Source organism: Hydrogenimonas cancrithermarum, from assembly GCF_030296055.1.
Classification (GTDB): Bacteria; Campylobacterota; Campylobacteria; order Campylobacterales; family Hydrogenimonadaceae; genus Hydrogenimonas; species Hydrogenimonas cancrithermarum.
Genome location: NZ_AP027370.1, coordinates 2,094,171 through 2,151,841 on the forward strand (window position 1 = coordinate 2,094,171; position 57,671 = coordinate 2,151,841).

The following is a 57,671-nucleotide window of genomic DNA, read 5'->3' on the forward strand; positions in this document are numbered from 1 at the left end:
TTATTATTCAGTTCAGTAACGGCGGTGCGGTATTCAATGCGGGCAAAGGGCTCGATAGCGAAAAGGCCGGGGTGCTCGGCGCCATAAGCGGTGCACAGCATGTCCATACGCTGGCGGAAGCCTACGGCATTCCCGTGATGCTTCATACCGATCATGCAGCACGTAAACTGTTGCCATGGATCGATGCACTGCTCGAAGCGAGTGAACAGCACTTCGCCAAAACCGGCAAACCGCTCTTCAGCTCCCATATGATCGATCTGAGCGAAGAGCCGTTGGAGCAGAACATCGAAACCTGCAAAGTCTATCTCGAGCGGATGAGCAAGATGGGAATGACACTCGAGATCGAGCTTGGTATCACGGGTGGGGAAGAGGATGGTGTCGACAACACCGATGTCGACAACAAACTTCTCTACACACAGCCTGAAGAGGTCGCCTATGCCTACGAAGAGCTCAGCAAGGTCAGCGATCGTTTCACGATCGCAGCATCGTTCGGAAACGTGCATGGCGTCTACAAGCCGGGCAATGTCGTGTTGCGCCCGGAGATTCTGGACAACTCCCAAAAATACATCGAGCAAAAGTACAATACGGCACTCAAGCCAGTCAGCTTCGTCTTCCACGGCGGAAGCGGATCGGACCTGAAGGACATCCGCGATGCAATCAGCTACGGTGTCATAAAAATGAATATCGATACCGACACACAGTGGGCTTTCTGGGCTGGAGTGAAGGGGTATGTCGAAAAATATCATGATTATCTTCAGGCGCAGATCGGCAATCCCGAAGGGGAAGACAAACCGAACAAAAAGTATTATGACCCGCGCAAATGGCTACGTGAAGGTGAAAAGTCGATGGTCGCCCGTCTCAAAGAGGCCTTCGAGGATCTTAACTGCATTGACCGCTTCTAAACTCCTCTTTCCACCCTCCCGGGTGGACTCTTTTCATTGGAGGGGGCATGAATGGTTCGTCAAGCGTGACGACCTTATCGATCCCCGTTTTTCCGGCAATAAACTTCGAAAACTCTATACGCTTTTACAAACCGATTCGAAACGTTATTCTCTCTTGATGAGTTATGGTGGCTCCCAATCGAATGCGATGCTTTCCCTCGCCTACCTGGCAAAGTCGAAAGGGTGGGATTTTGTCTATTATGTCAAAAAGCTCCCCGACTGGCTTGCCAAAAATCCGACAGGCAATCTCAAACTTGCGCTCGATCTTGGAATGAAAGCCGTCGAAATTCCCCATTCGGAATTTTATGGCCGGATCGAAGATGTTCGAAGCACTCTATCGGACGATACTCTCCTTGTCGCTCAGGGAGGTGCCGAAAAGATAGCGGAAGAGGGCGTCCGTCTTTTGGCGAAGGAGATTCTCTCTTGGGCAAATAGAAAAGGCATCGGCAGCTGCAGCGTCGCCACGCCGAGCGGCACGGGGACTACGGCACTCTATCTCAGACGCCATTTGCCGAAAGAGATTGAAGTGTTGACGACACCTGTCGTCGGTGATCGTGACACGCTTTTGGCCCAATGGCACGAACTCGAACCGGATGAACCGTTTTTACCGAAAATCTTGGAACATTGGCCGAAACATCCTTTCGCAAAACCGAAAAAGTGCTATTTCGATGCATGGCACTCTCTCAAGCGATCGGGGGTCGAGTTCGACCTGGTCTATGCCCCGAAAATGTGGCTGGAGTTACTAAGCGCCTACGAGAATCTGCAAAAACCGATTCTCTATATCCATTCCGGAGGTGTCAGTGGAAATATGTCCCAAATTGAGCATTATCGATACAGTGGCATTCTATAAGCTCTCAAAAATACATGATATTCAATCTTTTAAAAGTTAAACTGTTTTAAAATTATGAAATACTGCAACAAGGTAGGTTCGCTATGGAAAACATGGTAGCAGAAAGCTTCAAGTATATGATTCTCGGAATGGGAATCGTATTTGCGTTTCTTTATATTATGGTCTTGGTTTTGCAAACGCAGGCAAAACTGATCGCCAAATATTTTCCCGAAAAACCGGCAGGACCGGCTGGAGGTGCTTCGACGGGAGTTGACAAGAAGAAGGTTGCAGCAGTGATTGCGGCCATTCAACACCACAAAAATCTCGGCAAATAACGCTTTACAAAGGAATTTTATGGCGAAAAAGAAAAAGTATATCGATGTAATGGACACCACCTTCCGCGACGGCTTTCAATCCGTTTTCGGCGGGCGGGTCCTGATGGAGGATTTCCTCCCTGCGGTCGAGGCGGCGAAAGATGCCGGCATTACCCACTTCGAATTTGGCGGTGGTGCACGTTTTCAGAGTCTCTTCTTCTATCTGCAGGAGAATGCGTTCGAGATGATGGACAAGTTCCGTGAAACCGTCGGTCCGGAAGTCAATCTTCAGACGCTGGCACGCGGCATCAACACCGTCATGCTCGATACCGGCAGCCGAGAGATGATCGATCTTCATGCCAAACTTTTCAAAAAGCACGGTACGACGACGATCCGAAACTTCGATGCACTCAACGATGTCGACAACCTTGCATACAGTGCCAAATGTATCAAAGATCACGGGCTCAAACATGAAGTGGTTGTAACGATCATGGACCTTCCTCCGGGATGCCACGGTGCGCATGATGCACCGTTCTATGAAAAGGTGCTTCGCAAAATTCTCGATTCGGGTCTGCCGTTTGACAGTGTCTGTTTCAAAGACGCGAGTGGAACCTCCAACCCGAACAAAGTCTACGAGACGATCAAAATGGCACGTAAACTTCTTCCGGAAGGGACCCATCTGCGCCTACATACACATGAAACCGCGGGTGTCAGTGTCGCATGTTACCTCGCAGCTCTCGAAGCGGGTGTGGATGGAATCGACATGGCCGCACACCCGGTAAGCGGTGGCACGAGCCAGCCCGATATTCTGACGTTGCTTCATGCGACCAAGGGAGGAGACTACGATCTCGGTGGTCTCGAACTTGAAAAAATTCTTGCCTATGAAGAGGTTCTCAACGACTGTCTGAAAGACTATTTCATTCCGCCGGAAGCGACACAGGTTTCACCACTTATTCCGTTCTCTCCGATGCCTGGCGGCGCTTTGACGGCAAATACGCAGATGATGCGCGACAGCGGCATCTTGCACAAGTATCCGGAAGTGATCCGTGCGATGCAAGAAGTGGTCGAAAAAGGTGGGTATGGCACATCGGTCACACCCGTATCGCAGTTTTACTGGCAGCAGGCCTTCAACAACGTCATGTTCGGGCCATGGAAGAAGATCGCACCAGGGTACGGGCGCATGGTGCTTGGATATTTCGGAAAAACACCGACCGAACCGGATCCGGAAGTGGTGAAGATCGCATCGGAACAGCTCAAACTCGAGCCGACAAAAGAGAATCCTCTCGATATCGCGGATCGCGACGAAACAAAATCGATCGCGTACTGGAAAAAAGTGCTCGAAGAAGAGGGTCTCGAAACGACGGAAGAGAATATCTTCATCGCAGCAGCGTGCGATAAGAAAGGCATCGACTTCCTCAAAGGCGAATCGCCGCTGATGGTACGCAAAAAAGATCAAGAAGAAAACAAAAAAGAAGGTGAATGTATGAGTAGTGCAGCAGGTGTATATACGGTTGTAGTTGACGGTCAGAAGTTCAAAGTCGAAGTTGCCGAAGGCGAAGGAGAAATCGTTGTCAAAGAGGCATCGAGCACACCGGCACCGGCGCCGGAAAGCGAAGTTCCTGCAGAGAATGCACCGGGCCTTACAGAAGTTCCTGCACAGGTTCCGGGCAATGTCTGGAAAATTCTGAAAAACCCGGGCGACAGTGTCGAAGAGGGTGAAGTGATCATGATTCTCGAGGCGATGAAAATGGAGATCGACATTCCTTCGCCGAAAGCGGGAAAGATCGCGAAAATCAACGTGGCTACCAACCAGGCGGTACAAGAGGGTCAGATTCTGGCACTGGTTGAGTAAGGTTTTGACGATGAAAAAAAGTATCGTTGCAGTATTGCTGCTTTTTATTACGCTTTTCGCTACAAATGCGGCAGCGAGCGGCCACGAACAGGTCGCACAGCAGACACACGCTATTGAGCATCATGCCGCTGTCGACTCTTCCGAAAAAGCGGTTGCTCATGACAAGGGAGTTTGGGAACTGTTGAAGTCATTCTACAAAACAACAGGTCTTTACGCCTTCACGACACCTCAGGAGGGAATGGTCAACGGTGAGGGCGAACCGGTCAATGCATTCCATCAAACATGGGGACGCGTCATCATGATCGGTATTACGCTGTTGCTCTTCTATCTGGCGATTGCAAAAGGTTTTGAGCCTCTGCTGCTTTTGCCGATCGGTTTCGGGGGGCTGCTGGCAAATATCCCGTTCGCCAATATGACGGCTGATCATGGCTTTTTGGGGGTCATCTACAACGCCGGAATCGCCAACGAGTTTTTTCCACTGCTTATTTTCATGGGGGTTGGAGCGATGACCGATTTCGGCCCAATGTTGGCAAACCCGAAAACGGCTCTCCTCGGCGGTGCCGCACAGTTCGGTATTTTCGGAACACTCGTCGGTGCCGCGGCCCTGAGCCAGTTTACCCCGGCTTTCGATTTCAGTCTTCAAGATTGTGCTGCGATTTCCATCATTGGGGGTGCGGACGGACCGACCTCCATCTTTATCGCTACCAAGCTCGCTCCGGATCTTCTTGGAGCGATTGCCGTAGCGGCGTATTCGTATATGGCGCTCGTGCCGGTCATTCAACCTCCAATCATGAAGGCTTTGACAAGCAAAGAAGAGCGTGTCATCGTCATGAAACAGCAGCGAAAAGTGCACAAGCTCGAAAAGCTCTTTCTACCTTTGATCGTACTTGGGCTGAGTATTCTTCTTTTGCCCGAATCGACGCCGCTGATCGGTGCTTTTACGTTCGGTAACTTTGCGAAAGAGTCGGGTGTCGTCGACCGCCTCAGCGACACGATGCAAAACTCTTTGATCAACATCGTCACGATTCTTCTGGGGCTTGGTGTCGGCTCCAAGCTGGCGGCGGAAAAATTCCTTGTTGGGGATACGCTCGGCATTCTTATTCTTGGCCTCGTAGCGTTCGCCGTCGGGACAGCTGCCGGTGTATTGATGGCGAAACTTATGAACAGACTCTCTTCCGAACCGATCAATCCATTGATCGGAGCGGCAGGTGTTTCTGCAGTACCGATGGCCGCACGTGTCGTCAACAAAGTCGGCATGGAAGAGAAACCGGGCAATATCCTTCTGATGCATGCGATGGGTCCGAACGTCGCAGGTGTCATCGGCTCCGCCGTTGCCGCAGGTGTTCTTATCTCTATTTTTAACTAATATTTCAAATCCGTTTCGCCATATTCTCTCTGGCGAAACGGCCTAACGGATCCATATGGCGAATTTGTCTGCTTACCGTACCATCGTGACGTTGGCGGCAATCGTCGTTATCATCGCTGGCCTGAAATATGCAGCGCCACTCATCGTTCCGTTTATGCTTTCAGCATTCATCTCTTTACTTTTGTCTCCATTGCTACACTGGCTTATAAAAAAAGGTATTCCTAGCCCATTGGCTTTTTTTATAGTCATCATTTTGGTGTTTCTACTTTTCGTTTCGGTAACCGGATTGATAACCAGTCATATGGCGGATCTTTTCGAACATGCGGAGAGTTGGCAGGTGACGATAACCGAAAATCTAAAACAAGTGATATTCCAACTACAGAAGGTCGGAATCGACATCGATCAGGAACTCTTCTTCTCCATGCTTCAGCCACAAAAGCTCTTTACATTCACCCTTTCTATCATCAAAAATGCCTCATTGTTGTTATCTAACTCTTTTTTGATTTTTTTTACCGTCGTATTTATGTTGATCGAATCTTTTTCAATAAAAAGAAAAATACGTTATCTCGAAAAAAGTGGATCTCCGGGCCTGGCTCATCGGATCGAGAGTTTTACCGTCAAACTCAACCACTATTTTACGTTGAAGGCATTTACGAGCCTGCTTACCGGTCTTTGGATCGTGGCTGTTTTATATATGTTTGACGTACCTTATCCTCTGCTTTGGGGATTGGGCGGCTTCATTCTGAACTTCATCCCTGTCATCGGCTCGATAATTGCAGCGATACCACCCGTGCTTATCGCGCTCGCTACCAGCGGTTTTGGTGATGCACTTTGGATTGGGGGTTGGTTTCTTGTAATCAACACGGTGATTGGAAATTTGCTTGAGCCGAAAATCATGGGAAGAGGCTTGGAAATTTCGGAACTGGTCGTTTTTCTATCATTGGTCTTTTGGGGTTGGGTCTTTGGCAAAATTGGAATGCTTTTGGCCGTACCGCTGACAATGGTCGTCAAATTCGCCTTTGAAACGTCAGAATCGACACGCTGGATCGCGGTACTGCTTTCCGACTCTGCTAAAAATAAAAAATAGAAGTGGTATAAATGCTGCTTTCGCCACAGAAGAAAAAGTAGAAGAGTGGTGCGGACGAGAGGACTTGAACCTCTAAAATGTGTTTTTAGATAGCAATAAAAGCCCTAAAATAGGCACTTTTACATATATGTCAACATATGAATATAAGCATTTGTTGTATATAATGTTGTATATCATTTAAAAAAAGGCATAGTGTGGAAGTAGGAAAATATATAAGTTTAGGCAATGGGATACAAGTAAGAAAAGCAAAAAATGATACATATACTTATTATCATAGTTATAGGGATAAAACAGATAATAAAGTAAAGCGAAAAAAACTATTTACCACAGACAAAGCAGACGCAAAAGGGTTAAAAAAAGCTATTTTAATGGTAGATAATTTAATCGAAACAGAACAAGAAGCAAAAGACAAAATCACCTTAAATGACCTATCTAAAAGATATTTTGAGTCAAGAAGAAAAAAAATGATAGGCGAACTACGACGAAAATATAACAATATGGATGAAGAAACATTCTTAAGTCTAAAAAATGTAAAAAATAAACTTACAGGCTTACAAAGTGAAGTCAATAGATATAACAAGAACATAGCAAAAAGTGAAATAGCAGAACAAGACATAGAAACACTAAAAAGACAAGATTTTAAAGCATTTTTGGATAATGATTTAAACTTAAAAGGGTTAAGTGCAAAAACGGTCTATAATATGGTTTCTTTATGTAAAACAATCATTAACTATGGTATTAGAAACGAAATAATAGAAATTCAAAATCCTTTAACAAATTTTAGTGTAAAAAATCCAAAAAGAAAAAGACTTCGTTATCTAAATATAGAAGAATTAGAACAGCTATTAAAAGAATGTCAAAAACACGAAAACCCAAATGTTTATATGTCCGTATATTTAGGTGTATTAACTGGTGCAAGGGCAAGAAGTGTGCTAAATATCAAAAAGAAAGATATTGACTTTAAAAATAACCATATAAAGCTGGATAATTTCAAAAGCAATAAAATCTATACTGTAGCCATAACGAAAAAAGCCTCAAAATGGTTAGAAAAACAAACCAAAGAACTAAAACCTGACGACTACATAATTTATAATAGAAAAAAGCCCTCTAATCAGCCATTTACATACATTCCAAAAGGTGTTTACCAGATAATGGACGAACTATTTAATCAGAACATAGATAAGAAGAATAATGAAGAACGAGATAATGTTGTAAATTTCCACACTATAAGAAGAAGCATAGCAACAAATATGGCACTTGAGGGTGTTGATATATTTAAAATTATGACATTTTTAAATCACGGTAGCACAAAACAAACACACGATTACTTAAACCTAAGCGGTATCAACCTAAATCAAGATATAGAAGCATTACACGGCAAAATCTTTGCCAATTTCTAAAATTATATATCAAACTATATAAGATACAACCTTTTAAAGGATTTTACGCCCAAATCAAGCAATAACACGAAAAAGAAATTATTGATTTTAAAAAATTAGTTTTAAATATTGTTTCAAAACTACATACAGATATTACAAAAGATAGAGCAAAAAAACTTTTAGAGATATTCAAAAAAGGGGTTGTGATTATAGTGTAGCTAACGCAATATATATAAATTCAACTAATACAAAAACCCCATAAAAGCCAAATCTATTCTTTATTGTAAAAAAGAATAGTGAAAGGGGGTTGGGGTTTGCGATAGCAAACCCAAAACTCCCCTAAATCTTTAATTTTTACGAAAATATAAAGAAAATGTCTGTGCTTTTTGGAAAAAGTGTTTTTTGTATGAATTTTTGATTATGAAGTTATGCTCACGCATGCGCACGCACGGGCGGGCGAGCTTGAATAACTTATAATCAACCCTTATACATTTTACCAAACCTAAAAAAATCCCGAAAATATGATATTAAAACTTTTACGAAAGATAATAGCAAAATAAATCAAAAATCAACCTATTTGCAAAAATATACACAAAAAATCCAAATTAAAAAAAATCTTCAAAAAAACTTTTATAATCAGATTATAAACAAAATAAGGAAGAATTATGAAATTACCACACGAAATAGTAGAAGAAAAAGCGTATTTAGAGCATTTATATCGAAAACTTCAAGAAAAAATGGACTCCAAAAAAGGAGAAGAAGACTATCAAAATATGCTTATAGAGGAAATGAATACAAAAATTAAGACATCAGTTACAATTCTTGGGAAAACATATAGATATTCAATGAATTATCAAGTTGCAAGGATACTTCAATCTGTTTTTGGCGTAAAAATAGAAGACGCACCAAAAGCACATAGAAAATGGTTAAATGAGAATATAGTTAAACCAATGAAAAATGCCAATTTTTTCTTAGATAATGGTGTAACTAAAGCGATAGATACATTATTATTCAAAACCATATTTGAAGAACTACATATAAAGAATTTGATAGTATCGAATAATTTATACCTAAGAAGTGAAGCATTGGAAAAAGAAGCGGAAATATTAGCAAAAGGATTATTCCAAATTAAAACAGCACAAGCACAATTTGACAAATCAGTAGAAGAAGAAAAAAAGAAATTAAACAAACACGCTAAACAACTAAACGAAGAATTAGATTTTCTAAATAAAATGGATGAGAATTTAAAAGCAGACATTGCAAAGTTTGAGAAAGCAAAAAAAGATTTTAAAGCATATCAAGAAAAGCACTTAAAACGCTTATATGACGAATATTTAAAATTTTATACCGAAAAACAAGACCAAGAAAAAATAGACAATCTAAAAAACTATTTTAAAAATTTAGGTATAAAAATATAAGAAGTTGTATATTTGTTGTATAAGTGTTGTATATTTTTGAAGTTAATTTTTTGTAAGTCCCTAAAATAGGGCTTTGTAAGTGGTGCGGACGAGAGGACTTGAACCTCCACGGGCTAATGCCCACTAGAACCTGAATCTAGCGCGTCTACCAATTCCGCCACGTCCGCGCGAATTGGACTGAAAGTATACAAAAGCATTCTTAAATAATAGTTTAAATACAATAGCGAGAATAGAATTTACGAGGATTTGCCATGCTTTTGATCAAAACTACGGATAAAAATTTTAAGGAGTCGTTCGAAGAGTTGCTCGGACGCGGGGCGATGGATATGGAGCATGTAGCTTCAATTGTCGGAACCATCATCAAAGAGATCCGAAATGAGGGGAACGAGGCGCTCAAAAGGCATATTGCCAAGTTTGACCGCTGGGAGGTTCGATTCGATGAAGATTTGATGGTCGATCCTGTGGATATGAAGAAAGCGTATGACGCACTCGACACTGATCTTCGCGAGGCATTGCACCTTGCCTATGAACGTATTAAAAACTATCATGAAAAACAGATGCCGAAGAGCTGGATCGATTTTGACAAAGCCGGCAACACACTGGGGCAGAAAGTGACGCCTGTTGATCGAGCGGGGCTTTATATTCCGGGAGGAAAGGCCGCCTATCCTAGTTCGCTTTTAATGAATGCGATTCCTGCGATTGTCGCAGGAGTGGATGAGATCGTCGTCACTACGCCTACGCCCGACAATGAGATCAATCATCTCCTTTTGGCTGCTGCGCACCTGTGCGGTATTGAAAAAATGTTTAAAGTGGGTGGGGCGAGTGCAATTGCCGCGATGGCGTATGGAACGGAAACGATTCCAAAGGTGGATGTTATCACCGGACCGGGAAATATTTTTGTCGCAACGGCAAAAAAACTTGTTTACGGCGATGTCAACATCGATATGATCGCGGGACCGAGCGAGATTGGAATTCTTGCCGACACATCGGCGATTCCGGAGTATCTGGCGATCGATCTTCTTTCACAAGCCGAACATGACGAGATGGCGAGTTCGATCCTAATAACCCCTTCCCTCGAACAGGCCGAAGCGGTACGAGAAGTGCTCTATATGGAATTGTCGAAGCTGGAGCGTGAAATGATTGCACGAAAATCGATCGAGGAACGCGGTGCGATCATTGTGACCGAAACGATGGATGAAGCGATCGAACTGATGAACAAGATTGCACCGGAACACCTCGAAGTGATGACAGCCAACCCTTTCGAGCTTCTGCCGAAAATAAGACATGCAGGTGCGATCTTCCTGGGGGCTTTTACCCCTGAACCTATCGGAGACTATATGGCAGGACCGAACCATACACTGCCTACAGGGGGCACTGCAAAATTCTATTCGCCCCTCAATGTCGAAAATTTCTTGAAAAAGTCATCCATTATCGCGATGAGCGAAGATGGAATCAACGAAATCGGAGAAGCGTGTGCTTTGCTTGCCAAAACCGAAGGGTTGACGGCGCACGAGAAATCAGTGCGTATCCGTCTCAAATAGAACTTTCAGAATCTTTTTTTCGAGGGTCGATGTCGCCAGTTTTCCAAAAGAAGCGATATCGATCCACTCTCCATCCGTCATGTGGTCCGACTTTTTTGTCTGAAGGAGAAACAACTCCGCCTCCAGTTTGAAGTGGGTATATTCCTGTACGATCTTGTGTAATGCGTTGCCGACGGGAAGATCAAGATCTTCCATTTCCGGAAATTCCCATAATCCGCCGAGAAGTTCCGTTTTGCGTTTGCGCATGAAAAGCTTGGTTCCGCATTGTAAAACAGCAATCTTTTTCTGTTTGATAGGTCTTTTTTTCAAAACTCTTTTTTGAGGATAATTCATCGGGCTCTCTCTTCCCATACATCGTGATGCGAAAGGGCATATTTCGCATTTTGGCGATTTGGGAAGACAGACGGTTGCTCCGAGATCCATCATCGCCTGGTTGTAGATGTACGGTTCTTCATGGTCGAGCAGTATCTCCGCCATTTTCCACAGTTCCCTCTCTTTCGCTTCGGTTTTTGCAAAAAAACGGTAAAGGATACGTTTGACGTTGGCATCCAAAACCGCAACGGGGTAATGTTTGGAAAAAGCCGCAATCGCATGAGCGGTCGATTTGCCGATTCCCGGCAATTTGACAAGTTCTTTTGGATCGGTCGGAAGACTCGGCGAAGCGATCTGTGCACACGCATGAATATAGCGTGCCCTGCGGTAATAACCCAATCCCTGCCATGCATGAAGGATCTCGTCGATCGAAGAGGCTTTTATACTTTCAAGGGTCGGAAAACGTTTCAGAAAAGGGAAAAAGAAACGATCCAAAACCGTCTTGACCTGTGTCTGCTGAAGCATCATTTCACTGATATAGATAACGTAGGGATCGTTCGTCTTGCGCCATGGAAGATCATGCCGGCCGAAGCTTTTATACCATTGACGCAGTTGTATGTGAATATCGCTATAATTCATGTAGAAATTATACTCGTTTAAAGCGTAAAAAGGGTACAGATGAAACAGTGGAGTTTCAATTTTCAGAGTGAAGAGGCGTTTAGTCGTTTTGTCAAGGAGAATGCACTTGCTTCCAAAAAGCAGTTGTTTGTACAGGTCAACTGCGGAATTATAAAACAGGAGAGTTTCGAACGTGTGCAATCGGCCCTGAAAAAGGAGCTTCCAAACGCTATCATCGCAGGTGCGAGCAGTGTCATACAGCTTTATGAGGGAAATGTTATATCCGAACAGATCGTTTTGTCGATTACCTCTTTTGAAAAAAGTACTTTATCGCTTTTTGAGTGTCTTCTCCCGGCTGAAGAGGAGGCCTCGGGTTACAGCTCGATCGTAAAAGCGATGGCATCTCAGATCGGGCCCGATACCAAAGGGATACTTCTCCTTACAAACACCATTCACTTCGACATCGAAAAGCTGATAAGCCAGAGTAATCGTATGTTTGGAAATATTCCGATCTTTGGAGGTATCGCATCGGACAATGAGCCATTTTTGAACTTTTCTATCTTCTCTCAAAATCAGATTTATCGGAAAGAGGGGCTCATCGCTGTGTTTTTTCACGGAGAGGCGCTACAGGTTACGTGTAACTATTTTTTCGATTGGGAACCGATCGGCAAGGAGTACACAGTCACGAAAGCGGAAGGTAGGAATCTTTACGAGCTCGACGGCCAGCCGTTGATGGATGTCTATACCAAATACTTCGGCCCGATGAACAGAGAAAAACTTCTTCATATATCCCTTTCCCATCCCCTCATCCGCACCTCACCGGAATTTGGCCAGGTCGCCCGGGCGCTTCTGGAACTCGATGGAGAAAAAGGACTCTATACGGGTGAGTTCGAAAAGGGAGAAAAAGTCCAAATAGGGTTTGGTCACTACAAGCGAATGATCGGCCGCTATGAAATTATTCCCGAAGTCTACAAGCAAATTCCTGCAGAAGTTGCATGGTTTTACATCTGTATATCCTATAGATATGGATATCTGGATATTCTCAAGTCATCAGCATCATTCTATAAAAATTCAGATCAACTGTTCGGCCTCGTCACATTTGGAGAATTCAGCCACAGAAAAGAAAAAAACTGTTTCCTGAATTTCACATTGACACGTGTCGCATTGACTGAAGATCCAGATGCCAGAATAGAACTCAATCTGAATGAGGTACTTCTGGAGCCGAAAGACGAACTGCTCGAGACATTGTCTACACTTGTCGCTTCCAGTAGTCATGAAATCATGGACCTGAACCGTCATTTGGAACAGGAAGTCAAAAAACGGACAAAAGAGTTGGCAGATTTGAACGCATTTCTCGAGAAGCGTATCGAACTCGAAGTCAAAAAGAATCGTGAAAAAGATAAGATGCTCTATCATCAGTCCAAATTGGCATCCATGGGAGAGATGATAAACAATATCGCCCATCAGTGGCGGCAACCGCTCAACATTATCGCTCTCGTAATGCAGGATCTTTCCCTCAAAGCCCAGATCGGCAACATCACACCGGGGGCGATCGCCCATGCAGAAAAGAAGATCAACGCGACACTAAAATACCTATCCGATACAATCGACGACTTCCGAAGTTTTGCATCCAATGGAGAGGAGTATTCGCATCCTGGAGGTTTTGAAGTCTGTAAAACAATAAAAGAAACCATTCGGCTGATTTCCATTGTATTGGAAGACGAGAAAATCAAATTGAAATTGACACTTCCCCCACAAGAGAGCATTGTAAAAGGCAGCCCCAATGACTTGAAACAGATTCTTTTGAATCTCATTTACAATGCCATAGATGCCTTGAAGGAGCGAAAAGTCGAAACTCCCCTCATCAAGGTCGAAGTCAAATACAACAACAAAATCAATATCAATGTAAGAGATAATGCCGGAGGTATCGATTCAGAGATTATCGACAAAATATTCGAGCCCTATTTTACGACAAAGTACCAGGCAAGAGGGACGGGGCTTGGGCTTTATATGTCGAAAATGATTGTCGAAAAGAGGCTCAATGGGAAGATAAGTGCCCGCAACACGCGTCGCGGGGCTTCATTTTGGATAGAACTTCCGATTATGGCTTGATATCGTAGAACGATTTGAGTGCACGGATGATCATCGCGTTTTTGGAGATACGCTCGACTTTCGCATCGGCGTGAACGCGATCGTAAAGATCCATGGGAAGGGTGATCGAGAAGGTTTTCGTTTCGATCTTTTTGCGTTTTGCGATGGTCTGGTTGATGTTTTTGAGCAGATCGATGATCTTGTTGGAATCGATAGGCTTTTGAATGAAGCTGTCGACACCGATTTTAATCGCTTCGGAAATTTTGCTCATATCGTTGCTTGCCGATATGATGACGATGATCTGGTCAGGATTGATTTCGCGAATTTTACGCGCGAGTTCGAGACCATCCATTCCTGGAAGAATGATATCGATAAAGACTACATCCGGCTTTTTCGCTTTGTAAATCGCCAGAGCATCTTCCGCATTCATCGCTGAATCTACAGAATTGAAAAAGTTGCTGAAGGTCGAGACCATCAGCTCGTTCGCCTCTTTCTCATCCTCGACGACCAGAGCATTCAATTTTTTGGTCTCGTTGGCGATCTTGACGATATCGTTGTCTATCATGATGTTACTCCTTGATGTTGTTGTTTTAAAAGTATAACGATTAAAAACAAAAAGAAAAATTAACATAATTGATTATGTTGATTGGATGATGGATGATGGATGATGGATGATGGATGATGGATGATGGAGTTGAGAATGGTTGTCGGTACCGATTTTTTGAAAAGATGGCGCGGTGGACGAGACTCGAACTCGCGACCCCCGCCGTGACAGGGCGGTATTCTAACCAACTGAACTACCACCGCACCGGATAACAAAGAAGAAAATGGTGGTCGCTAGTGGACTCGAACCACTGGCATCCACCTTGTAAGGGTGGCGCTCTACCAACTGAGCTAAGCGACCGTTTAAAATGGCGACCCCTAGAGGATTTGAACCTCTGTGTCCACCTTGAAAAGATGGCATCCTTGGCCACTAGATGAAGGGGTCATGACGACCCTTACAACAAATCAAGTGGTGACCCGTGTTGGATTCGAACCAACGGCCCATTCCTTAAAAGGGAATTGCTCTACCAACTGAGCTAACGGGTCACAGCCAGCTTGCAATCTCTTGCAAACGTGAGCGAAATTATAGGCAAAAAGTTATGCCTTGTCAAGGGGTTTCGAGAACTTTTTAAAAAAGATCTTCCTCGGCCACATGAAAGAGTAGTTTGTAGGCGTAAAGCATGCTCTGCTTCTGAATATAGTTTCTATCCCCATCGAAGTGAAGCTCTTCGACAATGGTTTGGGTATCGCTTTTGGCGCCAATGAAAACGGTTCCTACCGGTTTTTGAGGTGTCCCTCCGCCCGGTCCGGCGATTCCGCTTACAGCAAGTGCATAGTCGGCCTGGGCGATCTCTTTGGCTCCTGTAAGCATCTGCTTTACGCACGCTTCACTGACGGCACCGAATTTTTCGAGCACCTCTTTTTCCACACCGAGCCAGCCGGCTTTGAGTCTGTTCGAATAGGTAACGAGCGAGCCTCCGAAAATGGTGGATGAGCCCGGTTCGCTCGTCAGTTGTGCGGCGATGAGTCCTCCGGTACAGCTTTCGGCAAACGTTACCGTTTTTCCAGCATGCGAAAGTTTGTGAATGAGGTAAGCGAAAATATTCGTCGATTCGACAACTTTCGGTCCCAGCAGTTGTTTGACACTTTTTAGGAAATTGTCAAGCTGCCCATACTTTTTACTGATGCACTCCACCTGAATCCAACCCGGTGTGAGCGTGGTGAAAGAGATTTCGATTTCATGGGTTTTGGCCAATGGCTCCAAGAGCACGCCAGCACTTTCCTCATCCATTTTAAACAGATGCAGCATGCCCTCTTTTTCACTGTGTTCGATGAGGAACATGGGAAGGGTATGTCCCGGTTCAGCCAGCGCGATATTGATCGTACAGCCATTGTGATGTACCAAGAAACTGTTGTCGTCGTAGATATCGCTTTTTGAGGGTATTAGAAGATTCTCTTTGAGAATCAGGGTATCGTCTATCATGGTGGCGAGGAGTTTGCTTATGGGTGTAAATGCGCTTTTGTTGGCGACGATGACGAGATTGCCGTCCATTTGAATCTGTTTCTGCAGGAGCGATACGGTCTCACTGCTCGTTTCGGGAAGTTTTATGATCTGTTCCAAAAATCCCAAATGCCCGAGTTCACGTTCGATATACTCCATGAAAGGTGAGTTTAGATAGAGGTTTTTGCCAATGATGACAAGACGATTTTTCATAGCGATGCTCCTTCTTTGTAACGGCCATTATATCAAAGCAAATCCTGAAAATCAGCACATTTTAATGACCTTTTAAATATAATATTCCAATTTTTCTCCGGAGCGATGAATGGACTACAAGTCGACACTCAATCTTCCCAAAACAGATTTCCCGATGCGCGGAAACCTTCCGCAGAATGAACCGAAACGTTATGCGAAGTGGTTTGAGCAGAAGGTTTACGAACGTATGAAACAAAACCGCGACGGTGCGGAGATCTTTACGTTGCATGACGGCCCGCCTTATGCCAACGGCAAGATCCATATCGGTCATGCATTGAACAAAGTGCTCAAGGATATCATCGTCAAGGACAACTATTTCCAAGGTCGTGCGGTTCGTTTCACGCCGGGCTGGGACTGTCATGGTCTGCCGATCGAGCAGCAGGTCGAAAAGAAGATCGGCAAGGCGAAGAAAGAGCAGCTGCCCAAAACGAAGATCCGTCAGCTTTGCCGTGAGCATGCCGCAAAGTTTGTCGAGGTACAGAAAGAGGGCTTTAAAGCCCTCGGTGTTATCGCCGATTGGGAAAAACCCTACGTAACGATGGACTTCCGTTTCGAAGCGAATATCTACCGTACGCTCTGCAACGTGGCTGCGAAGGGATTGCTGGTCGAGCGTAACAAACCGGTCTACTGGAGCTGGGCGGAGCGTACGGCATTGGCCGAAGCGGAAGTCGAGTATGAAGAGAAAGAAGACTACTCGATCTACGTAGCCTTCGAACTTGGCGACAAAGCCAAAGAACAGCTTGGGCATCCCGAAGCTGCTGCCATTGTCATCTGGACGACGACACCGTGGACACTTCCCGCGAATGTCGGTATCAGCCTCAATCCCGACGAGATGTATGTGCTCACGAAAGATGGCTACATCGTGGCAGAGAAGCTTTTCGACGATCTTCTCGAGAGCGGTGTTGTCGAAGGGCCGATTGAGATGCGTATTCCCGCACGCGATCTGGAGGGGATGGTCGCCATCAACCCGCTCAACGGCCGCCCTTCTCGCATCGTGCTGGGCGAACACGTTTTGATGGACAACGGTACGGGTGCGGTCCATACGGCACCGGGTCATGGAGAGGACGACTATCGCGTAGGGCTCGTCAACGACCTCGAAGTGGTGATGCCGGTCGACGAAGAGGGGAAATATGACGAGACGGTTGTGCGTCTCGGCCTTCTGCCCAATGCCGAAGAGTTTGTCGGCAAGCATATTTTCGAAGCGAACGAAGAGATTTTGAAACTGCTGGGCCCGGCACTTTTGAAAGTCGAAAAATTCACCCACTCCTATCCGCACTGCTGGCGAAGTCACACGCCTCTCATCTTCCGCGCAACCAAGCAGTGGTTCATCAGTATCGACGGCAAGCCGGACGGTGAAGAGAAGAGCCTGCGCGATATCGCGCTGGACGAGATCGGCAAGACGAAGTTCTATCCGGAATGGGGGCGCAATCGTCTGACTTCGATGGTGGAAGGGCGCCCCGACTGGTGTATCAGCCGCCAGCGCGACTGGGGTGTGCCGATCGCCTTTTTCCGAAACAAAAAGACGGGCGAGGTGATCCTGGACGAAAAGGTGCTCAACTTCATCGCGATGATCTTCGAGATGAAGGGATGCGACGCATGGTATGAGATGAGTGTCGAAGAGCTTCTCTACCCGGGCAGCGGCTACGACCCGAACGACCTTGAAAAGGTGATGGATATCCTCGATGTCTGGTTCGACAGCGGTTCGACCTGGTATGCGGTGCTGAAATCCCGGAATTACGATGCCGGAAAATTCCCGGCCGACCTCTACCTCGAAGGAAGCGATCAACACCGCGGATGGTTCCAGAGTTCCCTGCTACTCAGCTCCGCGATCGAACACAAGGCGCCCTACAAGGCGATTCTGACCCACGGTTTCACCGTCGACGAGAAGGGCGAGAAGATGTCCAAATCGAAGGGCAACGTCGTCGCACCGGACGAGGTGGCCAAAAAGTACGGAAGTGAAATTCTGCGGCTATGGGTTGCGATGAGCGAATACAAGAGCGACCTGAAGATCAGCGACGCCATCTTGAAGCAGGTGGCGGAGAACTACCGAAAGATCCGTAATACGTTCCGTTTTCTGCTGGCCAACGTCGACGATCTCGAGAGACTTGTGCCGGTGGATGAGATGGGCGAGCTCGACCGCTGGATCGTCAAGAAGGCCAGTGAAGTTTTCGCATCGATGCGTGAGTCGTTCGATCTTTACGATTTCTCCAAGGGGTTTCATACCCTTAACAATTTTTTGACTAACGAGCTGAGCGGTATCTACCTCGACATCACAAAAGACCGCCTCTACTGTGACGGCAAGAACGATATGACGCGCCGCTCGAGCCAGAGCGCGATGGCGATGATCGCACGTGCGATGTTGCCGCTGGTGGCCCCTGTCATCACCTATACAGCCGATGAACTTCTCGAGTACGCTCCAGCGGTCGTCAAAGGTGAATCAAACGATGTTTTCGATCTGGTTTACGCACCGCTTCCAAATGCAGATGTGGCGATGGATGAATCCTATATGCTTGCCGCTCGCGAAGCCTTTTTCGAGATCGTCGACCGCCTCAAGAAAGAGGGCGTCATCAAGCAGACGCTGGAGCTTGGCCTCGTGACATCGAGTGACAAACTGGCGCAATTGAATCCCAAAGATGCAGAAGACTGGTTTGTTGTAAGTGAAATCGCAGCTTCCAGCGAGAGTGAAGCGCTGGCAGAGTTTGAAGTGGAGAGAGATCGCTTCGTCATCGTCAAGGCGAGTGGCCACAAGTGTCCGCGTTGCTGGCGATTCGCCGCACCCAAACCCGATACACTCTGTACGCGGTGTGCGAAGGTTCTGAATGTTTGATCTGAGTCAGCCGATTCACTGGCAGGTGGTTGCCGGCACGATCGGGCTCATATTTTTGATAACTGCGGTCGGAATCGCAGCGGTGAAGATGAAGAAAAAAAGGAGAGAAGGTTGATAACGCTAAAAGAGGCACTTGGTCTGCCAAAAGAAGAGATCGCCGCATTGCGCGAAGATCTGAAAAAGAAGATCGAAGAGAAAAAAGAGCTCAACGCCTACATCGCCGTCGATGAAGCGGGCGAGGGTGTGCCACTTCTGATCAAAGACAATATCCAGGTCAAAGGATGGAACGTTACCGCCGCGAGTAATATTCTGCAAGGGTATGTGGCACCCTACAACGCGACCGTGATCGAAAAGATCGAAGCGGCGGGCCTTTCACCGTTCGGACGGGCGAACATGGATGAATTTGCGATGGGAAGTTCAACCGAAACAAGTTTCTACGGCAAAACCCTCAACCCGCACGATCCCGGCCGCGTACCCGGTGGTTCTTCCGGCGGCTCCGCAGCGGCAGTCGGTGCGGGTGTAGCGATTGCCGCACTAGGAAGCGACACGGGTGGATCGATTCGGCAGCCGGCGGCATTTTGCGGCATAGTGGGCATGAAACCGACTTATGGAAGGGTGAGCCGTTGGGGGCTCGGTGCCTACAGTTCCAGTCTCGACCAGATCGGACCGATGACACAGAATGTCGAAGATGCGGCGATTTTGTATGACATTATAAGCGGCCACGACACCCATGACAGCACGAGTGCGGATATCGACTACACGCCGGTTACACCAAATCTGAATCCCGACAGAAAACTGAAAATCGCCGTTATCGACAACTATATCAAAGATGCCAGCCCCGAAGTGCAGGCGGCATACGACACGGCCATCAAAGCGCTCGAAGATTCGGGGCATACGATCGTCCATAAAGAGATGATGGGTGCGAAATATGACATTGCCGCCTACTACATTATCGCGACAGCCGAAGCGAGTGCGAACTTGAGCCGTTACGACGGGATCCGCTACGGCAACCGCGTCGAAGATGTGAAAGATCTCAAAGAGCTTTACCTCCGCACCCGCAGCGAAGGGTTTGGCGAAGAGGTCAAGCGCCGTATTCTGCTTGGAAGCTTCGTCCTCTCCAGCGGCTACTACGACGCCTACTATCTCAAAGCCCAGAAGGTGCGCCATCTCATTAAAGATGAGTTCGAGGCGGTCTTCAAAGAAGCGGATCTGATCCTCAGTCCCGTTGCGCCGACACCGGCTTTCAAATTCGGTGAGATGGCGGATCCACTGCAGATGTATCTGAGCGACGCCTATACGATCGGAATCAACCTTGCAGGTCTGCCGGCACTCAGTCTACCTATCCAAAAGACAGCCGAAGGGCTTCCTGTCGGCCTCCAGCTTATTGGAAAACATTTTGACGAACAGACGGTTTTTGACGGGGCATTGAGCCTTGAAAACGCGGTAGCATACGAAAAATAACGAAGGAGATCATACATGAGAATTAGAAAACGCGCCCTGACATTCGAAGATGTCCTTTTGGTTCCCAAGCACTCGACAGTACTTCCAAAAGAGGTCGACCTCTCGACACAACTGACAAAAAATATCCGCCTCAATATTCCGATTGTCTCCGCGGCGATGGATACGGTGACCGAGTACCGTGCGGCGATCGCGATGGCACGCCTCGGAGGGATCGGGATCATTCATAAAAACATGGATACCGCGACACAGGTCAAGCAGATCAAAAAGGTCAAGAAGAGCGAGTCCGGTATTATCATCGATCCCGTTTTCATGCATCCTGGGCAGACACTCGGCGAGGCAGAAGCGATTATGCGTGAGTACCGCATCTCCGGTGTACCGGTCGTGGACGAGCATATGAGACTGCTGGGTATCCTCACCAACCGCGATATGCGCTTCGAGACCGACATGAACAAAAAAGTTGAAGATATCATGACCAAAATGCCACTCATTACGGCGAAGAAAGGGATCTCGCTCGATGAAGCGGCGGATATTATGCACAAAAACAAGATCGAGAAACTGCCATTGATCGACGAAAACGGTGTCCTGACCGGTTTGGTTACGATCAAAGATATCAAAAAACGCAAAGAGTATCCAAATGCCTGCAAAGACGACTTTGGCCGTCTGCGCGTGGGCGCTGCGATTGGCGTGGGACAGATCGATCGAGCGCGTGCACTGGCGGAAGCGGGGGTTGACGTGCTGGTGCTCGACTCGGCGCACGGCCACTCCCAGGGCATCATCGACACACTCGAAACGCTCAAATCCGAGCTTGAAGTCGATGTGATAGCTGGAAACATCGCGACCAGCGAAGCTGCTGAAGATCTGATTAGAGCGGGTGCCGACGCCATCAAAGTTGGCATCGGGCCGGGATCGATCTGTACGACGCGCATCGTTGCCGGTGTTGGGGTCCCGCAGATCAGCGCCATTGATGAGTGTGCACAAGTGGGACACAAGTATGGTGTGCCGGTCATCGCCGACGGCGGTATCAAGTACTCCGGCGATGTCGCCAAAGCGTTGGCTGTGGGAGCGAGCTGTATTATGGCGGGTTCCATTCTTGCAGGAACCGAAGAGAGCCCGGGCGAGACCATCATGTACCAGGGACGCCAGTACAAAAGCTACCGTGGCATGGGAAGCATCGGTGCGATGACCAAAGGGAGCACCGACCGTTATTTCCAGGAAGGTACTGCAGCCGACAAACTTGTTCCGGAAGGTATCGAAGGGCGCGTACCCTACCGCGGACGTATCGCCGATGTGATCCATCAGCTCACCGGCGGTCTGCGCTCCTCGATGGGTTACTGTGGCAGCAAAGACATCCCCACCTTCTGGGAGCGTGCGGAATTCGTCGAGATCACGAGCGCGGGCCTCAAAGAGAGTCATGTACATGACGTTATGATCACCAAAGAAGCACCGAATTACCATATTTAAGCACGGAGCTTCGCTCCTCAACTATTCAGTCGCAATTCGCAAGTGGTTTTTTATAAAGCCTTGCGGTTTGGGGCGCGTCAGCGCCGTGCTTATGACTTGCGACCAAAAAGGAATTCCATGACCCAACAGACCAAAGCCCTTCACGCCGGCTACGAAAAAGACAAACAGGGAACGATGGTCGTTCCGATCTATCAAACGACGGCCTATGAGTTTCGCGATGTCGAGCATGCGGCGAATCTTTTTGCGCTCAAGGAACTCGGCAATATCTATACGCGTCTGAACAATCCGACAACCGATGTCTTCGAAAAACGCTTTGCCGAAATGGAGGAGGGTGAAGCTGCGCTTGCGACGGCCAGCGGGATGGCGGCGATCTTCTATGCCATCGCCAATGCAGCCGAAGCGGGCGACAATATTGTTTGTGCGACACAGCTGTATGGTGGAACCCTGACACAGGCGGCGCATACACTGAAGCGCTTCGGCATCGAGGCGCGTTTTTTCGATGTCCACGCACCCGAGCAGATCGAACCATTGATCGACGATAAGACAAAAGTGATCTTTTTCGAAACGTTGACCAACCCGAGTATCGACGTGGCCGATATCGAGGCCATCGTCGCCATCGCGGACAAATACCACATTCTTACGGTCGTCGACAACACCGTTGCGACGCCGATTCTCTGCCAGCCACTCAAACACGGCGTCGACATCGTCGTACATAGTGCCAGTAAATACACGACGGGGCAGGGACTCGCTATCGGTGGGATCATGGTCGAACGTAAAGATCTGGTCGAAAAGATCAAAGAGAATCCACGCTATCCGCAATTCAACGAACCCGATCCAAGCTACCACGGACTTGTCTATGTCGACGTTCCGTTGCCGGTATATACGTTGCGTGCGCGTCTTGCTCTTTTGCGTGATCTGGGTGCCGTTGTCGCGCCGTTCAACAGCTGGCTCTTCATCCAGGGGCTCGAAACCCTACCGATCAGAATGCCGGTCCACTCGAAAAACGCACAGCGAGTCGCGGAATTTCTCGTGCGGCATCCCAAGGTGTTGAAAGTCAACTATCCTGGACTTAAGAGTGATCCGAATCACACCATGGCGATGAAATATTTCAAAGACGGCATGTGCAGCGGGTTGCTCAGCTTCGAAGTCGAGGATTTCGAAACGGCGAAGCGGATCGTCGACCGTACACAGATCTTTTCACTGGTCGTCAATATCGGGGACAGCAAGAGCATCATCACCCATCCTGCGAGTACGACGCATCAGCAACTCAACGAAGAAGAGATGGCGGCGTGTGGCGTCAAGCCGGGACTGATCCGTCTAAGTATCGGCCTTGAAGATGCGGACGATTTGATCGAAGATCTCAAGCAGGCGTTGGAAGGATAACGGCCCTTTGAAGATTACGACAAAAAAAGAGACGTTTACCAACCCGCTCTATCTGGAAAGCGGCCGTATTCTCGAGCCGTATGAACTGGTGTACGAAACATACGGCGAATTGAACGACGAGAAAAACAACGCGATCCTTGTCACCCATGCGCTCAGCGGAAGCCACCACGCGGCGGGCCGTTACGAAGGTGACAGGAAGCCGGGCTGGTGGGATGGCCTCATAGGAGATGGCAAGGCTATCGATACGACACGTTACTTTGTGATATGCGTCAATGTTATCGGCAGTTGTTACGGTTCGACGGGCCCGATGTCGCAGATGTATCCGAGTGAAGAGCGCTATCGTCTCAAGTTTCCGGTGATTACCGTCAAGGACATGGTCAAAGCGCAGCGCATCCTTCTCAGCCGGCTCGGTATCGACAGGCTCCATGCGATCGTCGGTGGTTCGATGGGCGGGATGCAGGCGCTTCGGTTCGCGGTGGAGTTTCCAAATTTCGCCAAACACACGATCGCGATGGCGGCGACCCATGCCACCAGGCCCTGGGCGATCGCCTTCAACAAAGTGGTGCAGGAAGCGATCATCAAAGACCCGAAGTTCAAAAAGGGAAATTACGATCCGGAAGATTTTAAAGAAGAGGGATTTACGGGGTTGGCAGTCGGACGGATGGCGGGGCATATCAGCTATCTCTCTCCGGAGTCGATGGACCGGAAATTTGGACGTACCTATGTCGAGACCGACGGACTCTTCGAGCTGTTTGGAAAGTTTCAGGTGGAGCGCTATCTCGAGTATAACGGCTACGGTTTCAGTAAATGGTTCGATCCGCTCAGCTATCTCTATATTACCAAGGCGATCAACATTTTTGATATATCACGCGGGTACGATACGCTCGATGAAGCGTTGAAACGCATCAAGACGGACCTGCATCTCATCTCTTTCAGACGTGATCTGCTCTTTATGCCCGAGGAGATGAAGGAGGTCAAGATCGTTATGGATGCACAGGGGCAGAGTGGCCATGTCAGTTACTACGAGGTTGATAGCGATTACGGGCATGACGCTTTTTTGGTGGAGCTGGACAAATTCAGCGATTATGTTGCGGACGTTTTGAGATAGCACGGAGCTTCGCTCCTCAAGTATTCAGTCGCAAGTCGCAAGACTTTTGAAAAAAATTTGCGACGATAAAAAGGAGATTGGTTTGGCAAAAGGTTTGGATTTTGAAGAGAAGGTCGAAGCGGCGAAAAAGATCATGGAACAGTTGATGGATCCGGAAATTCCTTTGGAGAAAAGCGTAAAGCTTTACAAAGAGGGGATGAAACTGCTCAAAGAGGCCGGAAAGATTCTCGAAGATGCAAAGATCGAAATCGAGACGATCGAAAAAGAGCAGATCGATCCGGAGGAGTTGTTATGATCAATCTTGCTGCCCTTCAGATGCCGACACAGGGGATGAGTCCCAATGCGCTCGACCACTACTTCAAGACGGCAAAGGCCAAAGATACGAAGTTGATACTGCTTGGCGAATATGTTCTCAACCACTTTTTCAAAGAGCTCGAAAAGATGCCGGTGAACATGATCAAGGATCAAAGCGACCACCATCTGGCGATGATCAAAGCGTTGAGCAAAAAATATGAAATGGTCGTTGTGGCACCGCTGATTCAGGTCAAGAACAAAGTGTGCTACAAAACGATCGTCAAAGTGACGCCCAAGACGACCCATACCTATTATCAGCAGATACTCATCGACTATGGCCACTGGGACGAGGCGAAATTTTTCGCCAATGAAATCAAGCCGCTTGAAGATCCGATGGTATTTGCCCATGAAGGTGTGAGATTCGGTGTCATCGGAGGGTTTGAAATCCATTTCAACTGGTTTTTCGACCGTCTCAATGCACGGGATGTCGATGTGCTTCTTCTTCCGACCGCTGCGACTTTCGAATCACACAATCGCTGGCGGGAGATTCTAAAAACTCGTGCCTTTTTGCACAACATCTACATTTTGCGAGCCAACCGCGTCGGGGAATATCTCGACAATGAGGTCAAATGGAAGTTCTACGGCGATTCGATGTTGATAACCCCGGTCGGAGAGGTTGAAAGCGTGCTCGAAGACAAGGAGTCGCTGATGGTCGCTACGGTCGATCGGAAAGAGGTTCGTGAAGCCAAGAGGCTATGGGGATTCGAAAAACAGCTCAAAAAGCGTCAAAATTAGAATTTATTATATGATATAATCTCCCTAAAAAGTTGGAGACTCTCTGTATGGAAGCGTATTATCACTACTTCAATCGGCAGGTGATGCTTTGGGGCGAAGAGACCCAGGCGAATCTACAAAATAAAAAGATCGCCATTATCGGTTCAGGGGGGTTGGGAAGTTCTTTGGCCATTGCACTGGGGGCGAGTGGAATCGGCCACATCGACCTTGTCGATTTCGATGAGGTTTCAGTACATAATATTCACAGGCAGATCGCTTTCAGTGTAGGTGACGAGGGGAAATACAAAGCCGAAGTGGCAGCGGAACTGGTTATGAGGCGTTGTCCTTTCGTCGAAGCAACGCCTTTTGTCATGCGGTTTGACGAGTTTGCCAAAGAGAGAGGCTCTTACGATCTGCTGCTCGATGCGACAGACAACCTTCCAAGCCGTGCCCAAATCGATGCCTACGCCAAACAGATCGGCTCTCCATGGATCTACGGTTCCGTCGAAGCGTTCAATGGGCAGGTCTGTTTTATCGACCGAAGCAGTTTCGATGCTTTCAAGATCATGGAGCGCCAGCCGGCCGGGATCGCCGCGCCGATCGTCATGCATATCGCTTCGCTTCAGGCGAATCTCGCATTGCGCTATCTTGCGGGACAAACAGTGAAAAAAGATTTGCTCTACTATCTCTATTTCAACGAGGAAGGGGAGCTGATAACCCAGAAGTTCAAGATGCCGACGCGTTGATGCGCGGCATCTGATCAGACCATTATTCCTTTGATGACGAAGAAGATGATGGCAGAGAGTACGGCAGCTGCGGGGACGGTTACGACCCAGGCCGCAACGATTTTCTTAAGGGCGTTTCGCTGAACGTATTTTGTCTTGTAGACGGTTTTGAGCGCTTTGTTCTCTTTTTTGATCTCTTTTTCATGCATCCCTATCAACTCGAAAAGATGAACGATGCGTTCATAGTCCTGCTGGGTTTTGACGGTTTTCGCTTCCAATGTAGTTAGCTCGGTTTTAAACGCGTCGAGTCTTCTTTTCAGCTCCTCCAGCTTCTCTTTTTCCTCTTTGATACGATACTCGAGCCGCTGAGTCCTGTCGAGCCATTCACGCAGAAAACCGACACCGAAGACACCCCCGAGCGCGATGTGTGTCGAGCTGACCGGCAGGCCGAGCTGTGATGCGATGATGACGGTGATCGCCGCTGCCAGTGCAATCGAAAAGGCACGGATCTGGTCGAGCTCGGTAATTTCGCTTCCGACCGTTTTGATCAGTTTCGGACCGTAGAGTGCAAGACCGAGCGAGATACCGATGGCACCTATGACCATGACCCAGAGAGGAATCGCCGCTTTGGTCGAAATCGTGGCGTGCGTCAACGCGTCATAGATTCCTGCGAGCGGGCCGACGGCGTTGGCCACATCGTTCGCTCCGTGTGCGAAGCTTAGAAGGGCTGCCGCGAAGATGAGCGGAATGGTAAAGAGGCGGTTGACGCTGCTTCGTTCGTTATTCAGTTTATGGGCGTGTCGCACAATGGCCGATTTGACCAGAACGAAAATAACCACCGCTCCGACAAGGCCGATACCTGCCGCTGTCGGAAAACCGAGCTTGATGATATGTTTGATTCCTTTGAGGATGACATAGGTGATGAACGCCCAGCCCATGACCGCCACATAGAGTGGCACCATTTTCATCGCCGCCTCTTTGGTATCATCTTTGTAGATGATCGTCTTTTTGATCGCGTAGAGAAAGCCTGCCGCGATGACACCGCCGAGTATAGGAGAGATGACCCAGCTTGCAGCGATTTTCCCCATGGTCCCCCATGCTACGATACTGAAGGTTCCCGCTGCAGCGATTCCGCCTCCCATAACGCCTCCGACGATGGAGTGGGTCGTGGAGACGGGTGCTTTAAGATAGGTTGCGAGGTTGAGCCACAGTGCCGCTGCGAGCAGTGCGGCCGTCATGGCCCAGACGAAATACTCCGGATGGGTGAACGCTGCCGGGTCGATGATCCCTTTTTTTATGGTACCGGTTACATCAGCACCGGCTATGAGCGCACCGGCCGACTCGAAAACGGCTGCGATAAGAATGGCCCCTACCATTGTCAGCGCTTTGGATCCGACCGCCGGTCCGACGTTGTTCGCGACGTCGTTGGCCCCGATGTTCATCGCCATATAGGCACCGAAGACCGCTGCGACGGCGAGGAATGGGTTGCCTGGAATTTTATCCCATGTCGCAAGCAGAACGATCGCCATGAAGACGAGGGAGAGCCCCAGGCGAAGAAAATCGGTCTGGGATTTCTTCGCCGCCTTTTTCTGCATTTTTTCGAATGTGTTGATCTCCATTTCGATTGCCTTTTCAAGAAATATCACAGAATGGTAACAAAGTGTTCATTAAATATTTCAACAATGATGGAAAGCTCCTGCTTCCAAACAGGTTTTTGACATTATTGTTGCAAACGTATATAATCTTTATAGTTTATTACTGAAATTTGTAGTAAATAATATCCAACCAAGGAACCACCTATGGCAAAAACACTCAAGAAAAAAGCGGTTAAAAAAATCGTCGCGAAAGCGGCAAAAAAAGCGGTGGCGAAAAAAATCATCAAGAAAAAAGCTGCCGGCAAGATCACGAAAAAAGTGCTCAAACGTGTTTTGAAGAAGAAGCCTTCGAAAGTCAAATCTGTAAAGAAGATCGCGAAAAAAGCGATTGAAAAAGCCGTGTAGTTCCGAAAGGCTCGTTTCATCGAGGGGGTCTTAAATCGAGTCTGCCAATCGATGCGTATCTTCTTGCATGGTACACCTTCGTTGTCGTATTGACACAAATGAGTGCAGAGTATAAGGCCGGTTTGACGTTTAGCTGACGATATCGAAGATGGCGGGTATATACGAAACATATTACTTATCCGAATTTTCCGGTGATGTACTGCTCGGTCATCTCCTCTTTCGGGGTGATGAATAGCTCTTCGGTGACGCCCAGTTCGATGAGATCGCCCAGATACATGAAGGCGGTGTAGTCGCTGACACGGGCTGCCTGCTGCATGTTGTGGGTGACGATGATGATGGTTACCTTCTCTTTGAGTTTGATGATCAGCTCTTCGATCGCCTGGGTCGAGATGGGGTCGAGCGCCGAGGTGGGCTCGTCGAAGAGGAGTACTTCCGGTTCGACGGCGACGGCACGCGCGATACATAGACGCTGCTGCTGGCCACCCGAGAGTGCGGTACCCGAACTCTTGAGACGGCCGCCCACCTCTTTCCAGAGTGCGGCGTCCTTGAGTGCCTGCTCGACACGGCCGTCGAGTTCGCTTTTTGACTTGATGCCCTGCAGGCGCAGTCCGTAGGCGACATTGTCGTAGATGCTCATCGGGAACGGTGTCGGTTTTTGAAAAATCATCCCGATCTGTGTGCGTAGCTTGATGAGATCCTCTTTTTTGCTCAGGATGTTGCGACCTTCAAAAAGGATTTCCCCCTCGTACCGGTTGCCGGGGTAGAGGTCGTGCATCCGGTTGAAACAGCGCAGCAGGGTCGTTTTTCCGCAACCGCTCGGGCCGATGAGCGCGGTGACAGCCCCTTTGCCGATCGGCATGTTGATCTTCTTGAGGTTGGGTGTGTCGACACCGGCATAGTAGAAGCTGAAATCTTTCACTTCGATAATGTGCTCGTGCATGACTTCACAAATGGTTGGCATCAGCGGTTTCCTTTTTGGGTTTTTCTAAAAATAGCGCGGTTCATCTGCGCGTGGGCTCGCTGCCGAAGCGAACACAGTGTCAACGTAGCTTGACGGGCTTTGCTCGTCAAGCGTATCTCCTGAAGGTTCGGCATCAGCGGTTTCCTTTTTTGGTTCTGGTAATGAGACGTCCGATAATGTTGGCGCCCAGGACGAAAAGGGCGAGGATGAGGGCGGCAGCCCACCCCTGGTCGATCCAGTCGTCGTAGGGACTGGTGGCGTAGTTGAACATTGTCACCGTCAACGAAGCGATCGGCTGGGTGAGGTCGGTCGAATAGAAGTTGTTCGAAAAGCTCGTAAACAGCAGTGGCGCCGTTTCGCCGGCGATACGGGCGACGGAAAGCAGAATCCCCGTAAGCATACCCGTCTTGGCCCCTCGATACACCACCTGGATGATCACTTTGTATTTCGGTGCACCCAGTGCAATGGCCGCTTCACGTAGACTGCCGGGGACAAGCTGCAGCATATCGTCGGTCGTTCGCAGAACGATGGGCACCATCATCACTGTCAGTGCCGCGATGCCGGCCCATCCGCTGAAATGGCCGATGGGCTCGACCAGAATGGCGTAGACGAAAGCGCCGATAACGATGCTCGGCGTACTCATCATGATGTCGGAGATGTCGCGGATGAGTCGCGCGAGCCTGCTCTTCTTGCCGCCGTATTCGCTGAGATACGTGCCGGCGAGCACGCCGACAGGTACGCCGATGAATGAAGCGCCGAGGACGAGCATCAGCTGTCCGACGAGGGCGTTTCTAAGACCGCTCGGTTCACGGCCCGGAGGTGCCATGTCGTAAGTGAAGATATCGAGATTCAGCGCCGTGAACCCTTTGTAGAGCAGTACGCCGATGATCCAGAACAAAAAGAGCATACCGGCGAGTGCGGCAGCCGTTGAGAGGAGCATGATGATTTTGTTGACGAGAATGCGTCGTTCCTGTCGTGTCATACGCGCTGCTCCTGAAGGTTTCTCAGAAACCAGAATTTCGCCACGGCGATGACGGTGAAGCTGATGACCAGCAAGATGAGCGCCAGGTAGAAGAGGCTCGAGTAGTAGAGGTCGGTGTCGGCCTCGGTGAACTCGTTGGCCAGCGTGACTGGGATACTCGTGGCCGGTTTGAAGATGGAGTCGGGAATTTTGTGGGCGTTCCCCATGACGAAGGTGACGGCCATCGTTTCGCCGATGGCGCGGCCGAGGGCGAGGATGATGGAACCGATGATGCCGCTCTTGACGTAGGGGATGACGACATCTTTGAGCACCTCCCAGCGTGTCGCACCCATGCCGTAGGCCGATTCTTTGAGAATCGGGGGCGTCGTCTTCATCGCGTCGCGTGTAATGGCGGCCATGAAGGGAAGGATCATGATCGAAAGCACGAATCCGGCCGTCGCCAGTCCCAGACCGTTGCCGCCCCAGATGTCACGCAGAATGGGAGCGAGGTAGAAAAGTCCCCACATGCCGTAGATGATGGAGGGGATGGCGGCGAGCAGTTCGATCGCCATTCCGACAACGGCGGCGATCCACGGCGGTGCGAGCTCGCTCAGAAAAATCGCGATGCCGATGGCGACAGGCGTGGCGATGAGCATTGCGATAATCGTCGATACGATCGAGCCGTAGATCGCCGGATAGCCACCGAAGATATCCATGTTCGGCGCCCACTTGCTGTTGGTGATGAATTGCAGTCCGAATGCGTCGATGGCGGGTTTGGCTTCGTTGAAGAGGACGAAGAAAAGTGCCGCGAGGACGATCAGTACCGAGATTGCGAAGAAGCGGGTCGTGTTGTGGAAGACGGTGTCGAGGGTCCGGTTCACACTCTTTCCTTTGGGGTGAATAATATGAGCGATTATAGATGCGTTCGGTTACAAAATTGTTACATTGCAACGATGCGCAAATGCGGCGGCTGAAAAGCCGCCTTCGTCAGGGAGTAGATATGAAATTTGCAAGCTTTTTGAGCCCTCCGGGGGAAGAGGGCTCGGTCAAGCCGGCAGAGCCGGGAGGAAAATCCCGGTTTGACAATGTGCAGTTTTTATATAGAATTAGAAAAACCATTGTGTCGTCAATTTCAGACGCTCTTCCGTTTTGTCGCCAATGTTGACATCGTATTCGTCTTTTTGATAGGAAAGTCCGACTTTGGTGCTGTTGCCGCGAAGATACCAGTTGACCCCTATGATTTTCGATGTCAGGTCGTAACCGCTGGCGTCTTCCCACTTGTCCCAACTTTCATAGCGTGCGAACGGCGCGATATAGTAGAGGTCTTTAAAGAGATATTCGCCTTTGACATACCAGCCATTCGATTCACCTATATCGCTTTGTCCCCATTCTTTGACGACACCGTCGAATTTGAAATATTCTGCCTGCACGAATGCACCCAGGTAGTGAGCGGACATTTCGAGGTTGAAGAGTTCATGGTCGATGGTTTGGGCGACTGTACCGTCATCATAGGAGATGTTCGGGCTTTTCCAGTAGGCGGCACCGATTTCGAAATGTTTGCCCTCCGCAAAGTATGTTTCGGTACGTTTTTTCTCTTCCCATCCGTCGAAAGGAGAGAGGACGATTTTACCGCCATAAAAGAAACTTTTCTGCGACAGGTCCCCGCTAAAGCTGTTGCCCGATGCATCTTTCAATTTTCCGGAGTAGACGCCATCACCGAATGCGAGTTGATAGTGTACTTTTTTATTCCAGTCACCATACATTTGCGCATTCGTACCCCGTCGGTTATGGGTAATGTATTGCGCAGCTTCGTCGGCAACGTGTGGTCGGTCATAATGCAAAACGTAAGCGGATTTGACGGTTTCGGTTCTGGAAACATCGATTTTGCCACGATAAAGTTTGAAGTTGACCAATGATGTATCGAATGGTTTTTTGATTTTCAAGTAGGCGTCACCCACATTGAACTCTTGCTCGCCCTTGTCGGCATAGTTGGCTTTGTCGTTACGGACATCCATCGTGAACGAGACATTTTTGGAAAATCCAACCCCAATCTCGAATCGTACCCGTCGAAGATAGGCATCCCATAGATCCGTATCCGCTTCGGTTACGTCGTTATAGTCGGTTTGACGATTTTCGAAAGTGCCTTGCAGTCGTACACCGAGTTTGACCCACATATCGGGATTGTCGAATGCACGAATTTTCATGTTCGGACCTGTCTGTTTGCCAAGAAGGAAATCCGGCGATTTTCTGTCGACAACTTTTGGAAGAACTTTTTTTATCTTCAGCTCTTTTTTCGTCGATTTCGAGAGAGTGCTCCGTTTCTCGATGATTTGCTCTTTTGCACTGACGAAATCACCGAGCTCGACGCGGTTTGCACCCGGTTTGCTGTAGATGACACCGGTTTCGGTGTCCTGATAGAGTGTAATCGCCTTGGCTGCGTTTGCACCTGAGCCAAGAGCGGCGATGGCTGCGAGAGAGAGTATCGCTTTTTTCATCATGTCGATCCTTTTTGTTATAGTTGAAAGGGACAGATGTGTAGCCCTTGAGAAAAGTTTGGTGATTATAAGAGGTATTGGTTACAAGACCGTTACATAAGAGGAGTGTCGGCAAATTCCCAGCCAAAGAGGGGCGGAGAAGTAAGAGAGAGTGGAGTTTGCGAGCTTCGCGAGCCTTTCGGGAGGTGCCGTCGTGCAACGCGAAAGGCTCGGTAGAACCGGTAAAACCGGTGTCCGGAGGCTCGGCTTCTACCAGTGGACTTCGGTCGTGAACATATATTTGGTCTGATCGACGTCATTGCCACCTTCGGCGGCGTTTGTGTCGTCGATATTGAAGATATTCGCGATGAATTTGACGTTTTTGTTATATGTATAGGCCGCACCGGCGATGATTTCATTCCGCGTCAAATCGTTGCTGTTGTATTCGAAGTTGTCATAGCGTGCGAAAAGAGCCCACTTGTGAGTGGGGCGGAATTCGCCGTTGATCGTCCAGCCATTGTGACTTTTCTCCGTTACGTAATCTTCATAATTGACATACATACCGGCGATCAGAAACGATGGCTGGTTGTAGACTGCATGAAGTCCGTACCAGTTGTAGTTTTTCTGGTTGTTGATTTGACCGGTGAAAGAGAGATCGAAATATTCGTTTTCGGTGGGATGGACATGCTTTTTGCCCGTACCCAGCACGTTGGCAGTCAGACGCCACTCGTAGGACATACGGTTTCCTTCGTGTCCGTGGTGGTATCCGGCACCGTTGAAGACACCGATTTCGGAGCTGAAGTAGTCCATCTTGGTTTTGAAGTTGATACCCTGATCCGCCGAGTCGGTCAGGTGTGCGCCTTCGCCCTCTTCGATAAAGGTTTTGGCGATGGAGCGGTAGAACCAGCCGTGGTGCTCTTCCCAGTCGATCCAGGGGCGGTGGACCTGACCGAACTCGACGCCGGTGTAAGGAATGTACTCCTCCAGATTAAGGTAGATGTAGGCGTATTTGAGACGCACAACCCAGCTGCCGTCAACATCCTGAAACGTATCGAGCGTGGTGCGCATATAATCGGTCTTGTTCCAGTAGGCTTTGACCTGGAAATAGTTCCGGCGGGTTTCGAACTTGCTCTTATCGGCATTGGTGGAAGTTTTATCGTCCGTATAGGTGTAGCCCAGATAATGGGTGCCGCTGAACTTGAGTGTGGGTACGCCGGATTTGACTTTGACGCCCAGTTTTTTGTTGATTTTGGAAAGATCCCGCTGGCGCTCGGTATGGAGTTCCTTGGCGCTGACGAAGTCGCCCATTTCGACGCGGCCGGCACCCGGTTTGGTATAGATGGCACCCGTTTCAGTGTCCTGATAGAGTGTGATCGATGCGGCGGAGAGTGATCCCGTTACTGCTGTGATAGCGGCCAAGGAGAGAAGTGTCTTTTTCATTGTGGTTGTTTCCTTTCAAAGATTTTTTTCGGTTTGATTTTGGTTCATCAGGCATTCCGCCCGTCAGGGCGTCTGCCACGGAAGGGGCTGGCTTCGGTGGCACAGTGCCCAGTGTAGGGCGGCGGGCTTTGCCCGACGGCCCTGTATTTCAATAGATTCCGTGCTCTTTCCAGTAGTCTCGGATCATCGTTTTGGTCTCTTCGGGCAGGGGGATATAGCCCAGTTTTTTCGCCTCTTCGTCACCGTGTTTGAAGGCGAAGTCGAAGAACTTGACCACCTCTTTGTTCATGTCCGTCGCTTCTCTTGGCAGTAGAATGAAAGTGGCCGCGACAATGGGATAGCTGTTGTCACCCGGCTGAAGTGCGAGGATCTGATAGAAATGCGTTTTCGGCGACCACTTGGCATATTTTGCTGCTGCTTTGAAGTTTTCCTCTTTCGCTTCGACCCATTTGCCGCTCTTTGTCTGCAGAACCGCCGCGCCGAAACCATTTTTCTTTTTGTAGGCGTATTCGACGTATCCGATGGAGTAGGGGTTTTGGGAAATGAGGCTGGAGACCCCTTCGTTGCCTTTACTGCCCAGACCGACTGGCCAGTCGAGCGCTTTGCCGATGCCCACGTTGTCTGCCCAGTCGCTGCTGACGTGTGACAGGAAATAGCTGAAATTGAAGGTGGTGCCCGATCCGTCGGCGCGGTGGCATACGACAATCTCTTTGTGTGGGAGTTTCAAACCCGGGTTGTCCTCGGCGATCGCCTTGTCGTCCCAATATTTGATTTTGCCCAGAAAGATGGCGGCGAGATCTCTGTTCTCGATTCTCAATTCACCATCTTCGATACCGGGGATGTTGTAGGCCGCGACGATGGAGCCGATGACCGCCGGAAACTGATAGAGGCGTTTTTTGTCGAGTTTTTTCGGTTTGAGGGGCTTGTCGCTCGCGCCGAAGTTGACCGTACGTGCGCTGATCTGCTTGATGCCGCCGCCGGAACCGATGGACTGGTAATTAACCTGGTTGCCGCTCTTTTTCTGATAAAGATAGGCCCAGTCGAAATAGATTGGTGCGGGGAATGATGCGCCCGCGCCGCTGATGTTGGCCGCGCTTGCTGCGATGACACCGGCGGCGAGGGCCGCCGCTGCTTTCTTGAGCATTCTGTCTCCTTGCGTTGAATCTCTGGTTCTGCCAGTGAGATTATAGAATGTCACGGATACAATTCGGTTACAGTTGGTATAATGACCGTTACCAAACCGTTACCGAATCGGATTAGACTACGCTCTATATTGATGTCTAAAAGGAAGGGAATGCTTTCAAATTTTCAGGAAAAGCTCGATCAGATCAACCGAATGATGACAGATCTTGCCCAGATGATTCTAAAAGGGGAGAAACTCTGTTTCGACGGCTTTAAAGCAAAAGATATGAAAGTATTAGACGATGCACGCGACGCGGTGAAGGGGTGTCGCACCAAAGCGAACGAGATCGACAACGAAATCATCAAGATATTGGCCCTTTACGGTCCTGAAGCGACAGAGTTGCGTGAAATGGTGGGATATCTGAAAATCACCAACGAGCTGATCAATGCGGCCGGCAGTGTTCGTTCATACGTCAAGCACAACAAATCGCTGATCGCCGGCGATTTCGATATGGGGGCGATGGAGGCTTCGTTCGTTCCACTCCATCAAACTGCTCTAAACTCCATCACACATATGATCGAAATGTTCGATCTAGGCAAAAGCGAAGAAGAGATACGTGGACTCTACAGGTCGATCAAGGTCGAGGAATCGAAAGGGGACGACCTCTACTCAATCGTGCAGAAAGATATTTCCGAAATGCTTTGCCATATCGACGTCGATCCGCTCGACTTCATGACGGTGCTCAAACTCGCCAGAAAGCTCGAGCATATCAGCGACCATGCGATCAACGTGGCCAAGTTGTTGCTTTTCATAAAGACTGGCGGAGAATTGGAGAGCTACTGATGGCACTGATCGCGATCATCGAAGACGAGCAGGATCTGCTCGATCTTTTGGAGTATCACCTGCAGAAAGATGGGTATGAGACATTCGCCGCCATTTCGGTCAAACCGATCGAAAAACTACTGGAGGAGGAGACCCCGGACCTGATGATCGTCGACCGAAACCTGCCGGGGGTGGAGGGCAGCGAATTTGTCCACTCACTCAGGGAACGAGGCATCGACGTTCCCGTGATTTTTTTGACGGCGAAAGTGGCCGAACACGAAATAGAAGAGGGGTTCTTGCGCGGTGGGGACGACTACGTGACCAAACCCTTCAACGTCAAGGAGCTGATGCATCGCGTCCGTGCCGTACTGCGCCGCAGCAAGCCCGAAGAGAACGAGACCGTGACATACCGAGACATTACCATCAAACCCAAAAGCTACGAAGTTTTTGTCGCGGGGCGGAAAATCGATCTGACCCGGCTCGAGTTCAAACTTCTGCTCGAACTGGTGACACACAAAAACCTGGTTCTCAGCCGTGACCAGCTTCTGGAGCGGGTATGGGGCGACGAGGGGGAGTATCAGGACCGTACCGTCAACGTCGCGGTCAACCGTCTCAAAGAGAAGATCGACCCCGACAAGAGCAAAAACTATATAAAATCGATCCGCGGAGTGGGGTACCAGGTGTGCTGAAACGTCATTTCAAACTTCCGCAAATCTTTTTTATAAACTTTTTCCTTCTTCTGTTCGGGACGCTTATTATCGCGTCGTTTATCGTCTACTATTCGATCCAGCAAATCGAAGTAAAACAGTTCACCAATCAGCTCAGGAGCGAGATCGCCTACGTGCGGGCCATGCTCGACGAGGGGAAATCGCTGGAAGCGGCGGCGGCCGAAATGGGGGAGATCATGGGACGCCCACTTCGCGTGACGCTGATTTCAATGGAGGGAAGACCTCTTTTCGACAATGAAGCCGATGTGAACACGATGGAGAATCATGCGAACCGTCCGGAAGTGATGGCGGCGAGGCGGAGGGGTTTCGGTACGGCGGTTCGCTATTCCGAAACGGTCAAAAACGACCGTATCTACGTGGCGAAAAAAATAGTCTGGAACGGGAAACCGGCCATTTTGCGTCTTTCGGTCTCGCTGGAAACGATCATGTTCGACTTCAGGATGCTCTGGTTTCGGCTCGCCTCGGTTTTTCTGGCGGCGTTGGTGATAGGGTATCTCATCAGCCGGGCACTTCAGCGTCGTATCGATGAAGAGCTTGGAAAACTGACCGACTATCTCAAGGCGATAGCCGACAAAAACTATCAGGCAAATTTCAGTGCCGGTTTCTCGGAAGAGTTCACGACGATCGCGATATTGCTCAAAAAACTGGCCAGGCGGCTCGAGAAGAACGAGAAGAAGAAACGCAAATACAATGCGAAACTACGTTTTATCAGCAAACAGCGCAACGACATGATCTCGGCCATCAGCCACGAGTTCAAAAATCCGGTCGCTGCGATTATGGGATATACCGAAACGCTTCTGGACGATGATGAACTTCCCAAGCCCATTCGGAGGAAATTTCTCGAGAGAATCGAGCAGAATGCCAGACGTATTACCCAAATGATTGACCGTCTCAGTTTTATGACCCGGATGGAGAGCAGTGAAATCAAACCTCAGATGAGCGATTTCGACTTTGAAAAAGTGGTACTCGATGCGGTTCATGCGCTCGAACGGAAATATGCGGGGAGAGAGATCGTCGTCGAGGGAGAACCGGTCACGATTCATGCGGACAAGACGATGATGGAGATGGCGGTCATCAACCTGATCGATAACGCCTTGAAGTACTCCGAGGATGAGGTGAGAATCATATTGAATGAAAATGAGTTCTGCATCGTCGACAAAGGCCAGGGGATACCGGAAAAGGAGCTTGAATCGATCACCAAAAAATTCTACCGTATCGAGAAAAACAGCTGGGACAACTCGATGGGGCTCGGCCTCGCGATCGTAAAGTACATTTTGAAACTCCATCGAAGCGATTTGGTGATCACTTCGGAAGTGGGTAGAGGAACGATCATCTGCTTTTCTATTCCTTCCGTTTGTATAATCAAAAAAAATGAAGGCTCTACCCAGTCACACTGATTCATCGGGTTGATTGGGCAACTGCATTGTTGACTTATAAGAAAAACCTACTTATTGACTCTCGATTTAGCTTCGATTAAAAAAACTATTGATAGACTGAAAACGTCGTATATTAGGCACTTGGAAGAGTTTTGACGTGCTTATGAAGTGCATAAGAAATGCAAAACTCTTGGGTGGTGTGGCCGTTTTTGAATGAACGCTCGACGCCCGATGGTGTAATTAAATTTCAGGAGGAGTCTATGAAGCTCGGCTTTTTGGTAGACCTGGCGCTTTGCATGGGATGTAAAGGGTGTGAGGTCTCTTGTAAAGTGGAAAATGAAGTTCCGCTCAGTATGTGGCGCCTGCGGGTTAAGTATGTTGATGTGGGAACGTTCCCGGAAACGAAGCGTACTTTTACGCCGCTGCGCTGTAACCACTGCGAAAACGCACCGTGCGAGCGAATCTGTCCGGTCAGTGCACTGCACTATCTTGAAAACGGTATCGTGAATGTCGACAAAGAGCGCTGTATCGGCTGTGCGGGCTGTGTCATGGCATGCCCCTACGGTGCAATCTATATCGACCCGGAGACCAATACGGCCGACAAGTGCACCTACTGTGCCCACCGTGTCGCGGGAGGCATGATGCCGGCATGTGTCGTTGCATGTCCTGTCGAAGCGAATATCTTCGGTGACCTCGATGATCCGACCAGCAATATCAGCATGTATATCATGGAGCATCAGGGCAATGTCAAGGTTCGAAAGCCCGAGAAGAATACGCATCCGAAACATTTCTATACAAGTGGCGGCGAAGTGAACCTCAATCCGCTCGCAAGCAAGCGTGAAGAGGGATACAATCTCTTCAACAACATTACGCATCTTAAACATGTAGGAGGTCACTAAGATGGTTGAACATACTACCGCCGCGACCGATGCAATCGTAACGCTCGACGTCGCGCTCCCCGGAATCGTATGGGGTTGGATGATTACACTCAACATGTGGGCGAAGAGTATCGGAACGGGCGTCGTACTGATCGGTGTCTATCTTTTGAAAAAATACGGAGACCGTGTCGCGAGCGTCAAAACAATGATGCCGGTGATCTCTTTCATTTTCCTGAATATTTTCCTGCTCTTCACACTGCTGGATCTTCACCAGCCGTTTAGAATGTGGCATATCTTCTTCTATCCGCACTGGACTTCCGCCATTACCGTTGGCGCATGGTTGGCGACGATCTTTACGGGTATCATCTTTGTCATGGCCGCCGGAAAAATTCTGAACAAGATCAACGAAGAACAGTACAACAAGCTGATGTGGGCAGCCTTTGTTTTTGCGATTCCTGTGACGCTCTATACTGCGACGATCATGGGTGAAGCCTCCGCGCGCGAATTATGGCAGACACCGACCGAACTTCTTCAGATGGCTCTTGCGGCGTTTATCGGCGGTTCCGCGACCTATCTGATTCTCGGAGTCGGAGATAGAAACGTTAAACGCGATTTGGCCATTGTGTTGGCTGTAAGTGCGACACTCTCGTTCATTGTCTATATGGGAGAGTATTATTTTGGTGCGATGAAAGCCGAAGAGGTTGCTGCGACGATCGCATTTGTCAAGGATGGTGGAGCGTATCACACCATGTTCTGGCTCGGACAGGTGATGGGGTACATCGTGCCGGTGGCACTTGTCATTTTTGCACTTCGGACACAGTCAAACAGTCTTCTCGCGCTCGCTTCCGTACTGGCCCTGGCAGGCCTTTGGATCGCCAAGCATGTCTGGCTCGTGATTCCGCAACTGTTGAACCTTAGTTGATTGAGTAGGAGAGAATAATATGATCAATGAAAATAGACGAACATTTTTAAAAGGCGCCGCGTTTACCGTTGCTGGTGCGACACTGGCCACTGGTGTATTCGAAAGTGTGGCAGAAGCTTCCAAAGAAGTGGTAACAGAGTTTACCGATACGCCTGAGAGTCTCGATTTCTACCCTCCACTCGAAAAGTGGGACAGCTTCCGTGAACTCGACGGAGATGATTGGAAACGTGGGGGTATCGACAGAAAAGGTGTTCGAAGCGAAGACAATCCTGATGGTATTTTAGTCCATGACTACACGATCGTTCCATGCGTCTGCTCCAACTGTGAAGCGGGATGCGGCCTGACAGCTTGGGTCGACAAAAAGACGATGACAGTAAGAAAGTACATGGGCAACCCCCTTCACAGCGGAAGCCGGGGACGAAACTGTGCAAAAGGGTATGCGGTCGAAAGCCAGATGTACGATCCGGATCGCATTCCTTTCCCGATCAAACGTGCTCCGGGCTCCAAACGCGGTGAAGGCAAATGGGTCCGTATCAGCTGGGATCAGGCACTGAAAGAGATCGGGAAAAAGATGCATGATACGCTCAAAAGTGGTGACGAAATGAGCAAAAAGCTCATTATGTACCATGTCGGCCGCCCGAATGAAAATGGATTTTCCGGCCGTGTTCCACACACAATGGGATTGGATGGTTTCGACAGCCATACCAACATCTGTTCCGCAGGTGCACGGGAAGGTTCGATTCAATGGGCCAATGATGACCGAAACTCTCCAGATTGGGCCAATGCAAAACTGATATTCCTTCAGTCTTCCCATGCAGCGGATGCAGGGCACTACTTCCAGCAGTCTGCCGGGCTCATCGCCGATGCCCGCAAACGGGGTGCCAAAATGATCGTGATGGACCCGCGCCTGAGTAACTCGGCTGGTATCGCTGATCTTTGGTTGCCGGTGTGGCCGGGAACCGAGACGGCACTTTATCTCTATCTTGCCAACCGTGTTTTGAACGAAAAAGGCAAAAATGGCGATGACCTGATCGATCACAAGTTTGTCAAGAATTGGATCAATTGGGATCGGCTGATGGCGAATAAAGAGTATCTGAAATTCATGGTTACAAAAGGGTATATCTCCAAAATGCCAGAAGACGAGAGCTATGAGAGTTTCATCGATGTGATGAAAGAGCTCTACGCACCCTATACCAAGGAGTTCGTTGTCAAAGAGTGTAAACTCGAAGGACAGGAATATAAGCTGGACAAACTCTTTGAAATGTTCATAGACGCAGGTCCACGGGTAGCCACCTATCTATGGCGTGCCGGTCCAATCGCCCATCGTGGCGGTTGGATGATCACCCGTGCCGGTTTTCTTCCATTGGCACTCCGTGGTGCCCTTGCCGGAGATGTTGGTGGTGTCAGCTGGCACCATTGGCATGAAATTTCTGTTGGAGGCAAAGGAGACAAAGCTACTGTGGCCGGAAAGAAGCCACCGAAAGTCGATGTCTGGAATGAGCTGGCATGGCCCCCGGAGTATCCACTCAGTACCTATGAAATGAGTATGTTACTTCCCCATCTTCTGATGGACGAAGAGTGGCAGAACAAATGGCGTGCCCGTGGTCTGAACGTTCCGACGAAACTTTCCGTTTGGATTCCGCGCATGTACAATCCGGTCTGGATTAACCCGGACGGTTTCCGATGGATCGAGTGCCTCAAAGACGAGAGCAAAATGGAGATGACGCTGAACCTTTCGCCAACCTGGTCCGAGACCAACTGGTATTGCGACTATGTCCTGCCTGTTGGATTGGCAGGAGAACGTCACGACCAGCAGTCCGCACCGACCAAACCTGAGCGCTGGACTGCGTTCCGTCAGCCGGTATTGCGTGTTGCGATGGAAAAGATGGGATGGAAACCGAAAGTACCGTATCGTGGCACCCTCGAAGCGCATATGAAAGCGGGCCTGGGTGAAGTGTGGGAAGAGAATGAATTCTTCGCCGAACTGCTCTGCCTCCATGTGGATCCGGACGGCAGCCTGGGGGTTCGCCAGTATTGGGAATCCGCGAAACATCCGGGACAGCCTGTCACTGTCAAAGAGTATTACGATGCGGCTTTCAGCCTTCTTCCAAAACTTAAGAAGGCGGCCCATGCAGCATATCCTGGAAGTGAATATCCTTGCTACGAGTTCATGCGTGATAGAGGTGCGTGGACCGAGACGACGAATGTCTATCGACCGCAAGAAGAAACACTTGAATTCGACGGTACGTATTACCACGCCCACGGTCACAAATATCATGCTGACGAAGTGGAAAGAGATCGGTTCGGTGTGCTGTGGGTCACCGACCATGAAGGACGCCGCCGCAGTATCGGTGTAGAAATAGAAGGCAAACTCTATGAAGGGTTCCATACGCCCGACAAGAAACTCGATCTCTTCTGTGAGTGGCTGATCGACTGGAAGTGGCCGGAGTATGCACTGCCAATCTACCCGCGCAATGCCCGTGAATACGACAAGATGATCCATATCGTTTCACAAGTGCACCACCGGTATATGAACGGTGAAAACGAATTTGCACTTAACACGGTATTCCGTTTGCCTTACAATATTCACACCCGTTCCGTAAACTCCAAACATTTGATGGAAATCAGCCAGAACCACAACCCGGTCTGGATCTATACTAAAGATGCCGAGCGTATGGGAATTAAGCGTGGCGATGCGGTAAAAGTTCGCATCGTTGATACCGTTAGCGGTCTGGAGAGTGGCTATTTCATCGCGATGGCGGTCCCGACGGAAGGCACGATGCCGGGTGTTCTCGCATGCAGCCACCATGCTGGTCGTTGGAAACTAAAAAATGCGGTTGACATTCCTGGCTTCAAGCATGCGCTCGGTGTTATGGGTGTCGGTGCTCCACTGTACGAGATGACGATGGATGGAAAAGTGGGGACTTTGAAACCTAAAGAGGGAATCGAAGAGGGGATGAAATCCCGTCCGAAAACATGGCAATTCAAAGAGTTCAACAAAGATCTTGACAATATCTGGTGGGATGGGTTGAGCGGCTCATGGCAAAATGCTGTGGCACCGGTCCATCCGGATCCGATCGCTGGTAACCATGCTTGGCATCAGAAGGTTATCCTTGAAAAGGCGGAAAAGGATGACCAAATCGGTGATATTTATGTCAACTATGAGAACAATTTCAAAACCTACAAGGCCTGGAGAGATGAATTGACACGCCCTTTGACGAGTGAAGATACGGAACGTCGTCCTTACTGGATCAAACGGCCGGTCGTACCTTTGAGCAAGAAAGCTTACGAATTCAAGATTAAAGATCTTTAATTTGCGTTAATGTTTCATTGCAAGCGGGGCGTAATGCCCCGCACGATATAATTTTTTGAAGTAAGAAGTAAGAAGGAAGTTTTTCTCTCTTACTTCTCACTTCTCGCTTCCCACTCCTCACTGAAAAGGTACTTTATGAACGACGTTCTGACCAAACAACTTGCCCGGGTCAATCTTTACGCGCTGGTCTCGCGAATTATGATGAAAGAGGTTGACGAAGAGTTTCTGGAGAAGTTCGAAGCAGATGAGATGATTCTCTCTTTTTTTCCTAACTACCAAGGATGGGAGAAACCAAAAGAACTGTCACACAAAAATCTTCTCGAACAATTTTTAAATGTCGATTTCACCAATCTTTTCGTTTTGCATTTGATTCCTTACGAATCCTTCTATTTTCGGGATGATCAAATGTTAGAAACCGGCGGGGACAATCCAGTCGTCCAGATTTACAACGAATACGATTTTCGTGTTCAATTGGATAAAGCGCGTACCGTCAGCCCCGATCATATAGGAATAGAGCTGGAGTTCATGTATATGCTTGCAAGTTCTGAATACAAGGCGCTCGAAAACAAGGATTACGACGCTGCATGTCAGATTGCGAGGATCCAGAGAGATTTCCTGCGCGATCATCTGCTGCAGTGGGCACCGATGTTTCTGCAGAATGTCAAGGCCGAAGCGGGGACGCCTTTCTATTTCGACGCCGCATCGCTGACACTTGAGTTCATGCTGAGCGACTATGAGTATCTGAATGAGCTGATCACTGAAGAGGGTTGTAACTACACGGTATGAGTACGCTGATGTTCGATGCCGCACGGTGCGTGCGGACGGTGACAAAATTTTCGGAGTGTACCAAATGTGTCGAAGTCTGTCCGGTCGATACGCTTCATATCGCCCAGAACAACCTTCCCGCATTTACCCCTTCTGTCTGTGTCGATTGTGGCGGATGCCTTGGGGTCTGTCCCTCCGAAGCGTTTAAACTCAAAGACTTCGATACAACCGAATTCTTTTTCGAGTTTGCCGCGTCGGATGAGACACTTGTTTCATGCCGCGTCAATGTACCGTGCATCATGGCACTCAGTGTCGAGCATTTGATCTCGCTTGCACTGCTCAAGAACGATCCGATGGTGCTGGACATCGGCCATTGCGCTAACTGCCCTTACAAAGATCCGCTCTATGCCAATATCGTCAAGAGTGTCGACGAGGCGAACTACATCCTCGATGCGTGTGAAAGCGGGAAAACGATCCGTCTCGAGGATGTCGGGGCCGAAGAGGAAAATGCCCCTTTGGATATCGATCAACATGACCGCCGTGCCTTTTTGGAGCGTCTTTCGCTCAAAGGGGTGATTAAATCGAAAAAAGAGTTCGACAACGCGGTCGCTTCGATCAGCGACGAGGCGAAACTGCACAGTGTCGATCTTACCGATGTCGCAAAGATTCGCCAGAAAGAGCTGCCCGATAAACGAAAAATTCTCTTTACTGCGTTAAAGCGTGCCCCCAAACCTTCGGTGTACCATACGATTGCCGAAGAGGATATTTCGTTCGCGTCACAGAAATTCATCGATATGGAAACCTGTACCAACTGCCAGATGTGCTATCGCATCTGTCCAACCGGAGCGCTTAGTTCAGATACGAAAAACAGCAAAATCTATTTCGACGCGATGATGTGTATCAAGTGCCGTGCCTGTCACGATACCTGCGAACCCGACAGTCTCAAGCTGCAGCCGACGTTCGAGCTGAAAGAGTTTTTCGAGCCGACACAGCGTCTGCTGGCATCCTTCAAACTGGTGCGCTGCGATGAATGCGGCATTCATTTTACGTCACTTCAGGGGGAAAGAACATGCTCGAGATGTGCCGTTGAAGAGGAAGAGGCACTCGATCTGTGGGGACTGGAAGAGCAACCCGACGGAACGGTGGCATTCAAAAAAGAAGAAGAGGATTCACCATCATGATCGACGAAGGAATTTTGGCCAAAGAGAGCCGGCTGATTGCACTGTATGGGATGAATGCACAGACGTCACCGTTTCTGAAGGTACTCAATACCACATTCAAGCATCTCGGTCTCAACGACTTCGCCATCGGTCTCAACATCAAGCCCGAAGATTTCGCCTATATGGTCAAAGGGATGCCGAGCTCGAAAGTTACCATGGCACTCTATGAACCGGAGTACCAAGAAGTTGCGGTACCGCTGCTCGATATCAAGGATCAATGCATCGAACGGAGCGGTCTATGCGACGGTGCCTATGCCGATGAGGGGAAACTGGTCGGAACGTGTTTTACGCCGCAGAGTTTCGAGAACATGGTGGCGTGTGAAGGGATACGGTTTGAAGGAAAACGTATACTCCTGCTTGGTGGCGGAGCGATCGCTCGAGCCCTTCTTCCGCTGCTTGGCGTGCTTGGTGCATCGTTTGTCGAAGTTGCCGACGGCAGCGTCGAACGTGCGGCCGAAGCGCTCGAAATCGCGAAGCCTTCGTTCGCGGCTGTCGAGACCGATGTCGCATGGTTCCAAAACGGCATGGAGGTCGATGTCACCAACTATGACATCATCATAAACGCCGTTGATATCTATGCACACAGCGACAAAAAGCTTATAGTCCCAAAAGGTGAAAACAGGAAGCTCGTTCTGATCGACTTTGTACGAAGTTCAAGCAGTTTCGACACCTTGGCGAATGAACTCGCTTGCCGGAAACTCGGCAGTTATCAGTGGATGACAGCTTCAGCCATGAGTGTCGCGAAAGCATGGCTCGGAGTCGATATCGATTGTGACAGTTATGAAACAATTATGAAAAACTTGGGAGAGATTTGAAAATGGAAGATTTGAGAAAAGAGTTCGAAAACTACATGGAAGACCGCTGCGTCACGAGCGAATGCGAGACGGAAGAGGATTCATATGAATATCCCGACTATGTCGAAGCGATCAATGCGGAGCTCATGCCGCCGAGTAAAAGCGGGGTCTATATCAGCCGCTGGGATCTGAAGATGGTCGGGGATGCGATCGACGCTTCAATCGCGATGGATGCACGGGCACGCATGTACAAAATGCTGATGCGTTCGGTTCACGACAAGGAAACGATGGGGCTTCTGCTGGGTGCTTTCTCATCTTTGATCGATGCCAAAATCGAGCCTTACAAAGAGATGATGAATGCCTATCCTGTTGTATCTCCAATTTTTCAGGAGAAAATCGACAAGGCAGAACGGGTCAAGGCCTATTTCGAAGAGGTGTTGAAGACCTATTTCCCGGAGGAGTAAAAGATACATTTTACATTCGAATACCCTTGGATTCTTTTTTTACTGCTTGTCATACCATGTTTTTGGCGTTGTCCTAGCGGTGTAGTTAAATTCTATTTTCCCCATATACAGAGGGTGCCTACATCCTCTCTGACATTTCAGATACAACCGCTTTTCCAGGCATTGCTCTATACACTTTTCATTACATCGTTGGCGTCTCCCATTGCATTCGACAGGCTCCAGGCAAGTGCTCGAAGTGGACGGGATCTGGTACTTTCTATCGATACCAGCGGTTCAATGGGAGAGTCAGGATTTGACAGTGTGCATTCATCGAAACGAAAATATGATGCGGTTTTAGAGATCGTCGAACATTTTCTGGAAAATCGTTTCGATGACAATGTAGGTCTTGTTATGTTCGGTACTTTTGCCTATGCAGCCTCACCTGTAACCTACGATCTCAAAGCGCTTGAAGAGATTCTGAAGCTTACCGACGTGGGTATTGCAGGGCAGAGTACGGCGATCGGGGAGGGGATCGACCAGGCTATTCGAACATTGCATTTCGGCTATGCGAAGGAGAAGGTGATCGTTTTGCTGACCGACGGCTTCCAGAACACCGGATCGGTTTCGGTGAAAGAGGCTGTCGAGAAAGCGAAGAGAGTGGGTGTGAAAATTTACACGATCGGCATCGGTAAAGCGGGCGATTTCGACAAAAACCTGCTCGAACGCATCGCCACAGAAACAGGAGGACGTTTTTTCCCCGCAATGGATGCTTCTGGTCTCAAAGAAGTATTCGATATCATCGATAATCTGGAACCCAGTCCCATACGTTCGAAAAGCATGATCAATAGGAAAATGCTCTACGTCTATCCTCTCGTTTTCGGCATGATTTTGCTTGTTTTCGTCTTGAGTTTTAGAAATGGAAAGGGTGGTTTTTTTGGATGGAACACTTCTGCTACGGGAGAGTTTTTCACCAAGCTGCCACGCTTTCTCGATCTGTTCCATCGCAGAAAGAGAATGTCATGACACTTCTGCATCCCGTTTTTTTATGGCTGTTGATACCGCTTGCGCTTTTTGCGCTCGTGCGTTATCATCAGTATCATCTTGACACGCTGCCGTTTCGGTCCGAAATCGTGCTCGAAAACCGTCGGACGCCTTTGATGCGGCTGGCACCATTTATCGCATTGGCTTGGATGATTCTTTCGCTTGCGCGGCCAGTTGTCACAGAGAGCCGCGATATTACGGCCCCCTCGCCGCAGACAGTCTATCTGGCTATCGACGCTTCACGTTCCATGCAGGCCCGTGACAGAGTTCCCGATCGTTACGAATTCGCCAAAACCGCCATCGAGAAACTCCTTTCCATCGATAACTCTCATCGGTTCGCACTCATCACTTTCACGAGCAATGCGCTGATACTCTCGCCACCCACATCCGATCGTGAATTGATTCATGTGGCGCTGGAAAGTTTTAACCCCGATTATATTCTGACACACGGCACCTCTCTCGACGCGCTGATACGTTATGTTGCCCGATTCGGCGGAAACGAGCAAAAGCGTCTCGTCGTTTTCAGTGATGGTGGCGATGGTGAATACGATGCATCGCTGGTCGCGTTTGTCCGTTCGCACCGCATTCGTATCTATGGTGTCGCCTGTGCTACCCGCAACGGTGCCAAAATTCCCGTGGATGAGGGTTGGCTTCACGACAAAGAAGGGCATCTTGTCATTTCCATGCAAAATCCCGCACTTGAAAGGCTCAGCATCGAAAGCGGCGGGGAGACCGTTGACGAAAAAATGCCGGAAGTGGTGGCAGCCACACTGGCTGAACGTCTGGAGGACCCTATAACGTCCACCGCATCTGAACGGGTGCAATATCACGAATTTTTCTGGATACCGCTACTTCTCGGGATCCTCTTTTTCCTGGTGGGAACGCTTTCTCTATCCGGTCTGAAGCGAATGTTGCGTCTACCGCTCGTTCTTCTTTTCGGTCTTCATCTGCAGGCGAGCATTCTGGATATCTATCGCCTCCATCGAGGGTATGAGGCGTACAAGACAAAGAAATATCGGGAAGCGGAAGCAATTTTCAGGGAAATTTCGTATCTGCAGGAGGGTCGCTATGCGCTGGCCAACACACTCTACAGAGAGGGCGCCTACAAGAAGGCTGGCAGACTTTTCGCCTCGATCAAGGCAAAAAAACCCGCTGTCAAACGGCAGGTATGGTACAATCTCGGCAATTGCGCCGCGAAAATGGGCCATTACAAGAGTGCAGCTGACTATTATATCAAAGCGCTGCAGCTTGGTTACGATCCGGATGCCGTTCATAATCTTCAGTTGGTGCTTTTTTTGCAGGAAAAAATGGTAAGACAGATCGCACCCAAAGCTAACCGCCATGTCAAAGCGGTCAGTCGCAGTGGCACAGCGGATCAGAGCGAAAAAAGTGGCACGAAAAAAGGCGGAAATAGCCGAATGCAGCAGGGCAGCGGCAGCGATGCCGCGTCGAAAACGACGGTCGTCGGCCGTCGGCCGTCGGCGCAAGCGGCATCGAAACGCCATCCGCTCGGATCGAGGGTTTATGAAATGATCAACAAAGGGTATATAAATGAAAAGAAACCCTGGTAGTAGGTTTCTGCTGATTCTTGCATTGTTTGTCGTATCCCTTTGCGCAGACGAAGGATACCGCTATTCGATGCGGCTGAGCACAGAGAGTGCAACGGTGAAGGAGCCGTTTCTTTTTACCTTCAGTATCGAACAGCTCGATCGCAGTAAAGTGATGTTTTTTGATATTCGTCCGCATCAGAAAGGTTTTTTTTTCAAGCGGCTTGACAAGAATGTCGACGATACTTTCCATCATCGCAAAGCTCTCTTTACCTATCTTGTCTACGCTTTGCAGCCATACGACGGCCCCCTGCGATTCGATTTGACCGTCAAGCAGACCAATGACAAGCGTATCGAATTGAGTACGACCGGAGGGCGATACAATGTCAAGGATATCGAAACCACGGATCTTCATGAAACCCTCTCAACTCCAATCTTGCATATTACCTCTATCCCGAAACAGGTTCCGCTCGTGGGAGAATTCCATATGCGGGTCTCGGTGGACAAAAGCTCGGTTTCCGCCCGAACCCCCGTCTATCTGAAGATACACCTCGAGGGAATCGGTGCCATGCCCGAACCGTTCGATTTCACTCCCAAAATCGAGGGGGCCGAAATTTTCACCGATGATCCGCATGTGACACTTCGTTATTCGAAAGATGGCGTTCACTATGAGGCCACCTATCTCTATGCGTTGCTCAGTGATCGTTCTTTCACCGTTCCAGCCTACCGTCTACAGGCGTGGTCTTACAAAAAACGGAAATTCTATTCACTCGAAAGCACACCTTTGTCCGTCCAGGTCAAGACAGTGCCCATTCGACAGTTGGTAGATGAAAGGAATATGCCCCAAAGTGTTTTCGATATGTTCGAAGATACGAAAGAGTGGCTGATCTACCTGCTGGTATTTATGAGCGGGTATCTAAGTGCACTACTGATCACAAAACTGCGCGGGCGGAGGCGGCTGTCCGGTGCTTCGGACATATTTGCAAAAGAGGTTAGGCAAGCCAAAGATGCCCGTGCCCTGCTGACCCTGCTACTCCATAAAGATGCCCAAACATACGCCTCTTTTATCACAGACCTCGAAAAAGCGGTATACAGGGGCGAAAATATTCCTTTCAAACAAATCAAGAAGGAGATACTGCGCCATGGTTAGGTATATGTTTTTTCTGGCTCTCTTTGCCATATCTATTTCGGCTTCTTCGGAAGGAGAGCGGCTCTATATGTCCAAAGGATGTTATGGTTGCCACGGTACCTATGGTGAGGGGATCGGCGATTATCCGAAATTGGCGGGACGTGAAATAGACGAACTGGCAGACAGACTTCATGCACTTCAGCGGGGCATTGGACATACTTCGAAACGCGATATGATGATTCCGTTCGCCAAATCCCTGCATGAGAGTGAGATCGAAGCGATCGCGAAATACCTGAGTTTCCAGCAACCAGATATATCGGAAGACGAGTCTTTGGAAACTCCTGAAGAGATTCTCGGTGGTTCAGATATGTGAAATAGCGGTTTACACAACCTTATTACGTTTTAGAAAAATGATTTCGACGGATATGTGCGGTTACATTCCATCAGCAATCGTTTCAGATATTTTCAATCGGTAAAGGTTTTGCAAAAATGTTGCATCTTTTGACGATCTTGAGCTGCTTTTCGTTTTCCACTCCCGTAAAATCCCGCCAATGCGTCTGAGGATGAAACTTTCGATCTCCATGATGATCTCGCTCCCTCCGGTAAGAGGAAAAGTATGCTGCCTGAATCGACAATCTCGAAAAGGTCGTCTACATGAGCGGACCTCTCAGCTGGGAAAGATCAAAAAAAAGAAATAATGCGATTGGTATGATTCAACGCTTGAGAACCACTTCGCCATAGACGGTGTCGAGTGGATAACCCTGCTCGACCCATTCACGTATACCGCCTTTGAGTGAATAGACGTTGGTGTACCCCATCTCTTGCATCGTTTTGGCTGCGAGCTTTCCGCGCTTGCCGGTACAGCAGTAGATGACGATGCGTGCATTTTTGTCCGGTATCGCTTTTTTAACCTTGAATTCGAGATAACCGCGTGTGATCTGGACGAGATTGAGGGTGAAAATCTCGCCATGGCCGATTTGATCGGGTTCCCGGATATCCAGGATATAGAGATCGTCGACTTCATCGGTGATCAGCTTGTAGAGTTCTTTGGGCTCCATCTCCCTGACCGGAATCTCTTTCGGGCATGGGCAGAGTTTTGTCTCCTGTGCGGCGACAAAAGTGAGCGAAAGCATCATTAGCAGAAGAAGTTTTTTCATGTTGAACCTTTTTTTAGCGTATTATAGTTGGTTTGCACAAAATAAGTCAAATAGAACGAATATTTTATTGAAATCAATTTTATTTACTTAAACCGCCAAGTTCGAGTTTTAGCGGTATCATCCCTGTCTGGGCCACTGTTTGGAGCGCTTTGGGTTGATGGATAGCGGTGCGCATTCTCTCGATACCTCTCTTTTCCAGATAGCTGGCGATATTCTCCGCACGATTGTCGGCAAGCCTCCGGAGTTCTTCGGTCGTTACCGGGACACTCTTCAACAGGGCTGCGTAGAGTGTATCGAAATATTTTCCTGAATCGGGTTTCTCTTTGTTCTCTTTGAGCCCTTCGACATAGGTTTTTTTCACTTTATCGAGTGCCTGTATTCCGGCTCTATCGACAAAGACCCGTTCGAGTAGGTGGATGGTCACTTCATTTTTTATCTTTTCCGAACCTTGTCGCCCGGACGAGGCGGTCAGGATATCTTTGAGCTTCCTCCTTCGAATCCCTGAGCTATCTGCGTCGATATGGTAAGAACCCGTCAGCTCGAGTTTCAAAAGCGGACGTTTTTTGAATATTTCAACCAGTTTGTCGAGTTTTTCCCTTTCCGTTGGATCGATCGTATCGCTACCGGGTTCGAAATCGACATATTGCAGCTCTTCGCCTTTGATGCCGAGCATATTGCCGAGAAAACGGAACGGGGCGGTGACGATTCCGGAGATCATGTTGCCGATCGCCTGCCAGACCACCTTGCCGACCTTGAATTTCGGATCGGTGACGTTGCCTTCGAGGGGAATGTCCAGGTCGATGATACCGTTGGAGTCTTTGAGCAGAGCAATCGCCAGTTGGATGGGGGCCTCGATGCTTTCATCGCTTTCGATCTTGTCACCAAGCTCCAGTTTTTTGAGGACAATTTTATTCTCACTCAACAGTTTCCCGTCCTCTATGGTATATTTGAGTTTAAGCCACAGCCGTCCATCTTTGATGGTATAGCCGATATACTTTCCCGTATAGGGTGATAGGTTTGTCACATCGAGGTTTCTGAAATCGATATCGATTTCACTCTTTCTAATCGGATCGGCTGCGATCAAGAAGGCCTTGATGTTCGCCATACCGTATCGGTCTACGATACCTTTGAGCTGGATGGAGGCCAAATTGTCCGGCAGGCTGCTGATGCCGATTGCTTCTCCTTTAAGGTCTTGGATATGTGTGGCGAAAGGAAGCGGGAGCGACAGGTCGGAGAAATCGCTGCGCCCCTTTTTGATTTCGACTTTCGTCAGGGAGTAGTTGAGCGATTCTCTTTTTTTCGTCGTCGCCATTTTTATATTTTTGTCTTTGGCTGGACCTCTTTTCACGAGACGGTCGAGATTGGTCGATTTGTCTTTGGCGACGTGGACTCTGATATAAGGTTCTTCGAGAACCACTTTGTCGATCTTCATCGCATTCGGTCCGAGTTCCAGGTGGGCTGGTTTGACGGTGATCCTTTCGACACTGAAAATCTCCGATCCCGTGAGCGCGTGGTCGATTTTGAGATGTTTCAGGTCAAGCGAATAGTCGATCGTCGCTTTTGGCTGCAGCGAGGTGTTGTAGGAGATTTCGGCATGGCTGTTCAGCGAACCTTCGGGAATGTCGATATTGAGAAATTTTTGTACGTAGGGTACGTAAGGGGTGATCGCGACATCGGATGTCTGGAGCGTAAAATCTGCTTTGAGGGGAGAGAGAAGTAGGGAGCCTTCGGCGCTTATAGTACCTTCGGAAGGCGTTTTTAACGAAAGACGGAAAGATGATCTCTCTTTCTGTGGAAAAGCGAATCCAACGAGGTGAAATCCTACCTTTTGGGCGGTCAATCTGAGTGGATCCTTCACTCTTCTCTCCTCGAACCGGAACACTCCATCTTGCAGGTCGAGATTTTTTAGAGTCACTCCAAAAGGCTTGGTATGGTCCGGTTTGACGCTTTTTCTCTTTGAGGAATTTTTTTGCTTTGAAAGAAAGAGCTTCTGGATATTGCTCTGACCATTTTTGAAAAGAACCAGCCGGATATCGGGTCTATCGATATTGATCTCTTCGATCGCCAGCTTTTTTTGCGGAAGTCGCAAAAGACCTCGCTTCAGCTCAACGCGTTTAATACGTAAAGGTGTGTTTTCGCCCTCTTTTTCAGTGATTTCGATATTGTGCAGGTTGAGGTGTTCAAGCAGGACTTGAACGGTGCCGTTCGTCTCGAAATGGAGTGCTTCGAAGCTGTGGGTATGGTCGGCATCGACGAAGTAGAGAGGCCCTTCGAGCCGTGTGTGAAGATTGTCGATCCGTACCTCTTTGATTCCGATTTTCCAGGGGGACATTGCCGCTGTAATGGGCTCCGTACTTGTCGGTATCTTTCTTTTCACTGGTTGGGCTCGTTTTTTCCATGTATTGAAAGAGAAGCTTCCTTGTTTGTCGACCGCTGTGTAGAGTTTGGCATTGTCGAGTATGACTTCGTCGATGCTAACGCTTCGCTCCGGCCATTCGGCATCGATATTTCTGATCTCGAAAAGATCGATCGTCGCAGGTGTCGAGACGGCATCATCGAGGCGGAAATTATGTATCGCAAGGCGCCCCTTTGTGATTTTCGCACGGATGCCCGGATGCGTTTGTTCAATGTTGTAGGTCAGAGAAAGATCGCCTCTTCCTTCTCTGAGATCGAGTGTCGTAGACTCCTTTAGATAGTGATTGATCTTTTTGAGATTGGCACTTTGGATATCCAGTTCCCCCCTTACGTAAAACGGGTTGAGGGATATTTTGGAGAAAGAGCGTACGAATGCCGTATCTTTCGTTTCTATTTCATAGACCAAAAATCCATACTCGTTGGGAAGGGTGGAGATATTCTCAATTCCGAAATTGTAATTGGTCGCCACAATTTTGACGGGTTCCGCTTTACTCAGATCTTCGAATGTCAGAGTCGCCGATTCGATCGCAAACTGCCTGATGCGCAGTGGCGGCAACGAGGATGTATCGGAGAGACTCTTTGTGTCGGATGGCGTCTGTTTTTTTTCAAGATGTTTTAGAATATTGGAGAAGTTGAAACTTCCGTCTTCTTCTATTACTATATGGATCGCCGGCCGCTTGAACCGCAATGCGTCAAAACCGATCGATCGGTTGAAAAGGGAAGATATGGGTGAAAAGTCGATATCGAGCGCTTTGAGCGTAAAAAAGTCTCTCTCGTTTTTGTCTTCGATTGTTATATCCGAAAGTTCCAACTGCATAGTGTAGGGATTGAACGATATCGCACCTATCGTCACATCGGTACCGAGCGTTTTTGATAGCAAGGGTGGCAAATTTTTCGATGCAATGAACGGTAACATCCAAAAACCTGCGATCGTGTAGAAAAAAAAGAGGAAGGCAAGGCAGCAGTACCAAAATTTTTTACGATAGATTTTCATGATTGCTGCCTTTTTAATAGCGTTCGGTCTTTATCGGGCAATATAGAATTATACCCAACGTCAAATCACAAAACCAGGATCTAAAATTTTTGTTGTATAATCAATTAATATTATCTTTAAAAGATTTGTTTTTTCAAAAGCGTCGAGCTTCCCGAGAATGGTGGGTTGTGTGATGTTGACTTGTTGTAAAAGGTTGAGAGGAAAATGGGTTTTGATAAAAACGACAAAATAATTAAAAACGACAGGTTTTTTCGATTGATGGCGGACAATCTGCCGGATATGCTCTGGGCGAAAGATATTGAAGGGCGGTATCTTTTCGCCAACCGTGCCCTTTGTGAAAATCTTCTCATGGCGAAAGATACGCAAGAGCCGATAGGGAAGCAGGATATTTTTTTCGCCGAAAGAGAACGCCGAAAGCATCCGGAAAATCAGGAGTGGCATACGTTCGGAGAACTCTGTTTCAATACCGATCTCATCACGCTCGAACATATGAAGCCGATGCGATTCGAAGAGTATGGCAACGTGAAAGGAAAAATGCTCTATCTCGAAGTGCACAAGGCACCTCTCTTCGACGAGCAAGGCAAACTTCTCGGAACGGTGGGAAGTGCGCGGGATATCACGCGTCAAAAAGAGCTGGAACGGCAGATCAAAAAGTCGAACGAGACGTTCGAACAACTCCTCAATGCAACGATCGAGGGATTGTTCGTGTTCGACAGCGAAAGAAGGTGTATTCAGGTCAACGAAATGGCGGCGAAAATTACCGGTTATTCGCAGAAGGAGCTGATTGGCAAACACGCCCTCGACGATCTCGTCGCACCGGAATCGTTCGATATCGTCAAAGAGAAAATACGACTCGACTCGGCGGAGCCTTACGAGATGATCGTTATGAGAAGAGACGGTTCGCGCGTTCCCGTGATTGCGCGAGGAAAAAACCTCGAACTTTTCGGAAAGCGGGTCCGTATCAGTGCGATTATGGATATCACCGAGATGAAAGAGGCTCAGACAAAGATCGAGTATCTCGCCTACTACGACGTTCTCACGGGATTGCCGAATAGAAGGCTGTTGACCAGGTATCTTGAACAGGCGATGCATTTTTCCGCCAGGAACGGCAATTACGGCGCCCTTATTTTCATGGATCTCGACAATTTCAAGAAGATCAACGACACGGCCGGCCACGATAGTGGAGATAGGCTGCTCAAAGAGATAGCGACAAGGATAAAAGATTCGATCCGAAGAAGTGACACGGTTTCGAGATTCGGAGGGGACGAGTTTGTCATTCTTCTGACAAATCTGAAAGGCACGGCCGAGAAGGTGGGGCTGGAGGTAGAAAAATGGGCGGAAAACATCCGCTCGAAAGTAGAAGAACAGTTCTGGTTACCCGAACCAATGAAGATGAAAATCCATCCTGAATGCAGTATGGGTATAACGCTTTTCAAAGGGGATGTCAGAACGACCGACGAACTTCTGAAGCATGCCGATATCGCTTTGTACGAGGCAAAAAATTCCGGCAGAAACTGCATAAGGTTCTACAACAGAAAAATGCAGCAGAATGTTGATAAACAGATCGAAACGGAGCATCAGCTGAACGAAGCGTTCAGCAGGAACGAGATCGAAGTCCATTATCAACCGCAACTCTCGATGCAAGGAAAGATCAAAGCCGCCGAAGCGCTCTGTCGCTGGAATCATCCCGTTAAAGGCTTGATTACCCCGGATCAATTCATTCCCGTAGCCGAGATGAGTGGACAGATCATCAAACTCGGCGATATTATGCTCGAGAAAGTTTGTAATCGTTTGAAAATTTGGTCGGGGATCGAAGGTTTCAACAATCTCGCGATAAGTCTCAATATCAGTGTCAAACAGTTCATGTCTCCATCGTTTGTTCAGAGTGTCGAAGAGAAGATCGAGAAGTACGGTGTAAGGCCTCATATGCTGAAACTGGAGCTTACGGAATCTCTTTTTCTGGACAATTTCGATAAAGTAGTCAAGAAAATGAACAGGCTCAAGAAGATCGGTATCGAGATATCACTGGACGATTTCGGAACCGGTTTCTCTTCTCTCTCCTATCTGAAAAAGTTGCCGCTCACCCAATTGAAGATCGACCGCTCGTTCATTCGGGATATCATTGAAGACGACAACGATAAAGCGATCGTTCGGGCTACGATCGCTATTGCCGAATCGATGGGGCTCGAAACAGTGGCCGAGGGGGTCGAAACGGCCGAACAGAAAGAGCTTCTCGAAGATATGGGGTGTAAAATCTATCAGGGGTATCTCTTCAGCAAGCCACTTCCTTTGGAAGAGTTCGAAGCATACGCAGCAGACAAACTGTAGTCGTATGTTAGACTTTTTTGAGGAGACAGAGAAAAAAGCCGTCCATTGATTCGGTGGGAAGAATACGTACAGCTTTGGAGAGGTTGAGGTTAAATCTTTTTTTCTTCCATTGCGTGACTCCGGGGTGAATGTTTTCTATCGGTATCTCGATGGGTTCGACATGAATCTCCGGATGTTTGTGCAGGGCTTTGTCGACGACGGCTTCGTTCTCTTCCGGGGCGAATGAGCAAGTGGCGTAGAGGAGCTTTCCACCCGGTTTCAGACTTTTTATCGCCGACTCCATCAGCCGATATTGCAGCTTTGCCATCTCTTTGATCTTGCGTTCGCTCCAAAAGGCGTATGTTTGTGGAGCGTATGTCTTGAATTTCGCTTCGGTAGAGCAGGGCGCATCGAGTAAAACCCTGTCGAACATGGCGGGACATTTGTTTCCTACGCCGCGGCCGTCCGCCATGTAGTGGTGGGCGATTGTGGCACCGCCTCGCTCGAGGTTGGCTTTGAGACGGAAAAAACGATCTTTCCCCGGTTCGACGACCGACAGCCAACCCTCGTTTTGCATCATGGCTGCCATCATCAGCGATTTTCCGCCGGGAGCCGCCGTCAGGTCGAGCACCGTTTCGCCCGGTCTTGGACCGAGTATGAGTGGTGCGAGCATTGATGAAAGGCTCTGGATATAGATATCCCCCCTATCGAAAAGGCGTGAATGGGTCAATGTGTCGCGCATCTTCGCTTCGACGCTGAATGCGTAAGGGTACCAAGCCACCGG

49 protein-coding genes and 5 tRNA genes (2 of these 54 cut by a window edge) are annotated in these 57,671 nt (G+C 48.7%); 35 read left to right on the top strand and 19 right to left on the bottom strand.

From position 1 onward, the window contains the following. The 8 genes from fbaA to QUD54_RS10705 all read left to right on the top strand — a co-directional run. On the top strand, positions 1-902 hold the 3' portion of the coding sequence (gene fbaA, locus QUD54_RS10670; protein WP_406600592.1) for a class II fructose-bisphosphate aldolase. It extends 175 nt beyond the left edge of the window; only the last 902 of its 1,077 coding nucleotides appear in the window; its start codon lies beyond the left edge, outside the window; it ends in the stop codon at positions 900-902. Next, complete coding sequence (locus QUD54_RS10675; RefSeq protein ID WP_286336721.1) at positions 889-1,791, top strand: 1-aminocyclopropane-1-carboxylate deaminase; 903 nt, start codon at positions 889-891, stop codon at positions 1,789-1,791. Before fbaA ends, QUD54_RS10675 begins: the two co-directional genes overlap by 14 nt. A gap of 83 nt (positions 1,792-1,874) precedes the next feature. Then, on the top strand, positions 1,875-2,105 hold the full coding sequence (locus QUD54_RS10680; RefSeq protein ID WP_286336722.1) for an OadG family protein: 231 nt from the start codon (positions 1,875-1,877) through the stop codon (positions 2,103-2,105). 19 nt (positions 2,106-2,124) lie between these two features. After that, positions 2,125-3,936, top strand: coding sequence for a biotin/lipoyl-containing protein (locus tag QUD54_RS10685; RefSeq protein WP_286336723.1), 1,812 nt, complete (start codon positions 2,125-2,127; stop codon positions 3,934-3,936). A 10-nt stretch (positions 3,937-3,946) separates the two neighbouring features. Further along, the gene (locus QUD54_RS10690) at positions 3,947-5,302 is read left to right on the top strand and encodes a sodium ion-translocating decarboxylase subunit beta (protein ID WP_286336724.1); all 1,356 of its coding nucleotides are present in this window, start codon (positions 3,947-3,949) and stop codon (positions 5,300-5,302) included. 55 nt (positions 5,303-5,357) lie between these two features. Then, positions 5,358-6,389, top strand: coding sequence for an AI-2E family transporter (locus QUD54_RS10695; RefSeq protein WP_286336725.1), 1,032 nt, complete (start codon positions 5,358-5,360; stop codon positions 6,387-6,389). A 194-nt stretch (positions 6,390-6,583) separates the two neighbouring features. Continuing rightward, positions 6,584-7,789 carry a tyrosine-type recombinase/integrase gene (locus tag QUD54_RS10700; RefSeq protein WP_286336726.1) on the top strand — a complete coding sequence of 402 codons (1,206 nt, stop codon included), beginning with the start codon at positions 6,584-6,586 and terminating at the stop codon, positions 7,787-7,789. Between the two features lie 644 nt (positions 7,790-8,433). Further along, positions 8,434-9,186, top strand: coding sequence for a hypothetical protein (locus tag QUD54_RS10705; protein WP_286336727.1), 753 nt, complete (start codon positions 8,434-8,436; stop codon positions 9,184-9,186). 80 nt (positions 9,187-9,266) lie between these two features. Here the strand turns inward: QUD54_RS10705 and QUD54_RS10710 are convergent. Beyond that, positions 9,267-9,353 (bottom strand) — tRNA-Leu (locus QUD54_RS10710). A gap of 84 nt (positions 9,354-9,437) precedes the next feature. Between QUD54_RS10710 and hisD the strand changes: the two genes are divergently transcribed. Next, a complete protein-coding gene (hisD, locus tag QUD54_RS10715) occupies positions 9,438-10,727 on the top strand; it encodes a histidinol dehydrogenase (protein ID WP_286336728.1) in 1,290 nt (429 codons plus the stop codon). On the opposite strand, the gene QUD54_RS10720 is transcribed toward hisD, so the two are convergent. Continuing rightward, positions 10,704-11,678 carry an A/G-specific adenine glycosylase gene (locus tag QUD54_RS10720; RefSeq protein ID WP_286336729.1) on the bottom strand — a complete coding sequence of 325 codons (975 nt, stop codon included), beginning with the start codon at positions 11,676-11,678 and terminating at the stop codon, positions 10,704-10,706. The two genes, hisD and QUD54_RS10720, sit on opposite strands and share 24 nt — an antisense overlap. A gap of 39 nt (positions 11,679-11,717) precedes the next feature. Between QUD54_RS10720 and QUD54_RS10725 the strand changes: the two genes are divergently transcribed. Continuing rightward, complete coding sequence (locus tag QUD54_RS10725; protein WP_286336730.1) at positions 11,718-13,769, top strand: FIST N-terminal domain-containing protein; 2,052 nt, start codon at positions 11,718-11,720, stop codon at positions 13,767-13,769. On the opposite strand, the gene QUD54_RS10730 is transcribed toward QUD54_RS10725, so the two are convergent. The 6 genes from QUD54_RS10730 to QUD54_RS10755 all read right to left on the bottom strand — a co-directional run bounded on the left by QUD54_RS10730 (position 13,759) and on the right by QUD54_RS10755 (position 16,005). Continuing rightward, positions 13,759-14,313, bottom strand: a complete 555-nt coding sequence (locus QUD54_RS10730) for a response regulator (RefSeq protein ID WP_286336731.1) — start codon at positions 14,311-14,313, stop codon at positions 13,759-13,761. The genes QUD54_RS10725 and QUD54_RS10730 overlap by 11 nt on opposite strands. Positions 14,314-14,478: 165 nt before the next feature. Next, positions 14,479-14,555 (bottom strand) — tRNA-Asp (locus QUD54_RS10735). Positions 14,556-14,576: 21 nt separating this feature from the next. Beyond that, a tRNA-Val gene (locus QUD54_RS10740) sits at positions 14,577-14,652 on the bottom strand. A gap of 8 nt (positions 14,653-14,660) precedes the next feature. Further along, a tRNA-Glu gene (locus QUD54_RS10745) sits at positions 14,661-14,736 on the bottom strand. A 25-nt stretch (positions 14,737-14,761) separates the two neighbouring features. Continuing rightward, positions 14,762-14,837: transfer RNA gene (locus tag QUD54_RS10750), tRNA-Lys, on the bottom strand. An 82-nt stretch (positions 14,838-14,919) separates the two neighbouring features. Beyond that, on the bottom strand, positions 14,920-16,005 hold the full coding sequence (locus tag QUD54_RS10755; RefSeq protein ID WP_286336732.1) for a CinA family protein: 1,086 nt from the start codon (positions 16,003-16,005) through the stop codon (positions 14,920-14,922). 109 nt (positions 16,006-16,114) lie between these two features. Here QUD54_RS10755 and ileS point away from each other — a divergent pair, with 109 nt between their 5' ends. The 9 genes from ileS (at position 16,115) to QUD54_RS10800 (ending at position 26,098) form a co-directional block, all read left to right on the top strand. Next, on the top strand, positions 16,115-18,871 hold the full coding sequence (gene ileS / locus QUD54_RS10760) for an isoleucine--tRNA ligase (protein WP_286336733.1): 2,757 nt from the start codon (positions 16,115-16,117) through the stop codon (positions 18,869-18,871). Further along, complete coding sequence (locus tag QUD54_RS10765; protein WP_286336734.1) at positions 18,864-18,986, top strand: hypothetical protein; 123 nt, start codon at positions 18,864-18,866, stop codon at positions 18,984-18,986. The genes ileS and QUD54_RS10765 overlap by 8 nt, the downstream gene beginning before the upstream one ends. Further along, positions 18,983-20,332, top strand: coding sequence for an Asp-tRNA(Asn)/Glu-tRNA(Gln) amidotransferase subunit GatA (gene gatA, locus QUD54_RS10770; RefSeq protein ID WP_286336735.1), 1,350 nt, complete (start codon positions 18,983-18,985; stop codon positions 20,330-20,332). The genes QUD54_RS10765 and gatA overlap by 4 nt, the downstream gene beginning before the upstream one ends. Positions 20,333-20,347: 15 nt before the next feature. Continuing rightward, positions 20,348-21,793, top strand: a complete 1,446-nt coding sequence (gene guaB / locus QUD54_RS10775; RefSeq protein ID WP_286336736.1) for an IMP dehydrogenase — start codon at positions 20,348-20,350, stop codon at positions 21,791-21,793. Between the two features lie 117 nt (positions 21,794-21,910). Further along, positions 21,911-23,176, top strand: coding sequence for an O-acetylhomoserine aminocarboxypropyltransferase/cysteine synthase family protein (locus QUD54_RS10780; protein WP_286336737.1), 1,266 nt, complete (start codon positions 21,911-21,913; stop codon positions 23,174-23,176). A 7-nt stretch (positions 23,177-23,183) separates the two neighbouring features. Next, entirely contained in the window at positions 23,184-24,284 is a 1,101-nt protein-coding gene (metX, locus tag QUD54_RS10785; RefSeq protein ID WP_286336738.1) for a homoserine O-acetyltransferase MetX, read from the top strand. A gap of 82 nt (positions 24,285-24,366) precedes the next feature. Next, entirely contained in the window at positions 24,367-24,579 is a 213-nt protein-coding gene (gene xseB / locus QUD54_RS10790) for an exodeoxyribonuclease VII small subunit (RefSeq protein ID WP_286336739.1), read from the top strand. Next, positions 24,576-25,373, top strand: a complete 798-nt coding sequence (locus tag QUD54_RS10795) for a carbon-nitrogen hydrolase family protein (protein WP_286336740.1) — start codon at positions 24,576-24,578, stop codon at positions 25,371-25,373. Before xseB ends, QUD54_RS10795 begins: the two co-directional genes overlap by 4 nt. Positions 25,374-25,420: 47 nt before the next feature. Next, complete coding sequence (locus tag QUD54_RS10800; RefSeq protein WP_286336741.1) at positions 25,421-26,098, top strand: HesA/MoeB/ThiF family protein; 678 nt, start codon at positions 25,421-25,423, stop codon at positions 26,096-26,098. A 14-nt stretch (positions 26,099-26,112) separates the two neighbouring features. On the opposite strand, the gene QUD54_RS10805 is transcribed toward QUD54_RS10800, so the two are convergent. Further along, entirely contained in the window at positions 26,113-27,696 is a 1,584-nt protein-coding gene (locus QUD54_RS10805; RefSeq protein ID WP_286336742.1) for an inorganic phosphate transporter, read from the bottom strand. A 180-nt stretch (positions 27,697-27,876) separates the two neighbouring features. Between QUD54_RS10805 and QUD54_RS10810 the strand changes: the two genes are divergently transcribed. Continuing rightward, entirely contained in the window at positions 27,877-28,077 is a 201-nt protein-coding gene (locus QUD54_RS10810) for a hypothetical protein (protein WP_286336743.1), read from the top strand. Between the two features lie 175 nt (positions 28,078-28,252). On the opposite strand, the gene pstB is transcribed toward QUD54_RS10810, so the two are convergent. From pstB to pstS, 6 genes are all read right to left on the bottom strand, one after another. After that, positions 28,253-29,038, bottom strand: coding sequence for a phosphate ABC transporter ATP-binding protein PstB (gene pstB, locus QUD54_RS10815; protein ID WP_286336744.1), 786 nt, complete (start codon positions 29,036-29,038; stop codon positions 28,253-28,255). A gap of 133 nt (positions 29,039-29,171) precedes the next feature. Further along, the gene (pstA, locus tag QUD54_RS10820; RefSeq protein ID WP_286336745.1) at positions 29,172-30,020 is read right to left on the bottom strand and encodes a phosphate ABC transporter permease PstA; all 849 of its coding nucleotides are present in this window, start codon (positions 30,018-30,020) and stop codon (positions 29,172-29,174) included. Then, positions 30,017-30,880 (bottom strand): phosphate ABC transporter permease subunit PstC, encoded by an 864-nt coding sequence (gene pstC, locus QUD54_RS10825; RefSeq protein WP_286336746.1) that lies wholly within the window; start codon positions 30,878-30,880, stop codon positions 30,017-30,019. The genes pstA and pstC overlap by 4 nt, the downstream gene beginning before the upstream one ends. A gap of 225 nt (positions 30,881-31,105) precedes the next feature. Next, on the bottom strand, positions 31,106-32,497 hold the full coding sequence (locus QUD54_RS10830) for a porin family protein (RefSeq protein WP_286336747.1): 1,392 nt from the start codon (positions 32,495-32,497) through the stop codon (positions 31,106-31,108). 246 nt (positions 32,498-32,743) lie between these two features. Further along, on the bottom strand, positions 32,744-33,913 hold the full coding sequence (locus tag QUD54_RS10835; RefSeq protein WP_286336748.1) for a hypothetical protein: 1,170 nt from the start codon (positions 33,911-33,913) through the stop codon (positions 32,744-32,746). Positions 33,914-34,061: 148 nt separating this feature from the next. Further along, complete coding sequence (gene pstS / locus QUD54_RS10840; protein WP_286336749.1) at positions 34,062-35,057, bottom strand: phosphate ABC transporter substrate-binding protein PstS; 996 nt, start codon at positions 35,055-35,057, stop codon at positions 34,062-34,064. Positions 35,058-35,207: 150 nt separating this feature from the next. Here pstS and QUD54_RS10845 point away from each other — a divergent pair, with 150 nt between their 5' ends. From QUD54_RS10845 to QUD54_RS10910, 14 genes are all read left to right on the top strand, one after another. After that, positions 35,208-35,879: a PhoU domain-containing protein gene (locus QUD54_RS10845; protein WP_286336750.1), complete on the top strand. Its 672-nt coding sequence runs from the start codon at positions 35,208-35,210 to the stop codon at positions 35,877-35,879. Next, on the top strand, positions 35,879-36,547 hold the full coding sequence (locus QUD54_RS10850; RefSeq protein WP_320051522.1) for a response regulator transcription factor: 669 nt from the start codon (positions 35,879-35,881) through the stop codon (positions 36,545-36,547). Before QUD54_RS10845 ends, QUD54_RS10850 begins: the two co-directional genes overlap by 1 nt. Next, positions 36,541-37,983 (top strand): sensor histidine kinase, encoded by a 1,443-nt coding sequence (locus tag QUD54_RS10855; protein WP_286336751.1) that lies wholly within the window; start codon positions 36,541-36,543, stop codon positions 37,981-37,983. Before QUD54_RS10850 ends, QUD54_RS10855 begins: the two co-directional genes overlap by 7 nt. A gap of 239 nt (positions 37,984-38,222) precedes the next feature. Then, positions 38,223-38,861, top strand: a complete 639-nt coding sequence (locus QUD54_RS10860) for a 4Fe-4S dicluster domain-containing protein (RefSeq protein ID WP_286336752.1) — start codon at positions 38,223-38,225, stop codon at positions 38,859-38,861. A 1-nt stretch (position 38,862) separates the two neighbouring features. After that, entirely contained in the window at positions 38,863-39,762 is a 900-nt protein-coding gene (nrfD, locus tag QUD54_RS10865) for an NrfD/PsrC family molybdoenzyme membrane anchor subunit (protein ID WP_286336753.1), read from the top strand. Between the two features lie 19 nt (positions 39,763-39,781). Next, positions 39,782-43,075 (top strand): molybdopterin-dependent oxidoreductase, encoded by a 3,294-nt coding sequence (locus QUD54_RS10870; protein WP_286336754.1) that lies wholly within the window; start codon positions 39,782-39,784, stop codon positions 43,073-43,075. A 135-nt stretch (positions 43,076-43,210) separates the two neighbouring features. Continuing rightward, a complete protein-coding gene (locus tag QUD54_RS10875; protein ID WP_286336755.1) occupies positions 43,211-43,861 on the top strand; it encodes a TorD/DmsD family molecular chaperone in 651 nt (216 codons plus the stop codon). Beyond that, complete coding sequence (locus tag QUD54_RS10880; RefSeq protein ID WP_286336756.1) at positions 43,858-45,021, top strand: 4Fe-4S binding protein; 1,164 nt, start codon at positions 43,858-43,860, stop codon at positions 45,019-45,021. Before QUD54_RS10875 ends, QUD54_RS10880 begins: the two co-directional genes overlap by 4 nt. Beyond that, complete coding sequence (locus QUD54_RS10885; protein WP_286336757.1) at positions 45,018-45,875, top strand: hypothetical protein; 858 nt, start codon at positions 45,018-45,020, stop codon at positions 45,873-45,875. Before QUD54_RS10880 ends, QUD54_RS10885 begins: the two co-directional genes overlap by 4 nt. Positions 45,876-45,877: 2 nt before the next feature. Then, positions 45,878-46,318 carry a hypothetical protein gene (locus QUD54_RS10890; protein ID WP_286336758.1) on the top strand — a complete coding sequence of 147 codons (441 nt, stop codon included), beginning with the start codon at positions 45,878-45,880 and terminating at the stop codon, positions 46,316-46,318. 300 nt (positions 46,319-46,618) lie between these two features. Beyond that, a complete protein-coding gene (locus QUD54_RS10895; RefSeq protein ID WP_286336759.1) occupies positions 46,619-47,320 on the top strand; it encodes a vWA domain-containing protein in 702 nt (233 codons plus the stop codon). Beyond that, complete coding sequence (locus QUD54_RS10900) at positions 47,317-48,909, top strand: VWA domain-containing protein (protein WP_286336760.1); 1,593 nt, start codon at positions 47,317-47,319, stop codon at positions 48,907-48,909. The genes QUD54_RS10895 and QUD54_RS10900 overlap by 4 nt, the downstream gene beginning before the upstream one ends. Further along, on the top strand, positions 48,890-50,035 hold the full coding sequence (locus QUD54_RS10905) for a hypothetical protein (protein ID WP_286336761.1): 1,146 nt from the start codon (positions 48,890-48,892) through the stop codon (positions 50,033-50,035). The genes QUD54_RS10900 and QUD54_RS10905 overlap by 20 nt, the downstream gene beginning before the upstream one ends. Beyond that, positions 50,028-50,387: a c-type cytochrome gene (locus QUD54_RS10910; protein ID WP_286336762.1), complete on the top strand. Its 360-nt coding sequence runs from the start codon at positions 50,028-50,030 to the stop codon at positions 50,385-50,387. The genes QUD54_RS10905 and QUD54_RS10910 overlap by 8 nt, the downstream gene beginning before the upstream one ends. A 60-nt stretch (positions 50,388-50,447) precedes the next feature. On the opposite strand, the gene QUD54_RS10915 is transcribed toward QUD54_RS10910, so the two are convergent. The 3 genes from QUD54_RS10915 to QUD54_RS10925 form a co-directional block, all read right to left on the bottom strand. Further along, positions 50,448-50,597 carry a hypothetical protein gene (locus tag QUD54_RS10915; RefSeq protein WP_286336763.1) on the bottom strand — a complete coding sequence of 50 codons (150 nt, stop codon included), beginning with the start codon at positions 50,595-50,597 and terminating at the stop codon, positions 50,448-50,450. Positions 50,598-50,727: 130 nt separating this feature from the next. Continuing rightward, positions 50,728-51,171, bottom strand: coding sequence for a rhodanese-like domain-containing protein (locus tag QUD54_RS10920; protein ID WP_286336764.1), 444 nt, complete (start codon positions 51,169-51,171; stop codon positions 50,728-50,730). A 79-nt stretch (positions 51,172-51,250) separates the two neighbouring features. Continuing rightward, complete coding sequence (locus QUD54_RS10925) at positions 51,251-54,580, bottom strand: DUF748 domain-containing protein (protein ID WP_286336765.1); 3,330 nt, start codon at positions 54,578-54,580, stop codon at positions 51,251-51,253. 204 nt (positions 54,581-54,784) lie between these two features. Here QUD54_RS10925 and QUD54_RS10930 point away from each other — a divergent pair, with 204 nt between their 5' ends. Then, positions 54,785-56,908, top strand: a complete 2,124-nt coding sequence (locus QUD54_RS10930) for a sensor domain-containing protein (RefSeq protein ID WP_286336766.1) — start codon at positions 54,785-54,787, stop codon at positions 56,906-56,908. 7 nt (positions 56,909-56,915) lie between these two features. On the opposite strand, the gene QUD54_RS10935 is transcribed toward QUD54_RS10930, so the two are convergent. Further along, positions 56,916-57,671: the 3' portion of an RsmB/NOP family class I SAM-dependent RNA methyltransferase gene (locus tag QUD54_RS10935; RefSeq protein ID WP_286336767.1), read on the bottom strand. The gene runs 174 nt beyond the window's last position; only the last 756 of its 930 coding nucleotides appear in the window; the start codon falls outside the window, past its right edge — the gene reads right to left on this strand; the stop codon is at positions 56,916-56,918.

Excerpts from the sequence above, each read along its gene's own strand:
- QUD54_RS10680 (WP_286336722.1), top strand. The coding sequence starts at position 1,875 with ATGGAAAACATGGTAGCAGAAAGCTTCAAGTATATGATTCTCGGAATG.
- QUD54_RS10685 (WP_286336723.1), top strand. The coding sequence starts at position 2,125 with ATGGCGAAAAAGAAAAAGTATATCGATGTAATGGACACCACCTTCCGC.
- QUD54_RS10690 (WP_286336724.1), top strand. The coding sequence starts at position 3,947 with ATGAAAAAAAGTATCGTTGCAGTATTGCTGCTTTTTATTACGCTTTTC.
- QUD54_RS10695 (WP_286336725.1), top strand. The coding sequence starts at position 5,358 with ATGGCGAATTTGTCTGCTTACCGTACCATCGTGACGTTGGCGGCAATC.
- QUD54_RS10705 (WP_286336727.1), top strand. The coding sequence starts at position 8,434 with ATGAAATTACCACACGAAATAGTAGAAGAAAAAGCGTATTTAGAGCAT.
- hisD (WP_286336728.1), top strand. The coding sequence starts at position 9,438 with ATGCTTTTGATCAAAACTACGGATAAAAATTTTAAGGAGTCGTTCGAA.
- QUD54_RS10720 (WP_286336729.1), bottom strand. The coding sequence starts at position 11,678 with ATGAATTATAGCGATATTCACATACAACTGCGTCAATGGTATAAAAGC.
- QUD54_RS10725 (WP_286336730.1), top strand. The coding sequence starts at position 11,718 with ATGAAACAGTGGAGTTTCAATTTTCAGAGTGAAGAGGCGTTTAGTCGT.
- QUD54_RS10730 (WP_286336731.1), bottom strand. The coding sequence starts at position 14,313 with ATGATAGACAACGATATCGTCAAGATCGCCAACGAGACCAAAAAATTG.
- QUD54_RS10755 (WP_286336732.1), bottom strand. The coding sequence starts at position 16,005 with ATGAAAAATCGTCTTGTCATCATTGGCAAAAACCTCTATCTAAACTCA.
- ileS (WP_286336733.1), top strand. The coding sequence starts at position 16,115 with ATGGACTACAAGTCGACACTCAATCTTCCCAAAACAGATTTCCCGATG.
- QUD54_RS10765 (WP_286336734.1), top strand. The coding sequence starts at position 18,864 with ATGTTTGATCTGAGTCAGCCGATTCACTGGCAGGTGGTTGCCGGCACG.
- guaB (WP_286336736.1), top strand. The coding sequence starts at position 20,348 with ATGAGAATTAGAAAACGCGCCCTGACATTCGAAGATGTCCTTTTGGTT.
- QUD54_RS10780 (WP_286336737.1), top strand. The coding sequence starts at position 21,911 with ATGACCCAACAGACCAAAGCCCTTCACGCCGGCTACGAAAAAGACAAA.
- QUD54_RS10795 (WP_286336740.1), top strand. The coding sequence starts at position 24,576 with ATGATCAATCTTGCTGCCCTTCAGATGCCGACACAGGGGATGAGTCCC.
- QUD54_RS10800 (WP_286336741.1), top strand. The coding sequence starts at position 25,421 with ATGGAAGCGTATTATCACTACTTCAATCGGCAGGTGATGCTTTGGGGC.
- QUD54_RS10805 (WP_286336742.1), bottom strand. The coding sequence starts at position 27,696 with ATGGAGATCAACACATTCGAAAAAATGCAGAAAAAGGCGGCGAAGAAA.
- QUD54_RS10810 (WP_286336743.1), top strand. The coding sequence starts at position 27,877 with ATGGCAAAAACACTCAAGAAAAAAGCGGTTAAAAAAATCGTCGCGAAA.
- pstB (WP_286336744.1), bottom strand. The coding sequence starts at position 29,038 with ATGCCAACCATTTGTGAAGTCATGCACGAGCACATTATCGAAGTGAAA.
- pstA (WP_286336745.1), bottom strand. The coding sequence starts at position 30,020 with ATGACACGACAGGAACGACGCATTCTCGTCAACAAAATCATCATGCTC.
- QUD54_RS10830 (WP_286336747.1), bottom strand. The coding sequence starts at position 32,497 with ATGATGAAAAAAGCGATACTCTCTCTCGCAGCCATCGCCGCTCTTGGC.
- QUD54_RS10835 (WP_286336748.1), bottom strand. The coding sequence starts at position 33,913 with ATGAAAAAGACACTTCTCTCCTTGGCCGCTATCACAGCAGTAACGGGA.
- pstS (WP_286336749.1), bottom strand. The coding sequence starts at position 35,057 with ATGCTCAAGAAAGCAGCGGCGGCCCTCGCCGCCGGTGTCATCGCAGCA.
- QUD54_RS10845 (WP_286336750.1), top strand. The coding sequence starts at position 35,208 with ATGCTTTCAAATTTTCAGGAAAAGCTCGATCAGATCAACCGAATGATG.
- QUD54_RS10850 (WP_320051522.1), top strand. The coding sequence starts at position 35,879 with ATGGCACTGATCGCGATCATCGAAGACGAGCAGGATCTGCTCGATCTT.
- QUD54_RS10860 (WP_286336752.1), top strand. The coding sequence starts at position 38,223 with ATGAAGCTCGGCTTTTTGGTAGACCTGGCGCTTTGCATGGGATGTAAA.
- nrfD (WP_286336753.1), top strand. The coding sequence starts at position 38,863 with ATGGTTGAACATACTACCGCCGCGACCGATGCAATCGTAACGCTCGAC.
- QUD54_RS10870 (WP_286336754.1), top strand. The coding sequence starts at position 39,782 with ATGATCAATGAAAATAGACGAACATTTTTAAAAGGCGCCGCGTTTACC.
- QUD54_RS10875 (WP_286336755.1), top strand. The coding sequence starts at position 43,211 with ATGAACGACGTTCTGACCAAACAACTTGCCCGGGTCAATCTTTACGCG.
- QUD54_RS10880 (WP_286336756.1), top strand. The coding sequence starts at position 43,858 with ATGAGTACGCTGATGTTCGATGCCGCACGGTGCGTGCGGACGGTGACA.
- QUD54_RS10885 (WP_286336757.1), top strand. The coding sequence starts at position 45,018 with ATGATCGACGAAGGAATTTTGGCCAAAGAGAGCCGGCTGATTGCACTG.
- QUD54_RS10890 (WP_286336758.1), top strand. The coding sequence starts at position 45,878 with ATGGAAGATTTGAGAAAAGAGTTCGAAAACTACATGGAAGACCGCTGC.
- QUD54_RS10900 (WP_286336760.1), top strand. The coding sequence starts at position 47,317 with ATGACACTTCTGCATCCCGTTTTTTTATGGCTGTTGATACCGCTTGCG.
- QUD54_RS10905 (WP_286336761.1), top strand. The coding sequence starts at position 48,890 with ATGAAAAGAAACCCTGGTAGTAGGTTTCTGCTGATTCTTGCATTGTTT.
- QUD54_RS10910 (WP_286336762.1), top strand. The coding sequence starts at position 50,028 with ATGGTTAGGTATATGTTTTTTCTGGCTCTCTTTGCCATATCTATTTCG.
- QUD54_RS10915 (WP_286336763.1), bottom strand. The coding sequence starts at position 50,597 with ATGGAGATCGAAAGTTTCATCCTCAGACGCATTGGCGGGATTTTACGG.
- QUD54_RS10920 (WP_286336764.1), bottom strand. The coding sequence starts at position 51,171 with ATGAAAAAACTTCTTCTGCTAATGATGCTTTCGCTCACTTTTGTCGCC.
- QUD54_RS10925 (WP_286336765.1), bottom strand. The coding sequence starts at position 54,580 with ATGAAAATCTATCGTAAAAAATTTTGGTACTGCTGCCTTGCCTTCCTC.
- QUD54_RS10930 (WP_286336766.1), top strand. The coding sequence starts at position 54,785 with ATGGGTTTTGATAAAAACGACAAAATAATTAAAAACGACAGGTTTTTT.